This window comes from Mucilaginibacter sp., from assembly GCF_025362475.1.
Taxonomy (GTDB): domain Bacteria; phylum Bacteroidota; class Bacteroidia; order Sphingobacteriales; family Sphingobacteriaceae; genus Mucilaginibacter.
Window position 1 is genome coordinate 1 of record NZ_JANYGH010000029.1, and the last position, 57,671, is coordinate 57,671.

Below are 57,671 nucleotides of genomic sequence, written 5' to 3' on the forward strand. Positions count from 1 at the left end.
GAAAAGCTGTCTGCTCCCGATAGTCGATCCCCTCAGCTAAAACTGGGGGGCTTAGAAATCGGATTTAAAACCTAAACCGTTAAAACATACACTAATCAGCATCTTTTCTTGATTAGCCAATCTTTACCGGACAACAGTGAACGCAGTGAAGGATCTAATCGCAGAATTACAGAGCGAAGAAGCATAGCGAGTAACAGATCCTTCACTGCGTTCAGGATGACAAACTTTTTTTGTCCACGTCATGGTAATGACGTGAACAAAAAAACTTCTTATACCACTTTATCCTTACACTTCTCAATCACTTCCATGTAGTAGTTTTCGTAAAGCGGTAATATGGTGGCCAAATCAAATTGCTTGGCGCGGGCAAGGGCGTTTTCTTTAAAAGTTTCCAGGCGGGCTTCATCTTCCAGGATATAGATTGCACTTTCGCCCATACCTTCTACATCGCCGACATCTTTCAGGAAACCTGTTTCTCCGTCAATATTAAGTTCGGGTAAACCACCTGCATTACTGCTGATTACAGGTACTTTGCAAGCCATAGCTTCTAAAGCGGCCAAACCAAAACTTTCTGATTGTGATGGCATCAGGAAAAGGTCGGCTACGGATAATATCTCTTCAATAGCATCCTGTTTACCTAAAAAGCGTACGTTATCGGTAACACCAAGATCACGACAAAGTTGCTCGCAGCCAGAGCGTTCAGGTCCATCGCCCACCATCAATAACTTTGACGGGATTTTTTTAACCACTTTGGCAAATATTTTAACCACGTCTTCGGTACGTTTTACCTTACGGAAGTTAGAGGTATGTACCAATATTTTTTCGCCCGAAGGTGCTATTGCTTTTTTGAAGTGATCTTTTGCTTTAAGGCTGAAACGGTTCAGATCAATAAAATTAGGGATCACTTTAATATCGTTCTCTATCTCAAAAAACCTGTAGGTGTCCTCTCTGAGGTTTTCAGATACGGCGGTTACCCCGTCGGATTTATTAATGGAGAAGGTAACTACCGGTTTAAAGGTATGGTCTTTACCAACCAGTGTAATATCGGTGCCGTGCAGTGTGGTAACCACCGGGATATAAATACCGTAGGTCATCAATATTTGCTTGGCCATAAATGCAGCCGAAGCATGCGGAATAGCGTAATGAACGTGCAATACATCCAGCTTCTCAAAACGCACAACATCCACTAAACGACTTGCCAGTGCAAGTTCATAGGGTGGAAAATCAAACAGGGGATAATTACTTACCGATACCTCGTGGTAAAACAGGTTTTCGGAAAAAAGGTCAAGCCTCGCGGGTTGGTTATAGGTAACAAAATGTACCTGGTGACCGCGGTCAGCAAGGCCTTTACCAAGTTCTGTAGCAACAACCCCGCTTCCGCCAAAGGTTGGATAGCAAACGATTCCGATTTTCATTTATGCGTTATAATTCGATGCAAGTTTAACAGCAATTTATTGTAAATGTGTTAACACTGTGTAAAATGATTTAACTTCGTTAAGTTACTTTTAACAATCAATTACCTACAAATAACACCAGTTATGAGCAATGCTATCAATTTAAAAATCAATGCTATACAGCACATAGGCATACCGGTAACTAACCTTGCCGCATCGCAGCTATTTTACGGCCGGCTTGGGTTTAGTAACGTTATGGAAGCCCCGTTTAATGATAACGGCGGCACCGGCACCTGCGTTATGATGCAGCGCGATAATATGATTATGGAGCTATACCAACTGCCCGAAGCAGGGCTTGCACAGATCAGGTCGAGAAGTAATGGACATATAGATCATGTGGCTTTTGATGTGAGTGATATTGACGAAGCTTTTAAGGTAATATCGGATGCCGGTTTTAATGTACTTGAACCGCAACCCGTTTTTTTGCAGTTCTGGAAAAACGGCTGCAAATACTTTAACATCACCGGGCCCGATGGCGAAAGACTGGAGTTTAACCAGGTGTTATAAGCTTAAGGGCTGTTTGAAAAAAAATAAACCGGCCGTCGAGGTATAAAACCCGGCGCCCCCTGAAGGGGAAAATGGCATAAAAGATTTGTCATCCTGAGGAACGAAGGATCTTCTTCGCCCTGCTCATCGCCGACTTTTATAGCGAAGAAGATCCTTCACTGCGTTCAGGATGACAAACTTTTCAAACGTCATCTTCCTTTCATTGTCCCCCGGGTAGTACAACTCGCAATTGACGTGTGGATATGTGCTTCATTAGAAGTATAATAAAATTAATAAATCACTTTAGATGCTATTATGCCTTAACACCTGTTAACCACCTACAACACATTGGTAATCCACCACGTATTTCCAAAAGGGTCTTTAACTCCTGCACTCCGGCCATAGGGCTGGTCAGCTGGGGGCATTACACTTTCGGCGCCGTTATCAAGGGCTTTTTGGTAGGTTTCATCACAGCTATCTACATAAATAAATAGCCCCGCATTTTGTTGGGTATAGGTATCAGTACAATCGGCAAACATAATGGTGCTGCCTTTAATATTGATCTCGGCATGCATAATAGTTGTTTCGTCGCGCATGTGTTTGTACTGCTCGGTGGCGTCAAATACTTTTTGCGTAAACTCAATAAATTTAGCCGCATCCTTTATAATAAGATAAGGCATAATGCGCTGATAGTTTTCGGGGATGTTTTTTGAAGGTTCCATATTGGTTTGTTTTTAACAAATGTAGCCCGCGCTGATGAAGCAAAATTGTAAAAACCGGACATTCTTTCATTCCGCAAATTTCCTTGCCGCTTACTGCAAACCCAGGAACCCTTCTGCATTGCCAGAAAAATAGAAGCCAGGATGATAGCCGGTAAAAGCCTTTACATCATGTATAAAGTGCGATTGATCATAGTATCCGCAATCGAGCGCTATTTGTGTTAATGTTTTGCTGCTGTTATATTGCTGGATAGCGTTGTGCAGGCGCACCAGGCGCAGGTAAATTTTGGGACTAAAGCCCGCGTATTCCTTAAACCGCCTGTCAAATTGCCTTACCGATAAGTTAAACGTATCGGCCAGTTGTGCAACCGTTCTGTTTTGCCGGGAGTGGATAACTTGCCTTATAGAGGTAATGATGCGGTCGTCTTTAGGGATGTTGTGTTGTAGCCTGCCTATTAAAAAGTCGCTTAAAATTGCGGCGCGTTTAAAATTATCAGGAGCAAGCATGATCCGCTCTTCTAGTTCGCGGCCTGGCATACCTAAAAAGGTATCATAATCCAGGGCAAGGTTGCTGGTCTCGCTGCTGGGAACGCGAAAAAAGCGGGGCACGGAGAATGGATAAATATAGGCGCCAAAAATGCCAAAACTCTGGCTGGTTACAAACCGCCTGTACCCGCTTGATTGAAATTGTATCCCAGACGGACCTGCATTTTGGCCGCTATCCGTTAGTTCATCAAAAGTGGCCTGGTAATGAAACACCATTTCGGTACAGCTATCGGCAATGGAACGGTACACATACTCCGGCTGGCCCGGCGCAAGTTCATGCTCCAGTACCCAAAAAAACCTTACATAAGGCTTTAATACAGCCGGTGGTTCAATGGTGTAATACTTCATTGCTATTAAGCTACAGGAGCCTGGATTGATTATTTAAATTTAGGATTTTTTGTTGATGCTGAGTTACTTATTAAATTTAGGGGTATAGCGAAAAAACGCAAAATAGAGCGTTAGCGTTACCTGGTGAAGCAAAACATGGGTTTAAGCTTTTGCGTCGTTATAATATTGTTCCAGCTCTTTTAGTCGCTCAATTTGGGAGGGGCGGGGGTTAACAAAAGGCCGTACTTTTTTAACCAATGCAAAGGCATCTTGAAAAGTTAAACCGCTTTTTAAAAGATAGGCAATAGTCATGGTAGGTCCCCGGCCCAAGCCTTGCCTGCAATGAATATATACCTTACCTCCTTTTTTTATTTCTGCGTCGGCAAAGTCTGCGCCCTCTAGCAATACATCCATGGACGGTGGTGTATTATCCGGCGTGGGTAAATGCAGGTAATGAAATCCATTATATTTTGCACCACTATAAATGGAATGCATGCGCATGTTTATAATGGCGGTTACCCCCAATGCCTTAAGTTTACGCAAACCCAATAAGTTATACTGGCTGCCCAAAAACAGGTTAGCGGTTATCTGGCTGCGTTTAAGGGCTGGTACGCCGGCTGATAAGCGGTGCAAATTATCATATACTTTCTGGAAAAATATATGAACTAGTTTTAAATGGCTTTTAGCTTCTCTTAGCATAGACATGTTCAATTGATTTGGGATCCGGGAACTAATATCATGATGGAAGCCGGTACAACTTTAATGAAAAGTTGCTTTGCTGTAACTTCATGGTCATCACAAATAAAACATTGCTCTTTATCCATTCGCACCACTATCTCGCGGGCCTTCCAGTGTTTTACTGCTTCGGTTTCATTTTGCAGCAGGGTGCTGCCTGCAACTTTCAGCATCGTAATAAAGTCATTGTCCTTCAACAATATCACATCCAATAAACCATCTGTTATACTTATACCCGGCTGCAGTGTATAGTCGCTGATACCGATATTACCAGAATTTGTAATGGTTAAGGATACCCCGGTTTCTTCTGTTTTTTTTCCGTCTATTTCCATGTAGTATTTTACGGGTTCGGCATCTGCCAGGGTTTTAATAGCGCTGATACCATAAGCCAGCTGACCAATATTGTCTTTTAACGTCGGGTCGGCCCGTAAAATCATATCGGCCATTATACCAAGGTTAACCCTTAATAAAAAAGGATCTCCATTAACAACACCCATATCCACCGTTTTTATCTGGTAATTATTCCCTGTTAGTACTTCAAGTGCCGCTAAGGTATCTAAAGGTATGGCCAGTTCCTTTGCCATAACATTGGCGGTACCGGCAGGTATTATAGCCATTGGTGTATTGGTACCCTGCAATGCAGCGGCAGTTTCTGTTACGCAACCATCGCCACCATAAATTACTATAAGATCTGTTTGGCCTATAAGTGTCTGTACTACATCGCTAATGCTTTTATCTTTCCGGGTAATAGATACGTCCCATTTAATATCACTATGGGCAAAAGCTTTATTAATGTACGATAGAATAGGTTCTTCTTTACCTGATGCGGGGTTAATGATGAAGTGAATGTGTTTAAATTCCATCTGTACAGTTTAAAGTCAAATTTTCAACACAAATGTTATTCAATAGTTTGTTTGAATGAAGGGAAAAGAGGAATATCAATACAGCAGTTTTAAAAACATAGCTAAAATGATCACAAAAAAAACAACGTGCCTGCGAAGCGGCGATCCCCGCCACGTAAAATATGGCCTTTAACCCGTGCAGAACCAGGAACAGGTATGCCAAATAACACAGCAGAAGACCAATAACCTCCCAATCAATGGAAAAAGAATTTGTAGAAAAAAACGTGATACTACCGGTCAGCGGATGGAGTATATTAAACTTACGCTGTTTGGCTTAAGTTTAAAGAGTAGGGGCAATTGATTAATAGGGCCGCCCCGGATTTAAGGTAGTCACTGCTTGTTTAAAAACCAAGGTGGTTAAGGAGGGGAGTTAAGACCTACACCTAACTCCCGCACCTATTAACTAAAGCTGATCAAATATGTAATTTAACTTTATAACAGTCAAGATAAATTATGAAACTGTAAACCGTGTACATTTTGGTGTATAATAGTGTATAAAATTGCACAATAGATTTACACCAACCTGCATGCTGTCTCAGGGTTTTGCAATATCTGCCAAGTTTAATAACAGTTTATTCATGCTTGGTTTTATTTGCCAAACAGATCCATTATCGGATTTGGCGAAGGCACCCTGAACGGCTTTTAATTTATAATTTGTTTTTTCGAACCGGCAATCAATTTGTGTAGGCGAGATGTTTTTAAATGGCAATTGGGCGCCGGGCGCGGCGGTCAATTCAAAAAACCAATCACATGGGGTATGGCTTAACAGGCTTACCTTAACCAGCTTTTCGGTTAAGTCTATTTCCAATGTGCCATCTACGGAAGTTAAGGGCCACGATATATGCATCGTGCTTTTGCCTGTATTGGTAAATATGGGATCGTTCCCTTTTAGCAAAATCTCTTTTCCATCTACCATTGCCTTTAAACGCAAGCCGGCTATCTGGTTGGGTTTACTCCAGATATAACCATCAACAACCGGAAGCGTGAAAAATGTGCACTCGTTGGATGTAGCTACCTGCGATTCATATACCGATGGGAACTTTTCATCAAACAAATGAATGTCCCGGATCCGCAGGCTGCCGTTTTCCCATAACATGTTGATGCGGTAAAAGCGACTGTTATACCAGGCTGTTTTCAGGTCGCTGCCTTCAATATCTTTATTAACGGTGAAGGATGTAGCCGGCGTAACTTTATAATTCTTTTTAAACCACAGTCCCGATTGTTCCATGGTCTCAACCCTGATCTTGTGCTCGTCCCTCAGCTTTGCCATTAACGGCATCTGAATTTCCAGCCCCTTTGCCATGGCATCCCAGGTGAAGGAATTTTCCTGTCCTGCCTGTGTGTAGTTAAAACCAAGGGAGCTATCATCAGTAAAAGATTTAAAGAACCAGTTTACCCAGGTAGAATCGCCGCCGCCAAATTTATATACAGGTTCAAGCGTAACAACGCCCTGCCGGGTGGTCCCCAGGCCGTTATCGTACTGGCGGATAGGATCGCTCCCCAGCATCCGGAAGATAGGGACAGGAATTTGATCCTGCTCATGTTGGGCCGGCATGTAGGAGTTTATTTTACTTGGATAGTAAGCCTGGTTCCAGTATCCGCCCCATAGGGTATAACCATCTGTACCGTATTGGTCTTTGCAATTGCTGGAGGCCACAATATGGTACTTTTGGTACATATAGTTTAAACTGTAAGCATCAATAAACCAGGAACCAACAGACTTAGGGTAATAGCCAAAAGCCTTTTTAAAATCTCTGAAATAAACGTCTATCAGCTTTTCGCGCTCCTTAGGTGTGTAACCGGTAGAAAAGCCAATGTTTGCCCGCCAATCCCAGGGATAACGGCCGCGCCATTTAAGACCTGCATTTTCAACCATGGGCTGCGGAATCTCCCACCAGGCGCCAATCTCAAATGTTCCTTTGGGCAGGCCGGCTAATAATTTCTGATATCTTTTATCAATCAGCGCATCATACTGTAACAGAAAGGTGCCGCCGAGGTGATATTTCTGCATGATCTCTACCTGTTTTACAACTGTTTGGTACAATACATCCTGTGTAATCAGCGGATCACGTGGCTCTAACAGGCGAATAAAATTGACAATGTTGACGATTTTTGGGGTGGTATCGCCTGATGATGTTGTTTTACTTTGAGCGAAAGAATTTGCAGCGATAAGTGTAAACAATGCGCTGAACACGTACATACTGAATTTGCCCGATGCTTTAGTTTTTGTCAAAATCATAAAAATAGGTAATGTTTGGTAACATAGGATAATAACCGACTAACCTAATAAAATAATAATTTGACGGCATCCTTATCTGTCTGATGGGGGAAGTGCTGGAGGGGCGGAAGCGGAAGGATTGAGGCGGCGTGAGGCAGATCACATCACAACATGTCATGTGGGTGATGAAATTAGCGAAACACTGAATGGGAAATTGACGTAAACTAACCAAGGTTAAGACTCACCCTGTCATCGCTACGCTCGACATCCCTCTCTTCAACTTCGTTGGAAAGATGGAGTTGAAATTTAGAATTAACTTTTTGACCCTCTTTCCGGCGCAGCCGAAGAGAGGGTCGCCGCGCAAAGCGCTGGTGGGGTGAGTCGTTGCCAGCATACAGAGCCGATTGCCTGGTATGAGACAAACACATCATTGCTGTCACGGGTACTTTTGGCCAGAGCTGCATACTCGCACCAAATGAGAAAAATGAGAATAGGATAGGTTTCTTATCCTGCTTTGTAACTAAATGTTTTTGGGCGGGTCAAAGGTTTGATATAATTAATCGTGGTTCTGAATTTAATCGGCACCACACGAGATTTATTCGGCGGAACTCCTTTAATTATACCGAGACTTATAATCATATATGAAAAAAACAATTTTCCTCGCCCTGCTACTTCTTCCATACTTTTCCAAAGCGCAAATTAGTCCTAAGTATCTCATTAAAACCGGTAAACTGTTTGATAGCGAAACGGGAACATTTAAATTCGGGTTGGATGTGTTGGTTGATGGCAACAGGATAGAAGGCGTTAAGCCTGATAAGGATGTTACCGCCAATGAGAAGCAAGATCATCAGCTCATTGATCTTTCTAAATACACTATTCTGCCCGGCCTTATTGATTCACATACACACCTGCTTTTTAGGGAAGAGCTGCATGCCGACATGGACTTTTCAACACTTTCGTTAGAAAAGGTCTTAACTCAGCAGGGCGATGCTTACCGGGCCATTTATGGGGCCGTAAGAGCCAAAGCCTATTTAGAGGCGGGCATTACTTCCGTGCAGGATTTGGGCAACTCTGGTAAATTTGCCGATATAGCTTTGCGTAAAGCGATTGAGGACGGGTTAGTTGTTGGGCCACGTATGAGATGTGCCGGACAGGGACTTTCCAGCGAAGGCGGCCAACTGCCCGGGCTGATTTACCAGCATCGCGGAATTGCAAATGATGAATACCGCATAGTAACCGGCCCTGTTGACGCCATACAGGCAGTGCGTGAAAATGTTACTCAGGGCGTAAACGTGATTAAAATTTATTCCAACAATACACCTAATCGTACCGCGCTTTCGGTTGATGAAATGCGGGCGATAGTTAACGAGGCGCATCGCTATCACATTAGGGTAACGGCTCATGCTACCGATAATCAGGCAGTTTATAACGCCGTAATTGCCGGGGTTGATGGGATTGAACACGGTTATGAAGTGGCCGACAGTACGCTGATGATGATGGCCAAAAAGAAAGTTATACTGGTGCCGACCGATGGCGATAGCACCATTTTTGCAAACTATGTGAAGATTGCCTACCCCGATGACAAAAACGCAGGGACACAAATAAAGAAGATGATAAATGCCCAGGCCAGCCGCCTGCAACGCGCCCTCAAATATGGCGTTATAATAGCTGCCGGCTCTGATGATTACATTGACGTAAAGATGCCTTACGCGGCTTGGTCTAAACACACGCTCATTGGTTATCACGAAGAAGGCGTAAGTATCCCACAAATCCTACAATTTGCTACCATTAACGCAGCAAAGCAGTTAAATATGTCAAACAAAATAGGCGCTCTCAAAACTGGTTTCCTTGCTGATATTATCGCCGTGGATGACAATGTTGATACGGATATACACGCAATTCTGAATATCCATTTTGTAATGAAGGATGGGGTGGTGTACGTGAATAAGTAGTACAAACACCTTAACAAATATACATTTAGTTGTATATACAGCTATATCTGCAACTTTTAACGCACAAAAAAGCCCGGTGCTTTGGCCGGGCAATAATTTAGTTGTCCTATGAAATGTCTGGCTGCGACTTTTGGTTTGAATAAGCCCATATTTTAGCAATTATATCCGATTGACAATATAGTCAACAGACTTTGTACTATAAAGATTTCTTTCTTCATTTTTAGACCTAATTCGTGGACTTGCTCAAGTTCAATCGTCCTTTGTTGATTAGTTATACCTTTTTTTAGCTTAATTATAATTTCTCCTGTTTGAACTTCATCCCTATAATAAGATTGGATGTTTGCCCACTCGAATAACAAGAATATAATAAGTATCGGCACTAAGAATAAGCCTATTTTTAAAAATTTCTTTCTCATTGTCTTAATGTAGTTTTAATTTAACTAAAGCATTAATGTACACGCATTCCTGCCGGATAGAGATTACCATTTTCCCATCGAACAAAATCATTAGGTGAAACCATGTTCGGGATATTAACTCTATTTGGCACGAGTATGCAGCCATGTTCAAAGGCGTGGAGTACTCGTGACTTTATAACTTGCATCGTCCTAAAAGAGTTTACCCTCTCGGAACTAACTAAAATACCCTAACCGCGCGAGAAGAACCAACCGCTACATCCCCTTCCCAATAGCCTCATAAACCACATCCTGGATCCTCGGGCGTATGTTAAGGCTGCCCAGTTTACTGCTTACGCTTGGGTGTACCCGGTTGCTCAGGAATATATAAACCAGGTTATATTTAGGGTCGACCCAGATACAGGTACCTGTAAAACCGGTATGGCCATAGGCTTGCGGTGAGGCTAGTTTTGAGGGGTAATGCCTGTCGGCAATAGGATCCCATCGGTCGAAACCCAGTCCGCGCCTGCTAATTGGCGATTGTTTGGAGGTGAACAGGTCAACCACTTCGGGTTTAAAGTATTGCACACCGCCGTAGCTGCCGCGGTTCAGCAGCATCTGGTATAATATGGCTACATCATTGGCGCTGGCAAATAAACCGGCATGGCCGGCCACTCCGCCTTTTAGGGCCGCGGTTGGGTCATGCACATAGCCATCCAGCAAACTCTGGCGATATTCCTGGTCGTTTTCTGTAGGGATGATCTGCGCCGCACTAAACCTGTACAGCGGTAAAAAGCCTGCGGTTTGCATGCCCAGCGGATTATAAAACTGCTGCTGCACGTACACGTTTTCGGGGGTGGAAGTAATATTTTCTACCACCTCCTGCATAAACAGCATACTTACATCACTGTATACATATTGCCCCGGTGTTTTAATGGGGGAGTTAAGCATATCAGGCAGCATTACATCTTTATAGTAATCCTTGCGCAAAAAATAATGGTCAGATACTTTGGTAGGGTAGGCGGCAGATGAATCGGTACTATGATCTGCTGGCTTCACCTTTTCAAACGATTGGATATCGGGGATCAGCCCGGCCTGGTGCAGCAATATATCGCGCACTTTGATGTTGTTTTTATTGCTCCTGCGGGCAAGCGGGATATAATCGCCCATGGTGCCTTCCACGTTCAATTTACCTTCATCAACCAATTTCATCGTCTCCACGGTAGTAGCCGAAACTTTGGTCATAGATGCCAGGTCGAATATATCGGTCAACTTATCGGGGATAGCATTTTCATAGGTATGGTAACCGTAGGCTTTGTTAAATATCACCTTACCATCTTTAGCCACCAGCACCACACAGCCGGGGGTTGCACGCTGCATCATGGCTTCGCGGGCAATCTTATCTATCTCCAGTAAATTGTCGGCATTAATGCCCACATCCTCGGGGACTGTATATTGCAGCCTTGTTTTATCACTGATAAAACCCATACCCTTGCCGTACACAGGCGAATACGTTTTGGTCAGTTTTTGTGTAAGCGGTACGCCGCCAAATATGGCCTGTGCCGCGTATGATGCCGAAACGGACGATACCCTTTCTGTCCAGATCACCGGAGCAGTAACGTTATCCAGTTTACTTAACAACGGGCCATAGCCAAACGCGGCCACTATCACCGGTTTAATTTTTTGAGTGGTATTGATAAAATCTATCAACTGCGGGTTGCTCAGGTCAGCATCATTTACCTGCAGTATAATGGTATTGTACCATTTAAGGTCGGCAGCCAGGTCATTAAACGTTTTATTGCCGGTATAACCGTTGCCATCAAAAACCTGTACTTTGCTGTATTTATTGAGCAGGCTATCAAAGTTTGTAGCGTATTGGTTGGTAAAATGAACGCTGGCAATTTTAAGGTCTTCCAGCTTTTGCAGTGGAATGGTGTATTGGGCGTTGTTGAGTAAAACTGTCGAATTTTGAACCAATCTTTCCTCTGCAACATAAGCTTTACCAGTAAGGGGCGGGTTTTGCGCACAAGCCGTATTAAATAATGCAAATCCAAACAACACTAAAGCAACACTGCCCCATTTATTTTTTATCATATACTTTTACTCCGTTTATATAGGTTTTAATCACTTTAACTGTTGGCAGCTCGGCACCCTTTACTTTCATGATATCTTTATCCAATATCACAAAGTCGGCATATTTGCCGGGTTCAATGCTGCCTTTTTCCTTTTCTTCAAAATTGGCTTTAGCAGCCCAAATGGTTATGCCCTTTAAAGCTTCTGTCCTGCTTAAAGCATTTTCAGGCTGAAAGCCCCCTGCCGGGAAACCTTTCAAGTCCTTGCGCTCCACCGCAGCATAAAACGTATACATGGGGTTAATGTTCTCTACCGGGAAATCTGTGCCCAAGGGAATCCAGCCGTTTTGCTTTAATAATGCCTTGTAAGCGTAGGCCGATTTTAATCTTTCGGCCCCCAAGCGCTTGCCTGCCCAATACATATCAGAGGTGGCATGAGTTGGCTGTACCGATGGGATAATATTGTTATCGCCAAAAAGCTTTACATCCTCGGGGGCTATAACCTGCGCGTGTTCAATTCGCCAGCGGCGGTCATTCTTGCCTTTTAAAACCGAGGCATAAATTTTCAGCATCACCCGGTTTGCCGAGTCGCCAATGGCATGGGTACACATCTGGAAACCCTTGTCGGCTATTTTTCGAGCCACTTCTTCAAAATGAGCCTGGCTGCTCAGCAAAAAGCCGCTCCAGTTTTTTTGGTCGGCATAAGGCTTGAGCAGGCATGCGCCTCTTGAGCCCAAAGCGCCATCGGCATAAACCTTAAACGCCCTTACATTAAGGCCGGGTGTTTTAAAGGCGCCATGCTTAAACAGGTAATCGTAATTCTCGGCCCTATCGGCCAGCATGACGTACATGCGCATTTTTAATGAGCCCTTATGCTGCAGATCGGCAATGGTATTGATCATGGTATAAGGCAATCCGCAATCATCAACGGTTGTCAACCCCACGGCGAAACAATTTTTTTGTGCCGATAAGAGCGCGTTCTCTACAATAGGGGCAGTGGGCTCGGGGATTTTTCGGGTAACAATCCCCATGGCATTATCAACCAATATACCGGTGAGTTTACCATTGATGGTTTCAATTTCGCCGCCATTGATAGTTTGACCGGGTTTTACTCCAGCGATATTTAAAGCTGCCTGGTTGGCAATTATGGCATGCCCGTCAACCCGGCTCAATATCACCGGCCTTACCGGGAACATGCTGTCGAGCCTGGCTTTATCCGGAAATTGTTTTTTTGCCCAGTCGTTTTGGTCCCAGCCGCGGCCTATGATCCAGCCATCGGTATTGCGGGTAGCGTAAGCCCCTACCGAATCAATAACTTCGTTCCAGCTTTTGGTTCCGTCAAGGCTCACTTCCTGTAAGCCAAGGCCATATTCGTAAAAGTGGGCATGGGCGTCAATAAAACCGGGGTATACGGCGGCGCCTTTGGCATCTACCACCTCGTGGGCAAAGTATTGCTGTTCCAGTGAGTCGCTATTGCCAACAGCAATAATTTTACCATGATTTACCACAAAGGCAGTAGCAGTGGTAAAGGAACTATCAACTGTATAAACAACCGCGTTTTTTATTAAAAGATCGGCATTGTACTCTTTTTGCTTGCAGGCTACGGCCAAAAGCAGCAGTGCTGGCAATAATTTCTTCATATGGTGGTGTTTTTAGGATGATGGATTAAAGATCAAAGAACAAGGACAGAAAACCAGTATGGCTCATCATAAATGTTTTATGATCTTTTATCCTTACTCTTTGCTCCTTAATCTATCATCCCAATTATATACAATTATCAAATCATAAAGTTATGCCTTCAAATATTTAATTTAGCATCGAAAACGAAATTGAAGGGAATTTTTTTAAATGTCAGATATAATTCAGCTTTTACCGGATGCCGTTGCCAACCAGATTGCCGCCGGCGAAGTGGTGCAACGACCAGCATCAGCGGTAAAAGAATTAGTGGAAAACGCCATTGATGCCGGAGCCGGCAAAATACAGCTCATTATAAAAGATGCGGGAAAATCATTGATACAGGTTATTGATGATGGCAGCGGCATGAGCCCTACCGATGCCCGCATGTGCTTTGAGCGCCATGCCACTTCAAAAATACGCAAGGCCGAAGATCTGTTCGCCATCCGCACGATGGGTTTCAGGGGCGAGGCTATGGCTTCTATTGCCGCTATTGCCCAGGTGGAGTTAAAGACCCGCCGCCATGAGGATGAGCTGGGCACCTGTATTTTTATTGAAGGATCCGAAGTGATAAGCCAGGAGGCATGCTCTGCCAATACGGGCACATCCATATCCATCAAAAACCTATTTTATAATACCCCCGCCCGCCGTAACTTTTTAAAAAGTAACCCGGTTGAGATGCGTCATATTATTGACGAATTTCAACGGGTGGCCTTAGCCAATCCACAGATATTTTTTACGCTGCATCATGACGGGCAGGAGGTTTATCATTTACCGGGTGCCGCGCTTAAACAACGCATAGTGCACCTGTTTGGTAATAATTATAACCAACGGTTGGTACCGGTTGAAGAGGATACCAGCATCATAAATTTACGCGGCTTTGTTGGCAAGCCCGAGTTTGCCCGCAAAACCAGGGGCGAGCAGTTCTTTTTTGTGAACTACCGCTTTATCCGCGATGCATACCTTAACCATGCCGTGCTTACCGCCTTTGAGGAGTTGCTGCCCGATGATTGTTTTCCTTTTTATGTGCTGTTTATTGATATTGATCCATCAAAAATTGATATCAACGTACATCCCACTAAAACCGAGATCAAATACCAGGACGAAAAATCTATTTATGCCATCATCCGCTCGGCAGTAAAACGTTCTTTGGGCCGGTATAACATTACGCCAAGTTTGGATTTTGACCAGGAGAACAGCATTGAGCACCTCATTACACAAAAACCGTTTGAAGATATTGTAGCACCTACCATATCTTTCAACCCTGATTTTAATCCTTTTGCATCCGAGAAAAAAACCGCCCGCGAGGAGCACCCGTTTTTAAGGGATGGCGGTGATTACAAAAGTCGCGCTGTACCCGATAACTGGGATACCCTGTACGAGATCAGCAAAAAGGAAACCAACCTGCAGCAACAGATGCATGAGGAAAAAAGTATTGCTGTTGATGAGCAGGAGGTGAGCAAACCAAGCGAGCGGCAATTGTTCCAGATCCATAACCGGTTCATCCTGTCGCAGATTAAATCTGGCTTTATGCTGATAGGGCAGCAGGCCGCTCATGAACGTGTTTTATACGAGCGCTTTTTACAGCAGCTGCAGAACCATTCGGGCGTAAGTCAGCAGAGTTTATTTCCGCAATCGGTAACACTAAACGGCAGCGATTTTGAGTTATTAAGAGAACTTTTGCCGGATATAAAAGCGCTTGGTTTTGACATTCGTGAGTTTGGTAAAAACACCGTTGTTGTTGAAGGTGTACCGGCCGAATTAAACAATGTAGATGAGCATGAATTGCTTGAACATTTACTGGAAGGCTTTAAAAACAATATGGCCATTTTAAAGGTAGATAAGCGGGATAACCTGGCCAGGTCATTAGCCCGCAACGCTGCAATTAAAACAGGCACCAAATTATCATTAGAGGAAATGAACCAACTGATTGATCAACTTTTTGCCTGCCAAATGCCCAACCAGGCATTGAACGGTAAGCCAGTAATCAGTACCTTTACGTTAGCCGAATTAATGGAACGCTTTGAAAAATAGCCCTGGGCTTTAACTATACTATGAACCAATACAGTCAATCACCATTCGCAAATATTACATCGGTTGTAAAAAACCTGTTGATCATTAATGTTTTGTTTTTTATAGGAACGTTTGTATTTGCCCGACTGGGGATAGACCTGGTTACCTGGTTATCGGCGTTTTATTTTAATTCGCCCTTATTCCACCCATGGCAAATTGTTACTTATATGTTCATGCATGCCAGTATTGGGCATATTTTTTTCAATATGTTTGCCTTGTTCATTTTTGGGCCAACCCTGGAGTATACCATGGGTTCCAAGCGTTTTTTGCAATACTATTTTATAACGGGTATTGGCGCTTTGGCTTTGCAAATGTTGGTACAGGCTATTGAGGTACACGGAGTAATAGGTGCTTTTACCATTGCCAACGGCGATCTTTCACCCTATGTTAACCTGGAGGGCTTTAACAAGCTGAGAGAAATATACGGCGGGGCTACTTTAGGTGCATCTGGTGCAGTTTTTGGACTACTACTTGCGTTCGGCTTTTTATTCCCCAATGTAGAAATGATGATCATGTTTATACCTGTACCGGTTAAAGCAAAGTATTTGGTTACAGGATATATACTATTAGAATTATTTAGCGGTTTTGGGCAGTTTGCAGGGGATTCTGTTGCTCACTTCGCGCATCTTGGCGGGGCTTTATTTGGCTATATTATATTAAAAGTTTGGCGAATGGAAAGGCCTAACAATTTATATTAACAACAAGAGTTATCAATAAATAACGGTTAATTATCATGAGCACCCTTTGGCAAAATATCCACTACAAAATGCTGCGGTCGGGCAATAAGCTCAACCTGCTTATTGGCATCAACGTTATTGTTTTCCTGGCTGTGAACGTAACGGCTATTATTGAGCAGCTTTTTACCGGCTTTGGCAACAGCACGGTACTTCTTTATAGCAATGAATACCTGCTGCTGCCGGCGTATTTCCCAAAACTGCTAACGCATTTTTGGACGCCCTTAACCTATATGTTCATGCATGCCGGCATCTTGCACATCCTGTTTAATATGCTGTGGCTATATTGGATGGGCCAGATATTTGAAGAGTACCTGGGCAACAAGCGCACCATAGGTTTATATATTATGGGTGGCCTGGCCGGCGCACTGGTTTATTTATTATGTTTAAATTATTTGCCCGCTTTTTCCAACGCGCATGCGGCTATAGGCAGTACAATAGTTGGGGCATCGGCCAGTGTTATGGCTATTGTTGTGGCAACTGCTACCTTATTACCTAACTACACTATATCATTAATATTAATAGGCCCCGTAAAATTAAAATGGCTGGTATTTGTAATACTTGTAATTGATTTTCTGGGCATCATAGGCCCCAATGCAGGCGGCGAAATTGCCCACTTGGGTGGCGCTTTATTGGGATTTATCTATATTAAACAATTGCAAAAAGGGCGCGATTGGATTACCGGTATTGCCAACATCTTCAAATCAAAGTCAAAATTAAAAGTAGTACATCATAATACCGGTAAAAACAGCATCGAGTATCCTCGTCAGGATGAAATTGACCGTATATTAGATAAAATTTCACAATCAGGTGTTGATAGCCTGAGCAGACAGGAAAAGGAAACTTTAGCTCGCGCAAGCAAGAATGAAAAATAAAAAAAGGGGGTTATCTTTCATTAGTAGAATTTTTTTATGGATAAACCTGTTTCTCTGTTTTGCATTAGTTATCAGCTATTTTGCACCTTACGTTAACCCTCAAAAAATTTGGATAATTGCCTTTTTTGGATTGGCCTATCCACTTCTGCTGTTACTTAATGTTATCATCATGGTTTACTGGCTACTGCGCAGGCGGTGGCAGTTTGCACTTTCGCTGGTAACTATATTAGCAGGCTGGAGTACGCTAAACAATAATATCGGCTTTCGTTCCGCTTCGTCCAATGCCCGCGTAGCCGGCTCAAACTGCGTGCGCATGATGACCTATAACGTTCATAATTTTAAACGCTATGGGGCAAAAAACGATATTTCGACCAAACATGAAATATTGGAGCTTATCAGCAGTCAGCAGCCGGATATTATTGGTTTCCAGGAGTTTTTTACACGTTACAAGGGCCAGTATGATATGCGGGATTCTATTGTTAAGGTGCTAAAAATAAGTAACTTATATTTTGAGCCTTTTAATTTCAATAGCCAGGAAGGTATTGGCATGGCCATTTTTTCAAAATTCCCTATAATAGCTAAGGGAATGATCCAGCTGTCTGATGATAGAGCGTCATCAAACCAATGCTTATATGTTGATGTAAAAAAGGGCGAAAAAATTTTTAGAGTTTATAGCGTTCACCTGCAATCCATAAAATTTAATCCCGACGATTATAAATACATAGATAGCGTATCAAAAAAAGGGAAAACGGATATGCAATCAACCAGGAGACTGGGCGGTAAACTTAAGATCGCGTTTATAAAACGCAGCGAACAGGTTTTTAAAGTTAAGGCCCATGCCGCAGCCTGCCCTTACCCGTATATTATATCGGGCGATTTTAATGATACCCCAACATCATTCGCGGTAAACCAAATGGCCAGTGGACTCAAAAATGCATTCCGCGAAAAAGGCTCTGGTTTTGGTCGCACGTATAACGGCGATTTTCCTAATTACCAGATAGATTATATTATGGCCAGTCCGCAGTTTAATGTGGCATCTTACCAGATCATCGAAAAAAAATTATCGGACCATTTTCCGTTGCGCAGTGATTTGATACTGAATTAGGTAGAATCAGGAATTAAGAGCCGATAGAGAATCAAGAATTAAGAGTCAAGAATCAAGAAAGGAAAAACAAGATGGCGAAGCTATCGTCTGCAAGCGACTTGAACCAAGAATCAAGAGTGAAAAGGAAAATGGAGAGTGTATGAACGACTTGCCTGCAGGTAATTTTTTGTCTTGATTCTTGGCCCTTGATTCTTGACTCTGTTCCACGACGGATTCTTGCATCTATATGATTAGCTTAAAATCGAAAAAATCGTAAGTTTGCCCTCATGAAACAAAATTTGTTTGTTTACAACACTTTATCCCGTAAAAAAGAAGAATTTAAAGCACTTAATGCCCCACATGTGGGTATGTACGTGTGTGGACCTACCGTGTACAGCGATGTGCATTTGGGAAACTGTCGTACCTATATCTCATTCGATCTGATGTTTCGTTACCTTAACCACCTTGGTTACAAGGTGCGTTATGTACGTAATGTGACCGATGCAGGCCATTTGGAAGGCGATGCCGGAGACGAGGGGGAAGATAAAATATCAAAAAAGGCAAAGCTTGCCCAGCTGGAGCCTATGGAAATTGTACAGAAGTACACCGTAGGTTTTCACGAGGTGATGCAGATACTGAACACGCTGCCGCCAAGTATTGAGCCTACAGCTACCGGTCATATTATAGAGCAGATTGAGATGGTAAAGGTGATACTTGAAAAAGGGTATGCCTACGAGGTGGATGGCTCTGTTTATTTCGACGTTGAAAAGTATAACAAAACCAAAGATTACGGTGTATTAAGCGGTCGTAACTTGGAAGACTTGCTGAATAATACCCGCACATTAGGCGGTCAGCAGGAAAAACATGGCAAGCTTGATTTTGCCCTTTGGATAAAAGCAAAGCCAGAGCACCTGATGAAATGGCCATCCCCATGGGGAGTGGGTTTCCCGGGCTGGCATTTGGAATGCTCTGCCATGAGCCAAAAATATCTGGGTAATCAGTTTGATATCCACGGCGGCGGGCTTGATCTTGTGCCTACCCACCATACCAATGAGATAGCGCAACATGTAGCCTGCTGCGGTAAAAACCCGGCTGTTTACTGGGTGCATACCAATATGCTTACGGTTAACGGCCAAAAAATGTCGAAATCATTAGGCAACAGTTTTTTGCCGCATGAACTTTTTAGCGGCGAAAACTCTATCCTTAATAAAGGCTACAGCCCAATGACGGTTAGGTTTTTTATGTTGCAGGCCCATTACCGCAGTACACTTGATTTTGGTAATGACGCTATGGAGGCCTCCGAGAAAGGTTTTAGGCGTTTGATGAATGCCTACGCCCTGCTTAATGGCTTAAAAGTATCAGCCAGCACCGAAATTGAAATTGAACCCCTACTAAACCGCTGCTACGCGGCCATGAATGATGATTTTAACAGCCCGGTATTAATTGCCGAGCTATTTGAAGCATCACGGATCATCAATTCGGTAAATGATGGTAAAATGAAGATAGATGAGGCAAACCTGCAACTGCTTAAAAACCTCATGAATTCCTTTGTACTGGATGTATTGGGATTAAAAGATGAACAGGCCGATAATGACGACCTGCCAAAGGTATTAAACCTGGTAGTGGAGTTAAGGAACGAAGCTAAAGCTAACAAAGATTACGCTACAAGTGACAAGATCCGCGAGGGCTTATCAAAAGTTGGTTTCCAGCTAAAGGATAGTAAAGACGGTACCCTTTGGAGCAAGAGCTGATATTGAAAATCAGGATATTTACTTTACAATTAAAATAAAACAATTCAGGAGGCCCTAATGGAACCTCCTGAATTGTTTTAACAGAATATGCAGTATTTATAAATACTGTTGTTTGAATTTTTATCCCAGAGCTTCTTTAAAATCCGCCATCAAATCATCCAGGTCTTCAATACCAACCGATAGGCGGATCATGGTTTCAGGGATCCCCATTTCGGCACGTCTTTCCGCCCCAAGCTCAAAAAATATGGTTTGAGCTACCGGGATAGCCAGCGTACGGGTATCGCCAAGGTTGCTTGATTTTACTACCAGCTGCAGCTTGTTTAAAAATGCAAGGCAGTCAATACTTTCATCCAGTTCGATGCTCATTAAACCACCAAATTTGGCGAAAAGCTTACTGGCCCTATCGTGCTGGGGATGGCTTTCTAAACCCGGGTAAAATACTTTTTTAATTTTAGGATGGCTTTCAAAATAGGTAGCCAATGCTAATGCGTTGTTGCAGGCACGCTCCAGTCGTAAGGCCAATGTTTCTGATCCTACTGATATAGAGTGAGCGGCTTCGGGTGATAATGTGCCACCGGCATCGCGCAAGCCCTTTTTTCGTACCTGGGTCATGCCCAGCGCCGCGGGTTTTACCTGTGCTTTAAAAGCAGGAAAGATATTAGGATATACGCTCCAGTCAAACAAACCGGTATCGGTAACACTGCCGCCCAAAGCATTGCCATGGCCGCCAATGTATTTAGTAAGCGAGTTAATAACCAGGCTGGCTTTTACATCAATAGGGTTAAACAGGTAGGGCGAGGTCATGGTATTATCAACCACGTATAAAATGCCTTTTTGCTGGCATAGTTCGCCAATGCCTTCCAGATCAACTATTTGTGTGGCGGGGTTAGCTATGGTTTCAACAAAAACAAGTTTGGTGCTTTCTTTTATTTCGTTGCGTACATTTTCCGCATCCGTGGCATCAACAAAAGTGATATCCAAACCCATATCAATATAGGTTTGAAATATGCTGCGGCTGTTTCCAAACAGGAATGAGCTGGCAACAATGTGATCTCCATGTTTAATAAGCGCCATGATGGTAGCCGAAATAGCGGCCATGCCGGTAGAGAATGCTATAGAAGACATTCCCTTTTCCATTTGGGTTACTTTTTGTTCAAGCGCGGTTATCGTAGGGTTGCCCTGGCGGGAGTATGCGTAACCCTTCTTTTTATTCTGGAAAATATCTACCAGGTCCTGCACATCTTCGTGTCCGTAAGTAACCGAAGTGTGGATTGGTTTATGTAAAGAACCATGTTCTGGTTGGCCTAAGCGGTCGGAATGTAGCAGGGTAGTTGTAAAGCCTCTTTTTGTCGTCATTGTGAACCTATTAGTAAAATAGAATAATAGCGGTTGCGAACTTAGCAATTATGCACCAATTTCACGAATTGGATCGAATTGACACAAATCTAATAGACACGAATTCCACAAATTGGATTGAATTGACACAAATCTGATTGGTAAAGGGTTTTGCTGAGGCGAATTTTGATGATCGGGCGAATTGGCACAGATCTGAGTCGCAGGGCATCCGGTAAAATGAGCTGCTGATTTTTATTCGCTACTAATCCGCTTGAATTCGTGAAATTCGATCCAATTTGTGAAATTCGTGTCCATAAAATTCGTGTCTATATGAGAGCTGTACTACAACGTGTTACTGAGGCAAGCTGCAAAGTTGATGGAGAAATTACCGGGCAAATAGGTGCCGGTTTCCTGGTGATGCTGGGCATTGAAGACGCCGATACTATTGATGACATTAACTGGCTGGCCAATAAAATTGCAGGAATGCGTGTTTTTGGCGATGAAAATGGTTTGATGAATAAGGCATTGGCCGATATTGATGGCGATATTTTGCTGATATCACAGTTCACGCTGTTTGCGCAGACCAAAAAGGGGAACCGCCCATCATTTATCCGTGCTGCTAAACCAGATAAAGCTATCCCGATGTATGAGCAGATGATAAAAACGCTGGAAACTATCACCGGTAGAAAAGTAGCCGCGGGAATTTTTGGGGCCGATATGAAGATCAGTTTATTGAATGATGGGCCTGTTACAATTGTGATGGATACCAGGGACAAAGAGAACCATTAATACACACCAATTGCACTGATTTTGTCGAATTACGCTAATCTAATATAAACTATGGCCGATTTGCTTTTCAAGGAAGAGTCTTATAAAATAATCGGTGCGTGCTTTGAGGTGCATAAAATTCTTGGTCATGGCTTTAAAGAAGCCGTTTATAAAGACGCTTTGGAATTTGAGTTTGAAAAAACCAACATTTCCTTTTCAAGGGAAACTCCTTATACAATTGTATACAAAGGGCAGAAGCTCAAACATTTCTTTGTAGCCGACTTTATTGTTTTTGACAGCATTATACTTGAAATAAAAGCAGCAAGCAATATTGGAGAGCCTCACATTAAGCAAACATTAAACTACCTTAAAGCCTCTGGCTTAAAGCTGGGAATCGTCATAAACTTTGGCACACCGTCGCTTACCTATCAACGTGTAATAATTTGATCCATTAAGTTAAATCAACATGATTAGTGGAATTCGATAAAATTTGTGTAATTCGTGTTATGGAAATTAAAGAAGCGCAGCATCTTGTAGATAAGTGGATAAATACCATGGGGATCAGGTATTTTAATGAACTTACCAATACTGCTATTTTGATGGAGGAAGTGGGCGAGGTAGCCCGCATCATGGCGAGACAGTATGGTGAGCAATCATTTAAAAAATCGGATATGGAGGTTAACCTGGCTGATGAAATGGCGGATGTGCTTTTTGTGCTGATATGCCTTGCAAACCAAACAGGGATCGATCTTACCGACGCGCTTGAGAAAAATATGGAAAAGAAAAGTATCCGCGATGTTGACAGACACAAGAATAATGAGAAACTGAAGTAATAGTTATTAAAATTATATATTGATTAATTTAAATAAACAAAATTAAATTCTGTTTATTTTTAATTTTATATAATTTAATAAGGTAGGTTTCGTTTATTATCAATAACTAAATCGCCTTATTATGAAAGTATATCTCATTTTATTTACTTTATTATTAACGTTTTCTGCCTGTGGGCATAAAAATGTAGAAGAGAAAGCGGTGGTGGCCGATATGGCGATGGCTCCCGTTCCGCCAGTAAAGCAAAGTAAAGCAGGTTACGAAAGAGCGTATGATAAAAAAGCGTTTAATGACAAGGAAGCCTCTCCAAAAGAAACGGTTGATACATCTAAAAAAATAATTAAGGAGGGCGAGATCCGTTTCCCGGTGGAGAACCTGAAAGCAACCCGCCAAAAAATAGTTAACTCGCTAAAAAAACTGGGAGGCTATGTTGCCGAAGAAAATGAAACAACCAATAGCGACAATAATCAAAAGGAATATAATCTGAAAATTCGGATCCCTTCAAAAAATTTCGACTCATTCCTGGAGGCATTATCTGCCGATGCAGATCATATAGACAAAAAAAATATCCGCCGGAGAGATGTTACTACTGAGTTTATTGACATCGCCACTCAACTTAAAAACAAGCAACTGCTTGAGGATCGTTATCTTGAACTGTTAAAAAGGGCTACCAAAACCAGCGATCTTTTGCAGATAGAGGAAAAGCTTGCCCAGATCCGTACCGATATAGAATCAACCCAGGGGCAACTAAATTATTTAAGCAGGCAGGTTGCCTACAGCTCACTTGATATTACTTTTTACAATAAGCAAACGGCCCAAATTGTTGACGAGGCATTTAGCTATAAATTTAAAACGGCTGTTTATGATGGCTGGAACTTGTTGCAAAACCTGTTTTTTAGCACTATTATGTTTTGGCCCTTTATAATTATAGCCGTTATTTTTTATTGGATGGTTAAAATATGGAGAAAGAAAAAGGGAAAGAAAGCGGAGTAAGTTTTGCTTTCTTTTATGTTGTATGGGTCGGGATGTGATACGCAATTCAAAACTGTTAGGCCCTGTGTTCGCAATGGTTATATAGTATAAATAAAATGCAATTTACTTATATTAGTAAGTTAACGGTTTGGAACAGGGATTGAAGTAAATAAAAAAATTGAACGCATATATCTTCCATATTACCCTCTATGACCTGGCCTTCCTGGGGGCGATATTTATCGGGTTCTCTTTCGTTCTGCAGTTGGGATTCGCCAAAAGGGCCAACCGGGCTGCAAATCGCTTATTGAGTTTGGCCCTGGTTGTGATGGTGCTGTGGCTGCTTTGGGTACTGGGGAGGGATATCGGTCTTGAAGCCTATTTTTCTCATTGGAGCTGGCTGCCGCTGCAATTTTCGCTGGCGTTGGGCCCGCTGATCTTTTTTTATGTTCTCAAAATAACCCGGCCTAAGTATCTATTTCGCTTTAAGGATCTTCTGCATTTCGGCCCGCTGCTGCTCGAACTGGGCGCCCTGGTATTGGAGATAAAGGAGAGTATCAGCACAGGGGCGGCTACTTATCATACGCAGACCTTTTATACGCTGAACCCAATATTACAATTGCTGGCGTTTATTTCGGTCGGCGCCTACCTGTATGCGTCTCACAGGCTGATAGAGCGTTTTTACCGGGGCCTCAAATTTAACGGGGGCGATCGGTACCGGTCCGAATTGCGGTGGCTGCGTAATTTACTTATAAGTTTCGGCCTGTTATGGCTATTGTGGATCCCTTTTATAGCCGGAGACTATTTTTATTACCATTACCAACTAAGTATACATGCTTATTATCCTTTATATCTCCTTTTAGCGGTAATGGCTATTTGGATGGCGGCCGTAGCCTTTTTAACTCAGGAGGCTGGCGTACTGGTCGATCCCCCTTCGTTTTTAAAGCCACCGCTTCCTGCAGAAATGAAGCAAAGGGGTAGTTGGCTAAAGAAAACCGTGCAAGCCAACCGGTATTACCAGGACCCGGAACTGAACTTAAGCTCGCTGGCTGAAAAGCTTGACCTTGGTCCTCATGAATTATCGAGGATCATCAATACGGTGCTCAAAAAAAGCTTTAATGATTTCATCAATGAATATCGCGTTGCAGACTTTGTTCAGAAAATGCAGGACCCTGCTTATGAACACATAACCCTGTTGGGGATTGCATTTGAATCCGGATTCAATTCCAAAACTACGTTTAACCGCACTTTCAGGCAAATGACCGGGAAAAGCCCCGCAGAATATAAGAACGATCTGAAAAAAGAGCGACCATCTTATAACTTGGAACACCCGATCCGCTTTACAGCGGTAAATTCGAATCACGAAACCACCCCTAAGTGGTATGATGAGAAATTAAACCGCAACTATATGTTTAAAAGTTACCTGAAAATAGGATGGCGCAACCTTACGCGCAATAAAAGCTATACTGCCATTAATGTTACTGGTTTGGCTGTTGGTATTACCGTTTGTATGATGATCTTTATCATTATACAATTTCAAACAAGCTTTGATACTTTTCACGCGAAGAAGGATCGTACCTATCGCGTGCTGACCGAATTCCATTACGCAGAAGGAGGAAATATTTCTTACAAAGCAGCTGTGCCTTTTCCAATGCCTTTAGGACTGCAAACGTCTTTTCCCCAAATAGAACAGGTAGCTCCGATCTTTGCCAGCCACGATGATCAGTTGTTGATTCTTGATAATAATGGAAATACGGAGAAAGATTTTAAGGAGCAGCACGGTGTATTTTACATGAACCCTTCATTCTTTAAAATATTCGATTTTCCGCTGCTGGCAGGTTCTTATGAATCATTAAAAGATCCGAACAACGTATTACTTACTAAAGAGATCGCTGAAAAATATTTCGGTGACTGTAAAACAGCAATAGGCAGAACCATTAAACTGCAAATGGGCGGCTATATGTTCGAACACGGCGTCGACGTATTAAAAGTTTCAGGCATTTTGGCCACCGTACCTGCAAATTCAGATTTTCAGCTAAAGGTTGTTGTGGCCTACGGAACGGGTTTTACCGGGGATTATTTGTCAAAATCCACCGATTGGGACGGGAATGTTGCCGGTTTTGGTTGCTATATTTTGCTGCCGCCGAACACTTCTGCCGACAATTTCAACCAGCAACTAAGAGCTTACTCCCACAAGGTAGAATCGCCGGGCAATACCGACAGGCATTTTATCCAGCCGTTGGGTGCGGTGCATTATGATACGCAGGTGAGTAATTACAGCAACAAAACAATCAGCCATCAACTGCTCAATGTATTGTGGCTTATTGCAGCATTCATCCTGTTAATTGCCTGCGTAAACTTTATCAACCTCTCCACTGCGCAAGCCGTTAACCGGGCGAAGGAGGTTGGAGTTAGAAAAGTGTTGGGGAGTAGTAAATCTCAATTGCAGATCCAGTTTATCATCGAAACATTTTTAATAGTTGTAAGCGCTGTAACGCTCGCAGGCTTTATTACCATACTTGCATTGCCTTATGTGGGGAACCTTTTGGAACTTTCGCTTTCATTCAACATTTTTAGCAATCCTGCAATTATCTTATTTCTTTTGGCGGTAACCATCGTAGTTACAGCACTCGCAGGCTTTTATCCCTCTATTGTTTTATCGCGTTTCAATCCGGTTAATGCGCTAAAGAGTAAACTCACGTCAAATGCAAACGGAATTTCGTTAAGAAGAGGGTTGGTGGTGTTTCAATTCATCATTGCGCAGGCGCTTATTATCGGAACGCTCATCATTGTAAAGCAAATGGATTATTTTATGAACCAGCCGCTGGGCTTTGATAAAGACGCCATTATCAATGTTCCTTTCCGTGTGGATAGTCTTCGCCTCAGCAAGCTGGGTTATTTAAAGAAAGAATTATTGTCTGTAAACGGTGTGCAGGCGGTTACTTATAGTTCCAACACCCCGGTTGAAAATGGCACCGATCTGTGGAGCATTATCAAATATAATCATGCGGTAAAGCAAACAGACTTCCAGGTTATTACCAAATTTGCCGACAACGAATACGTATCCACTTACAAATTGCCGCTTATAGCCGGCAGAAATGTGAACCCGTCTGATACCACTGGAGAATTTCTGGTAAACGAGTCTTTAGTGAAAACTTTGGGGCTGAAAAAACCAGAGGACATATTGAACAAGCATATGACCACCTGGCATGATCAGATCAAAGGAACTGTTGTTGGCGTATTAAAAGATTTCCATGACCGGTCTTTCCGCAATGACCTTGCACCATTATTGATCACCACCGACATTGCCATGTACAACCAGGTAGGGATAAAGCTGGCGACTACAAATATTTCTTCTACCATGCAATCGGTTAAAAAGGTATTTGATAAAACGTTCCCCGATTTTGTTTATGAGTACAAATTTCTCGATGAAAAAATTGGAAGTTTTTACAAACAGGAAAACCAGTTATCGCAGCTGTATAAAATTTTTGCAGCTATCGCCATATTCCTTAGTTGTCTTGGTTTGTATGGTTTAGCCTCATTTATGGCAGTGCAAAGAATAAAAGAAGTGGGTATTCGTAAAGTGCTTGGTGCTACCGCGGGCAATATCGTTTATTTATTTTCAAAAGAATTTATCATACTCATTGCAATTGCCTTTGCCATTGCTGCACCCATAGCATGGTATTACATGCACCAATGGTTGCAAGCTTATGTTTATCGCATCAAAATCAGTTGGTGGTTATTTGCAGCAGGCGGATTTGCGGCAATAATTATTGCACTTGCAACGATAAGTTTTCAGGCAATAAAAGCAGCAATAGCAAACCCGGTGAAAAGCCTGAGAAGTGAGTAGGCATTTGTCGCAGTATTAACAGGAGATTTGGGTTAAATGCAATAAGATGCTTTCGGCGTTGAAATGCAGGAGGGCTTCATGTCCAAATCGGGTATAAGTCCGGATGTGTTATCCGGACCTATGCCCAATTTTAGCTCAATTTTACCAGCCGTTCGCCCTCCAAAACCGGAATGGCGGTGGTGATATCAATTTGCAGGCAAAACTCAATATCTTTTTGGATGCCCAGTTTTTTCAACCTTTCGCCGTGCGATGTTTTTTTAAGGTAGTCGTTAATATCATGCTTGCCTAACTGGTAAAGATCATTTGCGGCAATAGCGGCATCATCCAGCTCAAAACCATCTGTTTTTAGCTGTTCTATAACGGCTCCGGCAAACAGTGTATCTTCCAGGTTGAAATTGTTTTTCCAGCCGGCACATACTAATAAAATATTTTCATCCTGATTTTTTAGCCAGGTGCTAAGCGCGGTAAGATTCAGGAATGAGCCTATTACAATTTTTTTGGCCGCACGTGATAAATGTAGTGCATGGGTACCATTAGTGGTAGTAAGTACAATGGTTTTGGCTGCTACTTTTTCTACCGTGTATGAAAATGGCGAATTGCCAAAATCAAAGCCATCAACTACTTTTCCATCGCGTTCTGCTGCCAAAAGGTAATCCAGCCCTTTCTCTCTATACGCGGAACACTCCTCAACCTGTGATACCGGAATAATAGCCTCAGCACCGTTTTCAATACCATAACATATAGATGATGTTGCCCTGAAAATATCAATAACCACTACAATATAATCCTCCACATTATAGAGTGGTATTAAAGCCGGAGTAAGACAAACGTGTGCCGCCCGCCCCCCTGAAGGGAGCGTTTGGTTATCGGTATTATTTGACATGATTTTTAAATTAATAACTAAAGGGAAAACTATTGTTTATAGTTCCCCCTTCAGGGGGTTAGGGGGCTTATGCCTTGTAAAATGGTGGCTTTACAATTTTAGCCTTTACCTTGTTATCTCTAATGCTGATGTAAATTTCGGTGCCTTCTTTGGCAAATTCGGTTTTTACATAGCCCAGGCCTATGGCTTTTTGCAGGGAGTGCGATTGTGTGCCCGATGTTACCTTACCTATGTTATTGCCCTCAGCATCAACAATGGGGTAATCATGACGCGGAATACCACGATCTATCATTTCAAAGCCTACCAGCTTTTTGCTTACGCCAGCTTGTTTTTGCTGTTGCAGTGCTTCGGCGTTGGTGAAGTCTTTATTAAATTTAGTAACCCAGCCCAGGCCGGCTTCTAAAGGCGAAGTAGTATCGTCAATATCATTGCCATAAAGGCAAAAACCCATTTCTAAACGTAAAGTATCACGGGCGCCCAGGCCAATTGGTTTAATGCCAAATGGTTCGCCTGCGTTAAATATGGCCTCCCAGATCTGGCTGGCATACTGGTTTTCGAAATAGATCTCGAAACCGCCCGCGCCGGTGTAACCTGTAGCCGAGATTACTACATTATCAACACCTGCAAAGGTTCCTTTTTTAAAGGTGTAGTATTCCATAGATACCAGGTCAACATCGGTAAGGCTTTGCAGCGCCTCGGCGGCTTTGGGGCCTTGAATTGCCAGCAGTGAGGTACGGTCTGATATGTTTTTCATATCAACGCCGGCAGTGTTAAACTTAGATATCCAGTTCCAGTCTTTATCAATGTTTGATGCATTAACCACCAGCATATAAGTTTTCTCGTCTATGCGGTAAACCAACAGGTCATCAACAATGCCGCCATCTTCATTGGGCAGGCATGAGTATTGCACTTTGCCATCGTACAGTTTTGAAGCATCGTTACTGGTAACTCGTTGTATTAGGTCAAGCGCATTATCGCCCTTTAAAATAAATTCGCCCATGTGGCTTACGTCAAACACACCAACGGCTTTGCGTACGGTTTCGTGTTCGGCGTTAATACCAGCGTATTGTACGGGCATATTATAGCCGGCAAAGGGTACCATTTTGGCACCTGTTTTTATATGGATATCGGTTAAAGCAGTATTCTTCATGCAAACTGTATAATAAGCCGCAAAAGTAATTATTTCTGAGTGGAATTGGGAAGGAGGATGGAAATTAAGAGGTGAGTTATCAGCCGGCCGGATTACTCATCGCGACATCGCTAATAAAAGAAAATTGTCATTTCGAACGAGCGGGGGCGGATTGAGCGTAAGGGCGAGGAGAAATCCTATACAATATGCATTGTTCGTTAGTATGTTGTATAGGATTTCTCCTCGTACCTCGTTTGAAATGACAACGTTTTTACCGAGAAATAGAAGGAGGTTTCCACACCAGCCGTTATACTTTAGCTGCCTTTTCTAAATTTTTATAAAACTTAACCAGGCCTTTGGTAACCTCATTTACATCATGCTGCTGCTCTATCAGTTTACGGGCGTTTAAGCCCACGCGGCGGCAAAATTCTTCGTCGGTAATACAACGCTCAATTGCGTCATAAAATTCCTGCTGGTTATTGGCAATCAAAATATCGTCACCATGGGTAAAGTTAATCCCTTCGGCACCCAGGGAGGTTGATATAATACATTTTTGCATGGCCATGCCTTCCACAATCTTTACCCGCATCCCCCCGCTTGATAAAAGCGGAACTATCATGATGGCCTTACTGTTCACAAACTCAAAAGCATCGTCAACTTCGCCCTGTATAAATATTTTGCCCATCACCTCATAGTCGTCATAACGCTCGGGGATATTATGGCCTGCCACATAAAACTTCACCCGGAGATCGCCTTCGGTGAGGTCTTTATAAAAATTATCAATAAACCACTCTATTCCTTCGCGGTTGGGCAACCAATCCAACGATCCCAGGAAAAACAGGCTCGGGAATTCAGTTTTGCTTAGATCAGGGTTGTACCTGGTTAAATCAATGCCAACCGGAAATATTTCCACCGGGATTGTAGTCCCATAGGATAGCATCGTGATCTTATCTTCGGATGTGAATACCGCTATAGCATCAAATTTGTTAAGCTGCTCCAATTCATAATCCTTAATGCGTTTGGCCAGCATGCGCAGGTACCATTTTTTAAACAGATCGCTTTTTTGCTGGGCCAGCCTTTGCCAAACCTGGTGTTCAATATTATGTGAGCGATAAATAAGCCGGGCCTTAGAAAACTTGCGGATAGATGACAGGTAGGGAGTAACAAATAAACCCTCAAATTGCACAACATCATAAACCGTTTTCTTTAATTCGCGGATAAGCAGTTTTTCAAATTCGGCATTATAAAAGCGATCAACATTGTTTGATTTTTTATTGAACAGGTTTACCACTGCATCAACCATAGATATGTTGATGTTGATCTTATACGAGGTATAATTTATTTTATCCTGCAGCTCATCTTTCCCATGCGAGTTTCCATTGTATTTTTCGGCGTTTAATGATACCAGCGATACATCATGGCCTAAGGCGATCAAGCCTTTTATGGTATTGCACACCACTATGGCATACCCGCCATTTTGCGGAAATGGGACACGATGTGTTAAAATAAGAATCTTCAAATGATTGATGGTTTGTCACAAAAGTACCATCCTGAACGTGGTAATCAAAGTATCTTTAAAAAATACTTAGCTGTGGATCGCTTACCCTGAAAGTTTTACGATGGTATGGCGTAAAACCTATTTTCATTACCGTTTCGCGGTGTTTTATGGTTGGATAGCCCTTGTTGGTATGCCAATCGTACTCGGGATGTTCGGCGGCAATTTGAAGCATATAATCGTCGCGGTAGGTTTTGGCCAATATGGATGCTGCCGCTATGCTGAAATATTTTCCATCGCCCTTAATAATGCACTCATGCGGGATGTTTGGATATTTTTTGAAGCGGTTACCATCAATGATCAAAAATTGGGGTGCTATATGCAGTTTTTCAATGGCTCGGTGCATGGCCAGGAATGATGCATTGAGGATGTTGATCTCGTCTATCTCAAAATTATCTACCGATGCTACTGCAAAGGCAATAGCCTTTTCTTCTATCACGGTACGTAACTGGTATCGTATGTCTTCAGATACCTGTTTCGAATCGTTGAGTAGGTGGTGATCAAAATCATGGGGGAGTATCACGGCGGCCGCAAATACCGGCCCTGCAAGGCATCCGCGACCAGCTTCGTCACATCCTGCTTCAATTAATTCATATTGGTACCTGGCTGCTAACATCAGTGCAAATATAAGAAGAAGTATCAGGTAGTTAGTATCAAGTTGTTAGTATCAAGTATCAAGACAGGAGCTAAATTCTTGCAATTCGAAAAAATTAGCGGGAATTGGGGTGTATTAAAAGATTCTTAAAGTAAGCAGGGTAATATCATCTATGGGCTTGCTTTTGTGTACAAGGTTTAAATGATCTAAAAGGGCGTCATTAAAATTATCTGGTGTGAGGCTGCCATGGGATTTTACAAAATCAAGCAGTTTATCCTCGTTCCAAACCTTGTTGGTGGTTGATTCAAAGTCCATCAACCCATCGGTGTAGTTTACAATAAGGCTGCCAGGCTCTATATCAATTTCGCCCTCATTTAAAAAGGGGAGTTCTTCAAAAACGCCTATCATGGTGGTGCCCAGTTTTAGTGGTATGGCGCCTCCATCGGAGTAGAGTATGGTAGGGTTGTGGCCCGCGTTGATATAATTAAGTTTGCGTTTCTTTTGGTTATAACGGGCCAAAAAAAGTGTTATAAAACGCTCGCCTTTGGTGTTGTTGAGTACTATTTTATTCAGGCGATCGATGATGTTGGTCAGGTCGTCTTCCACCGCTGCCCAGGCATGCAGGCTGGCCTGGAAATTGGCCATCAGCAGCGCTGCCGAAATCCCTTTACCAGATACATCGGCAATACACCACAGAAACTCGTTTTCATTAAGGCGGATAAAATCAAAATAATCGCCGCCAATGTTTTGATGCGGCAGGTATTTTGCCCCAACTTCCACATCAGCATCCTTATGGATTTTTAGTGGGATAAGCATGTTTTGTACCTCAACGGCAAGCTCCATTTCGCGCTGAAAACGTTCTGATTGCAGGCGTTCGCGAAACAGTTTTTTATTCTCCAGGGCCACAATGATCACATTCATCAGGGTTTGAATGAAGTTAAGATCGTTGCCCAGCATCTCGCCCGATGTGTTAAAATCGCCGATAAGCGCGTAAGCTAAGGCCTTGCTTTTATGGTATATCGGGATAAAGTAATTGTACTTGCGCAGGGTATGGTCTTCATGATCAGCTATTGCTATAGGCGATTTTACCTTGCTTAATTTATTGCAGGCCTTGCTCAAAATCATCGACGATTCTATATCGCCGCCGTATTTGGAGATGCATACAAACTTATTTTCCTTTTCAATAAGAAAACGCAGCTTGCCCACCTGCAGGTAATTTTGCAGGATAACCTCAAGCATTTGAATGAGTATCGGGGTGGCAGTATTCTTATTAATGGCCCTGGTAATCTCCAATAAGGAATTTAATTCTGATTGTCGCTTCAGCAACAGCCTGATTAATTCGTCTTCGCCAGAACTATCGTCTATATATTGCATCTGTTTTTAGTACGCTGACTAAAATAGAAAAAATATTTTCAAATGCGTGTACTTTGTGATTTTATATCGAAGGCATCGCGTAAACCAACCGTAACCAGGTTAAACGCGTACACCAGCAGCATGATAGCAATGCCGGGAATGATGGCCAGGTAAGCCGAGTCCATTACAATATAACCGTAATGTTCTTTAATCATGCCGCCCCAGGTAGGCATAGGCGGTTGCGCGCCAAAACCAAGGAAACTTAAACCGGCCTCAAGTAATATGGCCGATGCAAAATTGGATGACGCCAGTACCAGTATAGGGCCGGTAATATTGGGTAAAATATGTTTGCTGATAATACGGGCATTGTTAAAACCCAGGGCACGGGCGGCCTCAATGTACTCCACCTGTTTAAGGCTCATCACCTGCCCGCGTACCAGCCGAGCTACCTCAACCCACATGGATAGGCCAACCGCTATAAATATTTGCCACAGCCCTTTGCCAAGGGCAAAAGATATGGCTATAACCAGCAGCAAAGCCGGTAACGACCATAATATGTTCATTACCCAGCTAAGCGCGGCATCTATCCAGCCGCCAAAGTAGCCGGCTATTGCGCCTATGGTTACCCCTAATAACATACTAATGATAACCGACATAAGCCCAACAGCCAGCGAAATGCGGGTACCCAGTAGCAGCCGGCTCAACATATCGCGGCCATAAATATCAGTACCCAGCCAAAAGGTTTTGGTGATTAATTGTTCGCTTTTAATTTTATCGGCAAAGTGCTGGTAGATCTCGGCTGTTTTTTTTGAGGAGATAGCAGGGTTTAGCAGTACCATGCCGTAATGATAGCGGGGTTTAATCCCATTCACTACTTCAAAAATGTTATACGCCTTTTTATCAGGCTTGTCCTCATCGCCAATATATTCATTTACGTGGATGGAATCCTGCTTAAAATAATACCCGGTAATAGGGATCTCCCTGTAAAATGACGATTGCCCAAAAAACATCCTGCTAAAGAAACCCACAGTATCAACCTGTTCGCTTTTGCGTATACGCAGCATGGTAAACCGGGCTCCCGGCTTTTTGATGCTCAGCTGTATAGTCATGTTATTGGCATGCGGAGTTTGATCTGGCAATACAAGATAACCTAATATGGCTATCAGCAACGTAGTTGCGATAAAAGCAAGCCCGCCCATGGCAATTTTATTACGCTTAAAGGCGATCCACGTTTGTTTTGAGGGGGTAAGCTGGGCCAATAGTTAATAGTTCCTTTTGGCTAAATATCGTTTAATTAGGTACAATAAGCAATTAGCTTTGTACAAATTACATTGATATTAAAAATGATCCCTATTTTACCTCGCGGCCTTTCCATTGGTACTTTTTATTGCTGCCTACCAGGCCCATCATAATAAGGTAAATTACATGTGCAGGTATGGTTATAATAAGCAGGCTTACCAGGTATCCGCGTTTAAAAAAGTTAGTAACCGGCAGCAGGTAAATAGCTTCAAACAGGTATTTTAATAAAAACTGGGTCAGGAAAAGTTTAAAGAAATATACATCATAAAAACCCAGGCAGGCGTTTAGTAATATGGATACATTAAAAAGCCAGAAACACATGCCAATAGCCACTATTTTTTTATCCTTATACTTTGTAAATTTTGAGGCCCAGCGCTTCCTCTGCTGCAAAAACTCCTTTAGGTTGGGCTTTGCGTGGGTATAAACAATAGCATCGGTTTGTTTTAAAAAGCCAATTTTACCGGGGTAACGCACCGCTACTTTTTGCAGCAGTAATTCGTCATCGCCAGATGCTACATCATCAATCCCGGTAAAGCCACCAACATCATTAAAAACATCTTTACGGTAGGCCAAATTGGCACCATTGCAGGTAGATGCCCGGCCATTGCCAATAAATGCCGCACCTATACCTATAAGAAAAGAAAACTCCAGGGTTTGCATCAGCTCAAATACTGATTTCTCTTCAAAAAAAGTTACCGGGGCTGAAACCATTACCAGGTTCTGGCTTTGATAGTAATTTACTATAGTTGATAACCATTTGCTACCCATGCGGCAATCAGCATCGGTAGCCACCATTAAATCGCCAGATGATCGTCTAATGGCTTCTGTTATCGCCTTTTTTTTATAGGAGTTAAGCGGCTTATCCTCGTTCAGTTTCATCAAGGTTATCCCCTGGTCTGCATAGCTGGCGATAATTGCAGCAGTATCATCAGTGGAATGATCATCCACAATAATAACCTCTAGCAGGTGTTTTGGATATTCCTGTGCTAAAATATCTTCAATAGTTAAATGTATCCGCTCTGCCTCATTACGTGCGGCAATAAGTATGGTAACCTTTGTGTTAAAATCGGCAATTGTAAAGGGAATTACCTTAATATCAAACCATCCTTTAATTAAATAAATAACAAGTAACAGATATAAGCCTGTTAATAATAACGAAATTATACTAAGCGTTGCGATCAAAGAATTTGAGTTTAAATACAAATAAAGAGCCTAAAATAGCAGGAATAAATAAATTTATGAGCCATATAGAAGATACACCGGCTATTATGGCAAATTTTTGATCGGTGATATAAACAAAGAGGTGCGATGCAGTAAAGCCACGTACACCAATATCAAAAAGATCAAGAGATGGTACAATGGAGGATATTAAAAAAAATAGCATCAACATCATAATCATAGAAAAAACCGGTATCTGCGGTATCAGCATCTGGAATACCAAATAATACTGCAATGAGAATGTAGCATACCGGGCCACGCTAAACCCCATTGTTTTAATAAGCTCATGGGTTTTATATTGCCCCATGATTGCAAAAAAGCGGTGATATTTTTTTACCAGGGGGATACTATCAAACAGGCTAACCACCCAATTGATATGGAAATAGATGATGAGTTGCAATGTTGCTAAAACAGCACCCAAAGCCATTACACCTATAAGCAACCAGGAATAATCATGTATATAACGGCATATAAACCAGATGATGGAAACCGCGCCTAAAACATTGGTTACGGTGCCCTGGCTAAATGAGCCAACGCTCATGGCAAAAATACCGGGAATGCGCTTTCGATTGGGTAAAAACATTACCCGGCCACCATATTCGCCTAACCTGTTTGGTGTTGTTACCGCCCAGGTAAGACCGCAAAAAACGGCTTCCACCGCTTCCCAAAGAGTTATATCAATAAGTGTTTTGGTAACATAGCGCCATTTTAAAGCCTCCAGAAACCAGTTAACAAACATGAGCATTACCACAAAAAACATGGTGATAATTACCCGGGTGATACTTAAATGTGATGCTAAAAGCTCAAAGGCTTTTAAGTCGTTGTTTTTTTTGGAAAACTGCCTGTAGATAAACAATGCAGCTACAATTAATATACCGGCCTTAAGTAAATAGGAAACTATTTTTTTGGTAGAACTAGTCAAACAGATAAAAATTTATGCAATGTTACGAAAAATGGGGCGAGGTTTAACCCGCCCCATATAACACAGCATAAATACTTTTGTTTATTTCAATCTCGCTTTTAAAAATGAAATGGTATTGGCATAAGCATCCCGGGTGGCCTCGCTGTTATAAGCGGGGCTGCTTGGGTTTGCAAAAGCATGATCGGCATCATATTGGTGCAGGTACAGCTTTTTGCCTGCTGCTTTCATATCATCATTAAATTTGGCAACAACTTTAGGGTTTATCCATTGATCTTTATTGGCAAAGTTGCCCAGTACATCGGCATTTAAAGTTTTTAATCGCGCTATGTTTTGCTCGGGCATGCCATAGTACATTACGCTGCCTGCCAGTTTTTTACCCGCTAATAAGCCGGTTTGCAAGCTCCAGCCACCGCCAAAACACCAGCCTATTGTGGCAATGTGCGCGCCTGCGCCGGTATATGCTATGGCACCGTTAATAATGGCTTTGGCCCTGTCTTCATTTACGGCCTGCATAAATTTACCTGCATCCTGCGGGGTAGTGGCAATTTTGCCATCGTAAAGGTCAAGGTCAATAACGTTCACGTTGCCCAGGTCGTTGTATATCTTTTCAGATTCGCGTTTAACAAAATCATTTAATCCCCACCACTCGTGAATTACCAGGATGTAATTTTTACTTGGTGTTTTAGCTTTTAGCAGGTAGGCCGTTGATTCTTTGCCATCGGGTGTTTTATAGGTAATATTTGTGCCGATGCTGCTTTGAAAGCGGATGGGCAATGGCTTTAAATGCGCCATTTTAAATTTGGAATCGGATGCCAGCATGGCAAATCGTTGTGTTGCCGATGGGTTACTGCAGCAAACCACTTTGCGCTGTGCAAATGCACCGCTGCAAAAAATGAAGAGTAGGGTAAAAAGAGTAAGTTTTTTCATGGTGGATATTTTGTTAATAACAAATACGTTGATGAATTAATTTGCGTTGCCTTAAACTTGGCCGGTATTAGCAGGAGGGTGTCCATGTTTTTTGATGGAGATCCTCCTCCTCAAAATTACTGTTTAATATACCTTTTCCAATACAATTTTATGCTGCAATTAGCGGAGGGCAGGTCAGGGGAATCGCGTTTTAAATTTATAGCGGCTTATCCATCAGTCTGAGGGAGTTCAAAGTTAAAATTCGGCATGACGTTGTGTTTTTTTTAAGCGATTTCCCTGGGGGCAGGTTCTTTATTCAACCGTCCAGGCACTAATTCCGTATGCAGCTAAATTTACAGCAAGTTTGCCATCGATAATATGAGTAGCCTCTTTCCCGATAAAACTACTTGTCTTTTTTCCTTGTAATCCAGCCGCTTCCACAGTTGCCGCCTGTTGCTTATCTGATAAATTAACAATCACTATAACTGCCTTATCCCCATCCTGTCGGATAAATGAAAACACCTGGTCGTTATTATTAATGAGGGTTTTGTACGTTCCGTTAACTATAGTCGAATTGGATTTGCGCAGGCGGATGATCTCCTTATAATAATTAAAAAGCGAATTGGGATCTTTTCTTTCCTCTTCAAGGGATATGCCATCGTTGGGTTTATCATCATTAAACTGATCTTTATACGGGCCGGTTTGCTTATACCAGTAAGCCATGCCTTTGCCTTTACCTGTTGCATACCATTCAAATGCCTGCCTGTCGGGGATTTCATTGGCATCGGTGGCTCCGAAATTGGCGCTGGTGCCTGTCATGCCTAATTCCTGTCCGTAGTAAATAGATGGTATGCCGCCCATGAGCAGGTTAAGTGCGCAGCCTACTTTTAGTTTGGCTATATCACCTTTAACAGCGGTACTAAAACGGGGGATATCATGGTTTTCAATAAATACCACCTGTTGTTTGCCTGCAGGGTTCATGGCGAGGGTTGAATCGGCGTTGGCTAATAAAAGATCCTTCCTGAACGAGCGGATGGCGAAAGCGAGTCTTAAACCAAACACGCGGTCAACGCCGCCTTTGTCCAGGTAGTCCAGCCCCAAACTAAACCAGTCGGCCTGCTCGGCAACTACTTTTATTTTAGGGTTAATGGCTCTTAGTTTACTTAATAAAGGGTTCCAGAAAGTATCAAATAAATGCGGCATTGTGCCTTTGTTATCCAGGTTATCCATCATATGGTCCAGCCTGAAACCATCTACACCATCATCAAACTTACCATCCTTATTTGGGTCGACCCAGTAGCTGAACAATTTTAAATTATACTCCTTTGATTTTTCGCTGTTTAAATTGGCGGTGGTGATTTTGCGGGTTACGCCGTCATAACCTTTTAGTTCGGTTAAGTTATATACAATGGTTGATGGTTTTTTATTCTCTTTGTCGTCCCATATAATATAATCGGTGTACTCGGATTTTGGGTTGCCGAACGCATCCTTCCACCATTTGGAATCCTCGGTAACATATTGGGTTTCCATATCCATATAAAATTTCATACCCCTTTTGTGCAGTTCTTTAATTAGCGCCAGGTAATCGTTCAGGGTGCCATATTTAGGGTCGATCTTTTGAAAATCGATAGCAAAGTAATTATGGTAATAAATTGATTCATAAAGCGGTGTGCACAAAATGGAGGTTACCCCAAGCTCCTGCAGGTAATCAAGTTTCTGCCTGATTCCGTTCAAATCGCCGTGACTATCGCCATTGCTATCAAAAAAACTCCGCTGAAAAATATGGTATATGATCTCGTTGTTATTGCTCTGGGGTTTATTGCGCTTCAACCCGGCACTTGAGGATAGTGCAATGCAAAGCAGGCAGGCAATTGCAACAAGTTTTTTTATTTTCATGGAGTTATAATTGGCTGCCAAAACAACAGAAATAAGTACTAATATACAATGAATAAATAGTTTATTTAATAGCCTATCTTATCATTAAAAATAGCCTTTATTGCTATGTTTTTGCTTTTGGTAATAATATATGGATTATATACTCCACATATTCGCCAATTTTACTGTGTTTTGACGGCCATAGTAGTATTAATTTTGCATGTTAATACTTCCTTAATTATTTAGGCAATAAATTACGCGTAATAATAAAACCCTGAAACCTGCTATAACGATAATTCAACATGCCAATTACCTGCAAAGCTGCCATTACGAATGGCGACGGAAGTTTTACTATTGAAGATATTGAAGTTCATGACCCGCAGGCCGATGAAGTATTGGTAAAAATAATGGCCGCCGGCCTTTGCCATACTGATCACGACTCGCTGAGCTGGGGTAAGCAGCTCATTATAGGACATGAAGGTGCCGGTGTTGTTATTAAAACCGGCAGTAAAGTTACAGGCTTAGCGCCCGGCGATAAAGTGATATTAAACTGGGCCATGCATTGCGGCCATTGTTTTCAATGTTTAGCAGGTAATCAACACCTTTGCGAAGTGGCTTCGCCGGTAGCGGCGGGTGGCAATGGTTATACGCCTGGTCATGCACATCCATCGGGCACCACACTAAACGGCTTACCGGTTTTGCGTTCCTTCAATATTGGTACCCTTGCGGGCTACACGCTGGTAAAAGCATCGGCGGTAGTAAAAAACGCGTCAACAAATATGTCATTCCAGGCGGCAAGTATCATTAGCTGCGGGGTGATGACTGGCTATGGCTCGGTGCTGAATGCGGCCAAAGTAAAAGTAGGGTCTTCGGTAGTGGTATTGGGCACCGGTGGGGTAGGGCTTAATGTGATCCAGGGCGCAAAAATAGCGGGAGCGGCGATGATCATCGCCATTGATATCAACCAAAATCGTTTAAATATGGCGGTTAAATTTGGAGCCACCCATACACTTTTGGCCTATAAAACGGATACCGGCCTGTTACAGGCAGCCCAAAAGGTAAAAACCATGACCCATAACCGGGGGGCCGATTATGCTTTTGAATGTACCGCCATCCCGGAGTTGGGCGCAGCCCCGCTGGCGATGGTGCGCAACGCCGGTACCGCTGTACAGGTAAGCGGTATAGAGCAGGATATCACCATTGATATGCGCTTTTTTGAATGGGATAAAATTTACATCAATCCACTATATGGCAAATGCCGCCCGCAGATAGATTTTCCTGACATTGTACAACATTACGAAGACGGGAACCTGATGCTGGAAGAAATGATTACACGTACCTATAAGATAAATGAACTCGATAAAGCTTTTGATGACATGCTGAAAGGCAGAAACGCCAAAGGAGTTATTGTTTTTGACTAAAAATATGCCATTTAGAACAACTGAGATATCTAACCCGCAGTTTGAAAATAATAATCTACGTTTTATAACGGTAAAAACTCCGAACCTTAAAGGGCGGGGCGATATATGTGTATACGTACCGCCGGGAACAAAATCAACCCATGCCTTGCCTATTGTAATACTGCTGCACGGTGTTTATGGCAGCGCCTGGAGTTGGGCCTACAGTGCCGGGGTGCACTTAACAGTGAATGAATTGATAAAAAAAGGTGAGCTGCCGCCTATGATATTGGCCATGCCATCAGACGGGCTTTGGGGTGATGGATCTGGTTTTTTGCCGCACAGTACCTGTAATTTCGAAAAATGGATAGCAGAGGATGTGCCAGCCGCTGTAAGGGAAAACATTGCGGGCGCTCAAAAGGATTCACCTTTATTTATTTCGGGCCTATCAATGGGTGGTTTTGGCGCATTGCGTATCGGTGCCAAATATGGGCGGCAGTTTAGGGCTATATCCGGAATGTCGTCAATTACCAGTCTGCCGCAGATTAAACTTTTTGTAGAGGAGCCTTTAAAATGCTATGTCCAGGATAATAAAATTGATGAAGATGTTTTTGCAACCTTTAAACATTACAGGGAACAATTGCCACCCCTGAGGTTTGATTGTGGTGAAAGCGATCTGTTATTAACGTACAATCGTGATCTGCATAAAAAAATGGAGGAGGAGGGGATGCCGCATATTTACGAGGAATTTGGCGGAGGGCATGAGTGGTCATATTGGTCAAAACATGTAGTTAAAAGCTTAAAATTTTTTGCCGGGCACCTTTAAAAAGAGAGATAAAATAATTGCAGCCACTTTGCAGGCGAATATCTATTGTTAATATAATTTCTTTATAATCAATTAATTAGATGTTTTTTCGTTTGGGAATATCATTTTTTTGTCAATTAGTCATGGCTGTTTATACAATTTTTACTATTTTGAACGTTTAACTACTTTGTAGGTTCTAACCTGCAAATAGTGATAAGGTTTAGGTTTAAAGTCCCCAAGCAGCGAGTGCAAGGGGACTTTTATTTTTTAAGGAAGATGCCTGGTGAAACAGCTCATGTATCAGGTAAACCCATCAATTATTGCTTTATTTGCAGCTTACAAAAATATCCGGCACCTGTTAATACACAAATGAGCGATTTGAAAAAGGAATTATATGATTTGTGTGTCGCCCATGTACGCAGAAGCATGGATGCTGCCGAGCTGGCTATCCAGGAAGCCCAAAAAGCATCAAACGATGATACCAAAAGCAGTGCCGGTGATAAATACGAAACCGGACGCGCTATGATGCAGCAGGAAACCAACCGTAACCTGGCCCAGTTAAATGAAGCCAATAAACTTATGGTTGCCCTAAATCGCATCAGCACCAACGGCACATCTGCCATTGCCGAGTTAGGGAGTGTGATTATTACCAATAACGGAAATTTTTACCTGGCTATTAGTGCCGGTAGCCTGCCGCTTGCGGGTAAAACCTATTTCGCGGTTTCTCCGGGATCGCCGGTTGGCCTTAAACTTAATGGTAAAAAGAAGGGCGATAGCTTTACGCTGAATAGTAAATTATATGTTATTGAACTGGTAAGTTAAGCGTTATGCTTTTAGCAGGTATACAATAAATTCGGTGCCGTTGCCAACCTCACTTTTTATTTCTATCCTGCCTTTATTTACATCAACAAACTGCTTAACAAGGGCAAGACCAATCCCTGCACCGGCTTCTTTTTGAGTGCCATAGCCCGATATTTCTTTACCTACTACTTTAAAAAGCTTATCCATTTTTTCAGCCGGGATGCCAATACCAGAATCTTTTACGTGGATAGCGCGGTATGCTTCATCCTGGGTGTAATGTATAACTATAATGCCACCTTCGGGCGTAAATTTTATGGCATTGCCAACCAGGTTTTGGATGATGATCTTTAAATGATTTTGGTCTGCAATAACCATTTGATCGCCATTATGGATATGCTGAATATTAATGTGCTTTTTTTTTGCCAGGAAGCCGGATACCGAAAGTATCTCATCAACGACACCGGTAATATTTAAGCTGTTTTTTTCAATATTAATTCCTTTTTGCTGACTGTTTGCCCACACCAGCATATTATTTACCATATTATTTACCAGATTTACCTGTTTATAAAAATCATCAATCAATATTATTTGCTCGGCCTCGTCTATATCGCCCGAGCGGATGAGCTCAATAGTTTGCATGATGGAGGCGAAAGGGCTCCGCAGGTCATGGCTAATGACAGAAAATAAAAGATCTTTGGTATGATTAAGGTCGTCAAGTGCTTCCTTTTGCCTTGAAATCTCCAGGCTTTGTTGCTTTAACTCCTTGTTTAGCGCGGTTTTATGCAAATTACTTCTGCTGATGATTAAAAGAATCACAATCACGAAAATTGCGGCCAGGCCCACAATTATAATAATAAGTCTGTTGGTATTCAGTTTTTGTTTGTTTAGTTCATTTTCGCTTTCAAGGCGTACATTATCAGCCTGTTGTTGCTTTAAATGCAGGTAATTGAGTTCTTTTTCTTTGGTATCATTCAGCAGGCTGTCATTATATTTTTTATAAAGCGATTGATGGGTAAATGCATTGGTGTAATCATTTATAGCTGCATAACTATCTGAAAGTATTTTTAGCGCCCGTACCGCGTCATACCGGCTGTTTATTTCATTGGCCAGGATTAATCCCTTTTTTGCATTGCTGATGGATAGCGGGTATTGTTTTAATCCGTAATAAGCCTGCCCTAAACCCGAGTATGCAAAATCATTCTCCCATTTATCCTGGTAATGAGCGTTTAGTACTTTTTGGTAGTAAACAATGGCCTGGCTATAGTTTTTTAAATGGAAAAAGGTTTCGCCCATGCGGTTAAATGCCATAGATACAATGTGTTCATCATTTATCTGTTGGCCTATCTCTATGGTTTTATCCAAAAAATAGAAGGCTTTTTTGGGCGATTTTGCTTCATCATTACACAAGCCGATGTCGAAATACATCCGCGCCATTTTTGCTTTGTCATTTAAGTTGGTGAAACCGTTAAGCGCTTTTGTAAATTGGATAATAGCATCTTCTGTTTTATCCTGGGCCAAAAATATAAGCCCCATGATCTGGTAGGCGTTAGCTATGCCCAACTGATAATTCAAAGTATTACTAATTTTCATTAACCTGGAGGCTGCATCCAGCGATTGAAAATATGATCCCATCACATAATAAGCCATACCAATATTATTCCAGGAGGTAGCCTGGCCCGGTTTGTTTTTTTGCGTGAGAGCTAAAGTAAGGGCCTGCCGGGCAAAGTTTAAAGAGCTATCGGCACTATTGTACCGGTACGTTACCGATAGGTTGTTAAGTAATGTTATGTTGGCTGTATCGGTTTGGTAACTGCTTTTAAATCTGGCCTTTTGCCAGCTTTGCAGGAGTGATGGACTTGTTTGGGCAAAGCTTATAAAGCTAAAAAAAGTAAATAGCGATAGCAGGAAGGCTCGCCGAAAAATTTTATATGATGTTGTTTTCAAAGAAATGATAAGGCTAATTGCGTGAAAATATAAAAATTAATTAATTCACCTCCTTTAAAACAATAAATGGTATTGGTTTTATAAATTTATGATATTAATAAGCCCCTAATTAAAAAGTAACCTATATCATATTTTAATTTTATGTTAAAAAACAGGCCGTTTTAACCTAAAATCAATAAAAATTAACTTTTTTTGAAAATAAAACCTCTCATTCATGAAATGATGCAGTAATCATCAAATATCTATTACTATATTTGATGTTAACAAAACTGGGCAACTAAATAACCTTGCCTTTTATAAATTAAAGATTGATGAACATATTTGTAGGAAGCCTTCCTTTTCAATTAGAGGAAGCCGATTTAAAAGAGCTTTTTGAAGCGTACGGTGAAGTAAGCACTGTAAAAATTATTATTGACAGGGAATCTGGCAGAAGCAAAGGTTTCGGATTTGTTGAAATGTCTGATGATGAGGCTGCACAAACAGCAATCACTGCCTTAAATGGTTCAGAAGTAAAAGGCAGATCAATTGCAGTTAGCCAGGCTGAAGATAAAAAACCAAGTGATCGCAGAAGCGGTGGCGGCGGTGGTTATGGTGGCAACCGCGGCGGCGGTGGTGGCTATGGCGGCGGCGGCGGCGGTAACCGTGGCGGCGGTGGCGGCGGCTACTCAAAAGATAACAGAGGCGGCGGCGGCGGTAGCCGTTGGTAAATTATAATTAAAGTAAAACGCCGGGTAGTTTTACCTGGCGCTTTACTTTAAATGTGCTATCTACTTACGTTATTTTCGGAATTGATTTTGCGGGTTAGTTTTACCCGCCGTGATTTTATTATACCCAAAATCCGGTCTGTATTATTTTTTCTGCTTGGGCGGCTGCGGTAGTTTTACCTCAAAAGTGGCACCGTCGCCCTGCGTTGATATAATATTAAACGTTCCCTTAAGGCTTTCTACCAGGTGCTTTACCAGCGCCAGGCCAAAACCGTATCCGTTTTCGCCGCTTGTACCGTTGCTTGATCTGGCATTGCCATTAAGTATCGTTTCTATCATATCGGTATTTACTCCCACTCCCGAGTCTTTTACCTTTATCTGTAATACGTTTGCATCTTTATCTTCTACCAAATCCAGGGCAACAGTTACATTGCCGTGATCGGGCGTAAATTTTATCGCGTTCGAGATCAGGTTGCCGGTTATCTGCAGCAATTTATTTTTAGAGAAAGGAATTGTTTCTGACGCCGAAGAGGTATTCACCGTAAACCTGATGCGTTTGTTCATGGCCTGTGGCACATAAAGTTTTTCCAGCTTATCTTTAAATACAAGCAGGTTAAATTCATTTGCTTTTAGTTCTGGTAAATTTTTGTCTTTATCACCAGCAGTTAATATCTCATCTGCAAGCTCCAGTATTGATCTCCCGCTTTTGTTAATCAGGTTCATAAACTCCAGTATTTCCTCCATCTGGTTCTCGTCGCCTTGTTCCTGTATTAATTTTGCCAGTCCAATAATTCCGCTTAACGGTCCGCGAATGTCATGAGCAACTTTTCTTTGCGTTTCTTTGGCTTCTGATAAATTACTTTTCAGGTCATCTATCACTTTCATGTAGTTAAGCCTTTTTACTATTTCGGCGGCTATTATCGTTAGCAACTCTACTTTTTCGGGATTAAGATTCTTTGCTGCATGCTGGTCAACCACGCATAGCGCCCCAATATTGTGGTTGTTTACATTTAGGGGGATGCCAAAGTAGTAACGCAGATGTGGTCCGCCGGTAACGTAGGCACGGTCTTTAAAGCGCTCATCGGCACTCAAATCTGTCACCTCCAGGGTTTCATCACCCATGAGCACATACTGACAAACAGATTCTTCGCGGGGCATTTGCTCAAGCTCCAGGTTGTGGCTTGATATTGTCCATTGGGTATAGGAATCTATGAGGTTAATTAATGACATTTCTGTGCCGGCAACCTTGGCCGCCAGTTTAGTAAGATCCTTAAAATTGTCTTTTTGTCCGGCGTAATCTAAATCAAAGTCCGACAAGCTCATCAGCCTGCCCATTTCATTTTCTGGAATCGGGGGAGTTAGCATATAGTCAATTAGTTATACGTTTATACGAAATTTTAACACTCAAGGTTTTGTAAGCTGATACTAACGCCCGGTAAAATTGCATGGCCGATCAAAGCTTTTTGTTAAAAATGTTTAACTTAACAATTCCAAAAGCCAATTATTATGGAAAGCAAAAAAACTTGTACCGGGCCCGATGAGGGGCTGGATATAAAGGACAGTTCGCGCAGGAATTTTCTGAAACAATCTACCCTGCTCACCGCAATTGCCCTTACTCCCGGAACTGCTATTAAAGCAGCTGCCGATCATGTTGACGAGCAGTTTGCCGCGGTTTTTGAAAAAATGCCATTGAAAATGGAGGTAAACGGAAAGCAGCAAAGTTTATCTGTTGAGCCCAGATCAACCCTGCTTGATATTTTGCGCGAACAGCTTGATCTTACTGGCACCAAAAAAGGTTGCGACCATGGCCAATGCGGCGCATGCACCGTACATGTGGATGGGCATAGGGTAAACTCCTGCTTAACATTAGGCATAATGGTAAACGGTAAAAAGATCACCACTATTGAGGGGCTTGCCAAGGGCGATCAGTTACACCCCATGCAGGAAGCGTTTATAAAACATGATGGTTTTCAGTGTGGGTACTGTACTCCGGGGCAGATCATGTCGGCAGTAGCCTGCATCCGCGAGGGGCATGCCAATTCCGAACATGAGATACGGGAATACATGAGCGGTAATATTTGCCGCTGTGGTGCATACCCCAATATAGTAAATGCTATACAGGAAGTTAAAGATGGAGGGATGAAAGTATGAAGCAGTTTCAATACGTTCGCCCGGCCACGCAACAAGGTGTGTTGGACGTTATTAATAAACCCGGTACTAAGATCATAGCTGGCGGCACCAATCTTGTCGACCTGATGAAACGTGGTGTTACTGCACCAGATAAGCTTGTGGATATTAATCAGCTGCCTTTAAAAACCATAGCAGCAACAAAAACAGGATTACATATAGGTGCCCTGGCTCTCAATAGTGTTGTATCGGAAAATGCCGTGGTTGCTGATAAGCACCCGCTTTTGGCCATGGCGCTTAAAGCCGGCGCATCACCGCAACTGCGTAATATGGCTACCGTGGGTGGTAATATGATGCAGCGTACCCGTTGTGGCTATTTTTATGATGTAACTATGCCCTGTAATAAGCGTGCGCCCGGAACGGGATGCGGCGCTATAGAAGGCATTAACCGGATGCACGCCATTTTTGGCGCAAGCCCGCAATGTATAGCTGTGCACCCAAGCGATATGTGTGTGGCCCTGGCCGCGCTTGATGCTACTGTGATAGTTGCCGGTAAAAAGGGCGAACGCCGTTTACCATTTACTGAATTTCATCGCCTGCCGGGAGATCATCCAGAACTGGATAATCATTTGGCTAAAGATGAACTGATAACGGGTGTAGAGATTCCCGATAACAACTTCGCCAAAAATAGCTACTATTTAAAAATACGCGACAGGCAATCATACGCCTTTGCGCTGGTATCGGTAGCCGCCGCTCTTGATATAGAAAATGGCACGATTAAAGATGCCCGTTTAGCTATGGGGGGTGTTGCCCACAAGCCATGGCGCTTATTTGATGCCGAAAAATCGCTCATAGGCAAGAAGGCAACCGAAGAAAATTTTGAGCACGCGGCACAGCTGGCTATGCGGGGTGCCAAAGGCTATGGCAACAATTCGTTTAAATTAAAACTTGCCCCGGCCACCATTGCCGAGGCTTTAAAACATGCAGCAGGCTTAGTTTAACACCCTATGAAAAAAGCGATAGACTCCATTATGCCATCCTCATCAGCAGGTATGAGCCGGATAGACGGGCGGTTAAAAGTAACCGGCGCGGCTAAATACTCGGCAGAATATACACCGGCAGGTTTAACTTACGGGGTTTTGGTGGGTAGTACAATCACCAAAGGCTCCATTACATCCATTGATACCAAAGCCGCCGGGCAAGCGCCGGGGGTACTCGCCGTAATTACCCATTTAAATGCGCCAAAGGTACCGGGCGATCAGCCTGAAGGTGGTAAGCCAGTCCCGCCCAAAGGCGCATTCAAAGTGTTTTATGATGATAAGATATATTACAACGGGCAACCCATCGCCCTAGTAATTGCTGATACTTTTGAGCGTGCTTTGTTTGGCGCATCGCTGGTAAAGGCGCAATACCATACCGATAAGCATATTACCAACCTGCCAGATAATAGGAGTAATGGTTTCCCACCACGTGGCGAAGGAACTTATAAACGCGGCACAGAAGATGCCTGGAAAGCGGCCCCGTTTAAGGTGGAGCAGGAATATATTGTACCCACAGTAACCCACAATCCCATGGAGTTGCATGCCATTATAGCTAATTGGGATGCTGACAATAAATTATCTGTTTGGGACAAAACCCAGGGGGTAAAGGGTACACAGGAAGATTTGGCACACCTGTTTAAACTCCCTGTTGAAAATGTGCAGGTACACTCGCAGTTTGTAGGCGGCGCTTTTGGCAGCGCATTGCGTACATGGCCGCATGAAGTTGCCGCTATTATTGGGGCTAAGGTTGTTAAAAAGCCGGTTAAGCTGGTTTTAAGCCGTGCAGATATGTTCACTTCGGTGGGCTACCGGCCGTTTACCTGGCAAAAAATAGCTATTGGCGCTACTGCCGATGGCAAACTCACGGGTATTACCCATGAAGCCGCCGGGCAAACGTCATCCTACGAAAACTTTACTGAAGGGCCAACGGGTGTGAGCCAAAATTTATATGCCTGCCCTAATGTGAATACTAAATATCATTTGGTTGCATTGGATATTGCCACCCCAACCTGGATGCGCGGACCGGGCGAAGCTACAGGTTCTTTCGCGCTGGAATCTGCGCTGGATGAGCTGTCATATAGCTTAAAGCTTGATCCGGTTGAGTTAAGACTCCGGAATTATGCAGAAAAAGATCCCGAGAGCGGCAAGCCGTTTTCCAGCAAGTTCCTGAATGAAGCATACCAGTTGGGTGCCGACCATATAGGATGGAGCGAGCGTAAACAAGAGCCGGCATCAGTAAAAAAAGATGGCTGGCTTGTTGGCTATGGCATGGCAGGTGGCATGTTTGGCGCCTATCGCAGCGGGGCGACAATAAGGGCAAAGATGAATACAGACGGTTCATTGTTATTGCAAAGCGCCGTTAGTGATATTGGCCCCGGAACAGGAACCGCAATGGTTTTGATAGCATCTGAGCAAATGGGCATTCCGGCCGAAAAGATCAGGTTTGAAATGGGCGATTCATCGCTGCCCAATGCGCCAACCCAGGGCGGCTCGGCAACTACGGCCAGTGTAGGGTCTGCAGTATACCAGGCCTGCGCCGACTTGAAAGAGAAATTCCAAAAGCTTATTGGAAACGGAGGTACCGATAAGCCCGATTACGCCAAAGTATTAAAAGAGCACAACCTGCCATCGCTTGAAGTGGTTACAGAAACAGGCGGCGGTAATGGCATGGAAAAATATGCCATGAATTCATGGTCGGTTCATTTTGTAAAGGTGTTGGTAAACCCGGCAACCGGTGTTGTTAAAATAGATAAAGTAGCCTGTGTGGCCGACTCGGGCCATATTATTAGTCCAAAAACAGCGCGTAGCCAGGTAGTGGGTGGCGCTATAGGTGGTATTGGCATGGCTTTAATGGAAGAATCCATCATTGATCACCGCTATGGCCGTTACATCAATAATAATTTTGCCGATTATCATGTACCCGTAAATGCCGATATCCCGCAGATTGACGCCCTGTTTGTTAACAAACCCGACCCGATCATCAACCCAATGGGTGCAAAAGGTATGGCCGAGATCGCCCTTATCGGTATGGCCGCTGCAGTAGCCAACGCGGTTTATAACGCCAGCGGTAAACGGGTAAGGGATTTGCCCATCACGCCTGATAAAGTGATGGCGTAGGGTTAAAATTCGGAAAGCGCTGAGGCAAGAAATCATGTAAGAGACCTTTCAAATATGCCTTATGTCATTGCGAGCGCAGCGTGGCAATCGCGAACTATGCGGGATGGACTTGCATGATTCGCGATTGCTTCGTCGTTCCTTCTCGCAATGGCATGGTCGCAAAAAAAACTTTTTGTCATCCTGAACGCAGTGAAGGATCTGCTATTCGTCATGCTTCTTCGCCCTGTAAAGTCGGCGAATAGATCCTTCGTTCCTCAGGATGACAAACTTTTTTAAGGTCATTTCCCCTTCAGCGTTTCCCGAAATTTTATCACTCGTAATGGCATTTTTTAATTATTTCAATCAGCAAAGGTTTTTAAAAAATCTGCACATCTGAAATCTATAATCTGCACATCTACAATTTCCTCGCTGCTACACCTTCATTGGTGATCTTAACCGGCTGTATCAATCCATCCTTATCAAAGTATATTTTATCAATACACATTACACGGTGGTTTGCATCGGTTTCTGTTAATGGGCGACGGTGGTAAACAATGTACCATTCATCGGTGCCGGGTACGTTGATCATTGAGTGGTGGCCTGCGCCGGTGGCGATGCTGGCATCTTGTTTCAATACGGTAGCTATGCGTTTAAACGGACCGAAAGGGGTATCGCCAACGGCATAGGCAACGCGATAGTCAGGGCCTGTCCAGCCGCCTTCACTCCACATAAAGTAGTATTTGCCCTTGCGTTTAAACATTACCGGACCTTCTACGTAGCCCTCTGGAGTTATCTTTTTATAAGTTACACCATCCTCAAACGGAACAACACCTGTAAAATCATTTTTAAGTTTAACAATATTGCACTGGCCCCAGCCGCCATATATCATATAATATTGTCCGTCATCATCTCTAAAAACAAACTGGTCAATTGGTTGCGCTTTATTGATGATCTGATCTATGAGTGGTTTACCCAGATAATCTTTGAAGGGGCCGGCCGGGTTATCGGCTACAGCAACACCAATGCCGCCTTTTTCGTTATTGTTCTGGATATCATTGGCGCCAAAGAAGATATAATATTTGCCATCTTTTTGAGTAACTGCCGGTGCCCAAAGTGCACGGCGAACCCATTTTACACCAGTGATATCCACAATGTGGGAGTGCTTGGTCCAATGTACAAGATCGGGTGATGAAAAGGCATCCATGTATACCTGCTCATTGTATTTGGCCGAGTAGGTGGGGTATAGCCAGTATTGATTGTTGAAAATTTTAGCTTCGGGATCTGCGTACCAACCCTCGACAACCGGGTTGCCGGATGTTTTCTTGTCTTGTGCAAAAGTACGGTGAACCGGCGCGACAATGGCGGCAACCATTATTAGCACTAAAACCATTTTTTTATAGAGGCCCTTTTTCATAGTAGATAATTATGTTTTAAGACCGCTAATATAATAGCTAAAATGGTTTAGTTAAACATGCACCCGCTTTTTTCCGTAGAGAAGCATCTCATTGCATCTCCAGCGTGCAAATCATCCTTGCAAAGCGGCTCTGTATAGCAGGAGACGCAATTATGCATCTCTACGAAGCGCTGCCGCCGCTGTTACTACTGCTGTTTTTCGGTTTCTTTTGACCCCAGCGTTTGTTGGGCCTGCTTGGCTTTCTTTTATCGTCGGTATGGGATTGCGGAGCTGCTTGTATAGAAGCCAGTTCATCTGGCAGGCCAACTACACGGATAGGCCGCTCTATCAGTTGCTCTATGTTTTTAAGCTTGCGCTCATCGCGGTGGTTAACAAAGGTGATAGCTGTACCGGTGGTTAAGGCCCGTGCTGTACGACCGATGCGGTGGATATAATCCTCCGGATCGCCGGGTACATCATAGTTGATCACCAGGTCAATGCCTTCCACATCAATACCGCGCGAAAGGGCATCGGTACCAATAATAACCGGCAGCTGTTTGTTTTTGAATTTTAATAAGATCTCTTCACGCTCCTTTTGCTCCAGATCGGAGTGGAATGCCATGGCGTTGATCTTGATAGCTTTCAGTTCTTTGTATAATGATTTTACAATTTCCTTGCGGGATGCGAAAATGATGGTGCTTGCATAAGCTGAATCGCGCAGGATGAGTTGCAGTAAAGGTGTTTTCTGCTGATCATGCAAACGGTAGATCTGCTGATCGATACCTACGGCTGGTTGCGAAATAGCGATATTGATCTGTTGCGGATCTTTCAGGATAGCCTTAGCCAATGAGCGGATACGCCCGGGCATGGTTGCAGAAAATAACAGCGTTTGCCTGGTTTTAGGCAGGTAGCTGATGATTTTCATGATATCGTCAGAGAAACCCATGTCAAGCATGCGGTCGGCCTCATCCAATATCAGGTGCGTTAAATGGTTAAGTTTTAATACGCCAGATGTAAGGTGTGCAATTAAACGACCCGGAGTAGCTATAATGATGTTTACATTATTTTGGATGCCACGGCGCTGTTGCTCGTAAGCCATGCCATCGCCACCACCAAAAACCGCTAATGAGCTAACGCCGGTAAAATAGGCCAAGCCCTCAACCTGTTGGTCAATTTGTTGGGCCAGTTCGCGGGTTGGCGCTAAAATAAGCACGCTTGTTTGGTGTTTGGCTGTACCGGTAATGTGGTTTAGCACAGGCAGTAAATATGCGCCTGTTTTACCTGTACCGGTTTGGGCGCAGGCAATAAGGTCTTGTCCGGCCAAAACAACCGGTATGGCCATTTCCTGTATGGGGGTAGGGGTAGTAAAACCCATACTCTCTATGCCTTCAAATAATTGTCCGTTGAAATTAAAATCCTGAAAAGTCACTATATCTTATAAGTAAATTATGCAAGGTATGAAAATTTAATTGGATATGGTTGCCGTTTAAACATGGATGGTGTTTATAGCCAGCATTTAAGATAAAGCCAGCGGCAATAAGGCACAACCATGATGAATGCTATGCATTAACTGCCTTGCGTCAACACTTACCATGTACCAATAAAAATACACTCCTTATGAACTTATATAATCCCTTAGCTGCTCAATAGTTTCCTGTTGATGCAGGATAGTTTCCTTTACCAGGTCATTGATAGAAATGATGCCGCATAATTTATCGGCCATAAAAACAGGCAGGTAACGGATATTACTGTCGCTCATGAGGTGCATGCAGGTGTCAATAGAGGTTTCGGGCACAATGCGGGGCAGGCCGGTACTCATGATCTCGCGTACCAGGGTTTCGTACGATGCTTTTCCTTTCAGGATCACTTTACGGGCATAATCACGTTCGGTGAGCAGGCCGAGGTATTCATCATCCTGGGTTACAACTACAGAACCGATATTTTTTTCGGCCATAAGTCTTAGCGCTTCTAAAACTGATACATCTGCATCAATGCTAATGGCTCCGCCACCTTTACGGGCAAGTACGGTTGAAACTTTTATCATGGTAAAAATTTTATAATGAGAGGATTGGCCTTTACCAAATATAAATAAAACAGAATTAAAAGTATACACTTTTTCATCATTTAATATCATTAAGCATGGAGCCGGTTTTGGGCTGGTATGTTTTTAAAAGGTTAAGCTGCCGCGGGGGGGCATCTGCGTTCCTCGGCCGCCCGTATAAACACACCCCTCCGCCCCTCTCGAGAGGGGATTCGCATAAGGCCCCGCTTTTTCTATTTAATAAATTAAAGCTCACCCTCCATTTGAGAGTAAAAAAAATGGACAATTAAGGTATAGTTGTTAACAACCGGCAATCAACTGTAATTATACTGTAAAAACCTCCGGATGCAATATGCCGTATCTTATCTAATAGGGCTATTGCTTGTAAGCTTTACGTTGAACTGACAGTGGTTTGCCTGCATAAAAACGATTAATATTTAATATTGCAGCATCAAATTTAACAATGAAGCGCTACGGCATTTGCCATGCTTTCATGATTTAATTAAACAACGATTTATAAAAAATAATACTTACTAAATTGATTTCATCTTTACTTTTTAAGGCATCATTTAAAAATACTGCTTCACCATTTCAACATAAAATTAAGTTAATTTTAAAATTGATTTGCTGCATAGTGTTGCTGGTTTTGTACGGCAGCTTTATAGCAAAGGCCACTACTTTAGGTAGTGATACAAGCAAATCAGATTCGGCGCGTTTAACACGGCATATTATCAATCATGCTTTCGATAATATATTTGAGGAGAACATGCGGTTATCCATAGCAGGTAATGAATATTTCAATAAAGATAAAACACAGCTGACTGCCGATCTTTCACCAAATTTCATCTTGTTCAGCTCTCCAAAATCGCGGTTCTTTTTTGTGTTCAGTTCAAGGGTGAAAATCCGTTTACTGGATACAAGGGATGCCCCGGTAAAATCGCCAAGCTATATGCCCAACGCAACAGTATTTTTCAGGGTTAATGAGGACACCTTTAAGCCAAAATTTTTGTCGTTAGCCTATTCGCACCATTCAAACGGTGTACGGGGGCCATCGTTAAATAAGGATGGTAGCTTTAATACCGATAGCGGTAAATTCACAACTAACTTTTATACCCTTACCTATTTTACAGGTAAACGGGTTGATAAGCCCGGGCTTACCATTAATCGTTATGATAATATAGGCTTAGAGGTACATGCCGGTTTGTTTAACTTAGGGCTATCGCAGGGCTTAAAAGATCACTATGGTTTCATCAGGGTAAACGGCAGCCGGATGTATAATTTTGTAAAAGCCTATAAAGATCCATTGGAGGAAGGGCGAATGACTTACCAAAACTGGCAGCGCATCCAGTTTGATTTTACTTACATTGCCGATAAGTATGACAACTACTCTACTGTTGATATCAAAAAACGGTTAAACGTGAGCCTTAAATATTATTACTCCTTTCCTTTTATGCAGGGTACGGCGTTTATGGTTGGCGGCGGTTATCGCGGGCAGGATGATTATAACCAAAGTTTCCAGGATAGCTACGGTTATGTTACCATTGGTATAGCAGCAGGCTTATCTTTTGGTTTCCATAAACATGCCAGGGATTAACAAGGAAATCGCTTTTAAAATTTACATTAAAACTTTCACCATAGCGATGGGTTTCAACCCGTCGCTATTTGCCAATATTCTGTGCCAAACAGTATCATTTAATAGATTTTTCTGGCATTTGACCCTTAAATATTTTAAAAGCGATTTCCCAAGAGGGATTAAGTTTTAAATATTTTTTCATTCACTTATTTGCGTATTGCCGATTGGTTTTTAGCTTAATGCCGTGGGCATGAAGCCTTCAGTTTTGTATATCCATATTTTTACAAAGCTAATCGTGCTTGTATGTAATTTATTTTTCCGATAATCGTTTTAGCATTAACAAAAAGCAGATATATTTAACCAATTTAAAAGGTATATCTTCCTATAAATTATAAAACGAAACCAATGAAAAAGATTTTACTAAGCCTTATGGCTATCCCTGCCCTGCATTTTGCTGTATCGGCCCAAACCAAACCATTGTTTGATGGTAAAACAACCACCGGCTGGCACACTTATTTAAAAACAGGTGCCGGTGCATGGAAAGTTGTTGACGGCGCTTTGCAGCTTGACCCAAAAGCCGATCAACAGGGCGACCTGGTTACTGATGGTGAATACGAAAACTATGAGCTAACCCTGGAGTGGAACATCACCAAAGAAGGTAACAGCGGAGTTATTTTTGGTGTTCATGAAGATCCTAAATTTAACGAAACCTACGTTACCGGTATTGAAATGCAGGTGCTTGATAATAAAGATGCCAGCGATAACAAAAAAGCCAACCACCTTGCAGGTTCACTGTATGATATGAAAGCCCCTTCAAAGGATGTTGCAAAACCTGCCGGCGAATGGAACAAAGTGAAATTGCGTAAAAAAGACGGTCATCTTACTTTTTGGCTAAATGGTACCAAAATAGTTGATACCCAAATGGGCAGCGAAGAGTGGAAAACAATGATTGCCAACAGCAAATTTAAAACCTGGACAGATTTTGCCGCCTATCCTAAAGGCCATATCGCGCTGCAGGATCACGGTCATGTGGTAGCGTTCCGTGATATTTCAATTAAAGAATTATAAAATTTTTAACAACATATATTTTACGCACAGCGTTCAATATATTTGTACACACATAATCCCATTCAATTAATGCATGCCTGCAGGGCATGCATTTTCCTGTTTAACAAAAAAGGGTATTTTTGAGATAATATGAGCGATCTACAAATTAAAAAATCATCGGAAACCTACGATGTAGTAATTGTTGGTTCTGGTGCCGGAGGGGGTATGGCCGGTTATGTTTTGGCGCATGCCGGTGTAAAAGTACTGATGCTTGAGGCAGGTGCTTATTTTGATCCGCAGAAGGATTCACAGCAATTAAAATGGCCATGGGAGTCGCCTCGCCGCGGTGCAGGTACAACTCGTCCGTTTGGTGATTTTGATGCAGCTTTTGGAGGCTGGGAGATTGATGGCGAACCTTATACCACAAAAGATAAAACCGAGTTTTACTGGTTCCGTTCGCGCATGCTTGGCGGGCGTACCAATCACTGGGGGCGTATCTCGTTACGTATGGGTCCGCTTGATTTTCAGGCCAAAGATGGCCTTACCGATGACTGGCCAATAACGTATGATGAAGTTAAACCTTACTATGATAAGGTTGACCGGATGATAGGTGTTTACGGTACTAAAGAAGGTTTGCCAAATGAACCGGATGGTATCTTTTTACCACCGCCAAAGCCGCGTTTAAATGAGTTGTATATTGTTAATGGCGCTAAAAAAGCAGGTGTAACTATTATCCCGGGTCGTGGCGCTGTACTTACAGAGGCTTTACCAGGTAATAAAGATCGTGGTGCTTGTTTCTTTTGCGGCCAATGCGGGCGCAGCTGTAAAATTTATGGCGATTTCTCGGCATCATCATGCCTGGTTATTCCAGCCATAAAAACAGGTAATCTAAAAGTGATCACCAATGCTATGGTGCGTGAAGTGATCACCAATAAAGAAGGTTTAGCAACCGGCGTATCCTACGTTAATAAGGAGGATATGCAGGAATACCAGGTAAATGCAAAAACAGTAATACTTGGCGCCAGTGCGGGCGAATCGGCCAGGATCCTGCTTAACTCCAGGTCAGAAGCCCATCCAGGTGGTTTGGCTAACAGCAGCGGTGTGGTTGGCCGTTATCTGCATGATTCAACCGGATCAAGCGCGGGTGGCTTTTTGCCTCAGCTAATGGATAGGAAACGCTATAACGAAGATGGCGCAGGCAGTGTGCACATTTACTCGCCATG

General features: G+C 42.7%; 47 protein-coding genes (1 of these 47 running past the window's edge). 22 read left to right on the forward strand and 25 right to left on the reverse strand.

Annotated features, from left to right (window positions below; genetic code table 11):
• Positions 1-269: 269 nt before the first annotated feature.
• On the reverse strand, positions 270-1,412 hold the full coding sequence (bshA, locus tag Q0R88_RS10560) for an N-acetyl-alpha-D-glucosaminyl L-malate synthase BshA (RefSeq protein ID WP_295715854.1): 1,143 nt from the start codon (positions 1,410-1,412) through the stop codon (positions 270-272).
• Between the two features lie 123 nt (positions 1,413-1,535).
• Here bshA and Q0R88_RS10565 point away from each other — a divergent pair, with 123 nt between their 5' ends.
• The gene (locus tag Q0R88_RS10565; RefSeq protein ID WP_295715856.1) at positions 1,536-1,958 is read left to right on the forward strand and encodes a VOC family protein; all 423 of its coding nucleotides are present in this window, start codon (positions 1,536-1,538) and stop codon (positions 1,956-1,958) included.
• 317 nt (positions 1,959-2,275) lie between these two features.
• Here the strand turns inward: Q0R88_RS10565 and Q0R88_RS10570 are convergent, their stop codons facing one another.
• The 5 genes from Q0R88_RS10570 to Q0R88_RS10590 form a co-directional block, all read right to left on the reverse strand.
• Entirely contained in the window at positions 2,276-2,659 is a 384-nt protein-coding gene (locus Q0R88_RS10570; protein ID WP_295715858.1) for a VOC family protein, read from the reverse strand.
• A gap of 90 nt (positions 2,660-2,749) precedes the next feature.
• Complete coding sequence (locus Q0R88_RS10575) at positions 2,750-3,550, reverse strand: helix-turn-helix domain-containing protein (protein ID WP_295715860.1); 801 nt, start codon at positions 3,548-3,550, stop codon at positions 2,750-2,752.
• Positions 3,551-3,691: 141 nt separating this feature from the next.
• Positions 3,692-4,234 (reverse strand): dual specificity protein phosphatase, encoded by a 543-nt coding sequence (locus Q0R88_RS10580; RefSeq protein WP_295715862.1) that lies wholly within the window; start codon positions 4,232-4,234, stop codon positions 3,692-3,694.
• A gap of 2 nt (positions 4,235-4,236) precedes the next feature.
• Positions 4,237-5,127: a diacylglycerol kinase family protein gene (locus Q0R88_RS10585; RefSeq protein WP_295715865.1), complete on the reverse strand. Its 891-nt coding sequence runs from the start codon at positions 5,125-5,127 to the stop codon at positions 4,237-4,239.
• A gap of 574 nt (positions 5,128-5,701) precedes the next feature.
• Positions 5,702-7,405 (reverse strand): hypothetical protein, encoded by a 1,704-nt coding sequence (locus Q0R88_RS10590; RefSeq protein ID WP_295715866.1) that lies wholly within the window; start codon positions 7,403-7,405, stop codon positions 5,702-5,704.
• A gap of 620 nt (positions 7,406-8,025) precedes the next feature.
• Between Q0R88_RS10590 and Q0R88_RS10595 the strand changes: the two genes are divergently transcribed.
• On the forward strand, positions 8,026-9,336 hold the full coding sequence (locus Q0R88_RS10595) for an amidohydrolase family protein (protein WP_295715868.1): 1,311 nt from the start codon (positions 8,026-8,028) through the stop codon (positions 9,334-9,336).
• Between the two features lie 152 nt (positions 9,337-9,488).
• On the opposite strand, the gene Q0R88_RS10600 is transcribed toward Q0R88_RS10595, so the two are convergent.
• The 3 genes from Q0R88_RS10600 to Q0R88_RS10610 all read right to left on the reverse strand — a co-directional run bounded on the left by Q0R88_RS10600 (position 9,489) and on the right by Q0R88_RS10610 (position 13,440).
• Positions 9,489-9,752 carry a hypothetical protein gene (locus tag Q0R88_RS10600; RefSeq protein WP_295715870.1) on the reverse strand — a complete coding sequence of 88 codons (264 nt, stop codon included), beginning with the start codon at positions 9,750-9,752 and terminating at the stop codon, positions 9,489-9,491.
• Between the two features lie 252 nt (positions 9,753-10,004).
• Positions 10,005-11,822 carry a serine hydrolase gene (locus Q0R88_RS10605; protein ID WP_295715872.1) on the reverse strand — a complete coding sequence of 606 codons (1,818 nt, stop codon included), beginning with the start codon at positions 11,820-11,822 and terminating at the stop codon, positions 10,005-10,007.
• A complete protein-coding gene (locus tag Q0R88_RS10610; protein ID WP_295715874.1) occupies positions 11,809-13,440 on the reverse strand; it encodes an amidohydrolase in 1,632 nt (543 codons plus the stop codon). The genes Q0R88_RS10605 and Q0R88_RS10610 overlap by 14 nt, the downstream gene beginning before the upstream one ends.
• Positions 13,441-13,648: 208 nt before the next feature.
• Here Q0R88_RS10610 and mutL point away from each other — a divergent pair, with 208 nt between their 5' ends.
• The 5 genes from mutL to cysS all read left to right on the forward strand — a co-directional run bounded on the left by mutL (position 13,649) and on the right by cysS (position 19,991).
• Positions 13,649-15,508 carry a DNA mismatch repair endonuclease MutL gene (mutL, locus tag Q0R88_RS10615; RefSeq protein ID WP_295715876.1) on the forward strand — a complete coding sequence of 620 codons (1,860 nt, stop codon included), beginning with the start codon at positions 13,649-13,651 and terminating at the stop codon, positions 15,506-15,508.
• A 20-nt stretch (positions 15,509-15,528) separates the two neighbouring features.
• Complete coding sequence (locus tag Q0R88_RS10620; RefSeq protein WP_295715878.1) at positions 15,529-16,245, forward strand: rhomboid family intramembrane serine protease; 717 nt, start codon at positions 15,529-15,531, stop codon at positions 16,243-16,245.
• A gap of 35 nt (positions 16,246-16,280) precedes the next feature.
• Entirely contained in the window at positions 16,281-17,156 is an 876-nt protein-coding gene (locus Q0R88_RS10625; RefSeq protein ID WP_295715880.1) for a rhomboid family intramembrane serine protease, read from the forward strand.
• A gap of 130 nt (positions 17,157-17,286) precedes the next feature.
• Positions 17,287-18,261 carry an endonuclease/exonuclease/phosphatase family protein gene (locus tag Q0R88_RS10630; protein WP_295715883.1) on the forward strand — a complete coding sequence of 325 codons (975 nt, stop codon included), beginning with the start codon at positions 17,287-17,289 and terminating at the stop codon, positions 18,259-18,261.
• A gap of 266 nt (positions 18,262-18,527) precedes the next feature.
• Complete coding sequence (gene cysS, locus Q0R88_RS10635; RefSeq protein ID WP_295715885.1) at positions 18,528-19,991, forward strand: cysteine--tRNA ligase; 1,464 nt, start codon at positions 18,528-18,530, stop codon at positions 19,989-19,991.
• 120 nt (positions 19,992-20,111) lie between these two features.
• On the opposite strand, the gene Q0R88_RS10640 is transcribed toward cysS, so the two are convergent.
• Positions 20,112-21,347 carry a cystathionine gamma-synthase family protein gene (locus Q0R88_RS10640; RefSeq protein ID WP_295715887.1) on the reverse strand — a complete coding sequence of 412 codons (1,236 nt, stop codon included), beginning with the start codon at positions 21,345-21,347 and terminating at the stop codon, positions 20,112-20,114.
• A 309-nt stretch (positions 21,348-21,656) separates the two neighbouring features.
• Between Q0R88_RS10640 and dtd the strand changes: the two genes are divergently transcribed.
• The 5 genes from dtd (at position 21,657) to Q0R88_RS10665 (ending at position 27,744) form a co-directional block, all read left to right on the forward strand.
• Positions 21,657-22,115, forward strand: a complete 459-nt coding sequence (gene dtd / locus Q0R88_RS10645; RefSeq protein ID WP_295715888.1) for a D-aminoacyl-tRNA deacylase — start codon at positions 21,657-21,659, stop codon at positions 22,113-22,115.
• 51 nt (positions 22,116-22,166) lie between these two features.
• Positions 22,167-22,541, forward strand: coding sequence for a GxxExxY protein (locus tag Q0R88_RS10650; protein ID WP_295715890.1), 375 nt, complete (start codon positions 22,167-22,169; stop codon positions 22,539-22,541).
• A gap of 59 nt (positions 22,542-22,600) precedes the next feature.
• Entirely contained in the window at positions 22,601-22,927 is a 327-nt protein-coding gene (locus tag Q0R88_RS10655; protein WP_295715892.1) for a nucleotide pyrophosphohydrolase, read from the forward strand.
• Between the two features lie 121 nt (positions 22,928-23,048).
• Positions 23,049-23,918 (forward strand): DUF4349 domain-containing protein, encoded by an 870-nt coding sequence (locus Q0R88_RS10660; RefSeq protein ID WP_295715894.1) that lies wholly within the window; start codon positions 23,049-23,051, stop codon positions 23,916-23,918.
• Positions 23,919-24,075: 157 nt separating this feature from the next.
• Positions 24,076-27,744 (forward strand): ABC transporter permease, encoded by a 3,669-nt coding sequence (locus Q0R88_RS10665; RefSeq protein WP_295715896.1) that lies wholly within the window; start codon positions 24,076-24,078, stop codon positions 27,742-27,744.
• 130 nt (positions 27,745-27,874) lie between these two features.
• On the opposite strand, the gene Q0R88_RS10670 is transcribed toward Q0R88_RS10665, so the two are convergent.
• The 10 genes from Q0R88_RS10670 to Q0R88_RS10715 form a co-directional block, all read right to left on the reverse strand.
• Positions 27,875-28,627, reverse strand: coding sequence for a 2-phosphosulfolactate phosphatase (locus tag Q0R88_RS10670; RefSeq protein ID WP_295715898.1), 753 nt, complete (start codon positions 28,625-28,627; stop codon positions 27,875-27,877).
• 67 nt (positions 28,628-28,694) lie between these two features.
• Complete coding sequence (gene gcvT, locus Q0R88_RS10675; protein ID WP_295715900.1) at positions 28,695-29,777, reverse strand: glycine cleavage system aminomethyltransferase GcvT; 1,083 nt, start codon at positions 29,775-29,777, stop codon at positions 28,695-28,697.
• Positions 29,778-30,063: 286 nt separating this feature from the next.
• Entirely contained in the window at positions 30,064-31,275 is a 1,212-nt protein-coding gene (locus Q0R88_RS10680; protein WP_295715902.1) for a glycosyltransferase family 4 protein, read from the reverse strand.
• Positions 31,276-31,330: 55 nt separating this feature from the next.
• A complete protein-coding gene (locus Q0R88_RS10685; RefSeq protein WP_295715904.1) occupies positions 31,331-31,927 on the reverse strand; it encodes a ribonuclease HII in 597 nt (198 codons plus the stop codon).
• Positions 31,928-32,041: 114 nt separating this feature from the next.
• Complete coding sequence (locus Q0R88_RS10690) at positions 32,042-33,280, reverse strand: PP2C family protein-serine/threonine phosphatase (protein ID WP_295715906.1); 1,239 nt, start codon at positions 33,278-33,280, stop codon at positions 32,042-32,044.
• A gap of 38 nt (positions 33,281-33,318) precedes the next feature.
• Positions 33,319-34,518 carry an ABC transporter permease gene (locus Q0R88_RS10695; RefSeq protein ID WP_295715907.1) on the reverse strand — a complete coding sequence of 400 codons (1,200 nt, stop codon included), beginning with the start codon at positions 34,516-34,518 and terminating at the stop codon, positions 33,319-33,321.
• 91 nt (positions 34,519-34,609) lie between these two features.
• Positions 34,610-35,740 (reverse strand): glycosyltransferase, encoded by a 1,131-nt coding sequence (locus Q0R88_RS10700; protein ID WP_295715908.1) that lies wholly within the window; start codon positions 35,738-35,740, stop codon positions 34,610-34,612.
• Positions 35,724-36,698 (reverse strand): lysylphosphatidylglycerol synthase domain-containing protein, encoded by a 975-nt coding sequence (locus Q0R88_RS10705; RefSeq protein WP_295715909.1) that lies wholly within the window; start codon positions 36,696-36,698, stop codon positions 35,724-35,726. The genes Q0R88_RS10700 and Q0R88_RS10705 overlap by 17 nt, the downstream gene beginning before the upstream one ends.
• A gap of 81 nt (positions 36,699-36,779) precedes the next feature.
• On the reverse strand, positions 36,780-37,625 hold the full coding sequence (locus tag Q0R88_RS10710; protein WP_295715910.1) for a dienelactone hydrolase family protein: 846 nt from the start codon (positions 37,623-37,625) through the stop codon (positions 36,780-36,782).
• A 291-nt stretch (positions 37,626-37,916) separates the two neighbouring features.
• Positions 37,917-39,500, reverse strand: coding sequence for an alpha-amylase family glycosyl hydrolase (locus Q0R88_RS10715; protein ID WP_295715911.1), 1,584 nt, complete (start codon positions 39,498-39,500; stop codon positions 37,917-37,919).
• 281 nt (positions 39,501-39,781) lie between these two features.
• Here Q0R88_RS10715 and Q0R88_RS10720 point away from each other — a divergent pair, with 281 nt between their 5' ends.
• The 3 genes from Q0R88_RS10720 to Q0R88_RS10730 all read left to right on the forward strand — a co-directional run bounded on the left by Q0R88_RS10720 (position 39,782) and on the right by Q0R88_RS10730 (position 42,503).
• Positions 39,782-40,900, forward strand: a complete 1,119-nt coding sequence (locus tag Q0R88_RS10720) for an alcohol dehydrogenase catalytic domain-containing protein (RefSeq protein WP_295715912.1) — start codon at positions 39,782-39,784, stop codon at positions 40,898-40,900.
• A gap of 4 nt (positions 40,901-40,904) precedes the next feature.
• Positions 40,905-41,702: an alpha/beta hydrolase-fold protein gene (locus Q0R88_RS10725; protein ID WP_295715913.1), complete on the forward strand. Its 798-nt coding sequence runs from the start codon at positions 40,905-40,907 to the stop codon at positions 41,700-41,702.
• A 255-nt stretch (positions 41,703-41,957) separates the two neighbouring features.
• Positions 41,958-42,503 carry a 3-oxoacyl-ACP synthase gene (locus Q0R88_RS10730; RefSeq protein WP_295715914.1) on the forward strand — a complete coding sequence of 182 codons (546 nt, stop codon included), beginning with the start codon at positions 41,958-41,960 and terminating at the stop codon, positions 42,501-42,503.
• Positions 42,504-42,506: 3 nt separating this feature from the next.
• On the opposite strand, the gene Q0R88_RS10735 is transcribed toward Q0R88_RS10730, so the two are convergent.
• Positions 42,507-44,426: an ATP-binding protein gene (locus Q0R88_RS10735; protein WP_295715915.1), complete on the reverse strand. Its 1,920-nt coding sequence runs from the start codon at positions 44,424-44,426 to the stop codon at positions 42,507-42,509.
• 311 nt (positions 44,427-44,737) lie between these two features.
• On the opposite strand from Q0R88_RS10735, the gene Q0R88_RS10740 reads away from it, so the two are divergent.
• A complete protein-coding gene (locus Q0R88_RS10740) occupies positions 44,738-45,133 on the forward strand; it encodes an RNA-binding protein (RefSeq protein WP_295715916.1) in 396 nt (131 codons plus the stop codon).
• Between the two features lie 141 nt (positions 45,134-45,274).
• Here Q0R88_RS10740 and Q0R88_RS10745 read toward each other — a convergent pair whose 3' ends face one another.
• Positions 45,275-46,495 (reverse strand): GAF domain-containing sensor histidine kinase, encoded by a 1,221-nt coding sequence (locus Q0R88_RS10745; RefSeq protein WP_295715917.1) that lies wholly within the window; start codon positions 46,493-46,495, stop codon positions 45,275-45,277.
• 141 nt (positions 46,496-46,636) lie between these two features.
• Here Q0R88_RS10745 and Q0R88_RS10750 point away from each other — a divergent pair, with 141 nt between their 5' ends.
• Genes Q0R88_RS10750 through Q0R88_RS10760 form a run of 3 tightly spaced genes read left to right on the forward strand, consistent with a single transcriptional unit; the run spans position 46,637 to position 50,415 of the window.
• Complete coding sequence (locus tag Q0R88_RS10750; RefSeq protein ID WP_295715918.1) at positions 46,637-47,281, forward strand: (2Fe-2S)-binding protein; 645 nt, start codon at positions 46,637-46,639, stop codon at positions 47,279-47,281.
• Positions 47,278-48,258: a xanthine dehydrogenase family protein subunit M gene (locus tag Q0R88_RS10755; protein ID WP_295715919.1), complete on the forward strand. Its 981-nt coding sequence runs from the start codon at positions 47,278-47,280 to the stop codon at positions 48,256-48,258. Before Q0R88_RS10750 ends, Q0R88_RS10755 begins: the two co-directional genes overlap by 4 nt.
• 6 nt (positions 48,259-48,264) lie before the next feature.
• Entirely contained in the window at positions 48,265-50,415 is a 2,151-nt protein-coding gene (locus tag Q0R88_RS10760; protein WP_295715920.1) for a xanthine dehydrogenase family protein molybdopterin-binding subunit, read from the forward strand.
• 394 nt (positions 50,416-50,809) lie between these two features.
• Here the strand turns inward: Q0R88_RS10760 and Q0R88_RS10765 are convergent, their stop codons facing one another.
• The 3 genes from Q0R88_RS10765 to Q0R88_RS10775 all read right to left on the reverse strand — a co-directional run bounded on the left by Q0R88_RS10765 (position 50,810) and on the right by Q0R88_RS10775 (position 53,831).
• Positions 50,810-51,808 carry a glycoside hydrolase family 43 protein gene (locus Q0R88_RS10765; RefSeq protein WP_295715921.1) on the reverse strand — a complete coding sequence of 333 codons (999 nt, stop codon included), beginning with the start codon at positions 51,806-51,808 and terminating at the stop codon, positions 50,810-50,812.
• A gap of 160 nt (positions 51,809-51,968) precedes the next feature.
• A complete protein-coding gene (locus tag Q0R88_RS10770; RefSeq protein WP_295715922.1) occupies positions 51,969-53,216 on the reverse strand; it encodes a DEAD/DEAH box helicase in 1,248 nt (415 codons plus the stop codon).
• Positions 53,217-53,402: 186 nt separating this feature from the next.
• Entirely contained in the window at positions 53,403-53,831 is a 429-nt protein-coding gene (locus Q0R88_RS10775; RefSeq protein ID WP_295715923.1) for a CBS domain-containing protein, read from the reverse strand.
• Between the two features lie 616 nt (positions 53,832-54,447).
• Between Q0R88_RS10775 and Q0R88_RS10780 the strand changes: the two genes are divergently transcribed.
• From Q0R88_RS10780 to Q0R88_RS10790, 3 genes are all read left to right on the forward strand, one after another.
• Complete coding sequence (locus tag Q0R88_RS10780) at positions 54,448-55,422, forward strand: hypothetical protein (protein ID WP_295715924.1); 975 nt, start codon at positions 54,448-54,450, stop codon at positions 55,420-55,422.
• 384 nt (positions 55,423-55,806) lie between these two features.
• Positions 55,807-56,469, forward strand: coding sequence for a DUF1080 domain-containing protein (locus Q0R88_RS10785; protein ID WP_295715925.1), 663 nt, complete (start codon positions 55,807-55,809; stop codon positions 56,467-56,469).
• A gap of 129 nt (positions 56,470-56,598) precedes the next feature.
• A protein-coding gene (locus tag Q0R88_RS10790; RefSeq protein WP_295715926.1) for a GMC family oxidoreductase crosses the window boundary here: on the forward strand, positions 56,599-57,671 show its 5' portion. It continues 664 nt past the right edge of the window; 1,073 of the gene's 1,737 nt are visible here — the first part of the coding sequence; its start codon is at positions 56,599-56,601; its stop codon lies off the right edge, out of view.

Bases quoted from the DNA above. Each gene is read 5' to 3' on its own strand.
- Q0R88_RS10595 (WP_295715868.1), top strand. From the start codon at position 8,026: ATGAAAAAAACAATTTTCCTCGCCCTGCTACTTCTTCCATACTTTTCC.
- Q0R88_RS10730 (WP_295715914.1), top strand. From the start codon at position 41,958: ATGCCTGGTGAAACAGCTCATGTATCAGGTAAACCCATCAATTATTGC.
- Q0R88_RS10590 (WP_295715866.1), bottom strand. From the start codon at position 7,405: ATGATTTTGACAAAAACTAAAGCATCGGGCAAATTCAGTATGTACGTG.
- Q0R88_RS10575 (WP_295715860.1), bottom strand. From the start codon at position 3,550: ATGAAGTATTACACCATTGAACCACCGGCTGTATTAAAGCCTTATGTA.
- gcvT (WP_295715900.1), bottom strand. From the start codon at position 29,777: ATGAAGAATACTGCTTTAACCGATATCCATATAAAAACAGGTGCCAAA.
- Q0R88_RS10655 (WP_295715892.1), top strand. From the start codon at position 22,601: ATGGAAATTAAAGAAGCGCAGCATCTTGTAGATAAGTGGATAAATACC.
- mutL (WP_295715876.1), top strand. From the start codon at position 13,649: ATGTCAGATATAATTCAGCTTTTACCGGATGCCGTTGCCAACCAGATT.
- Q0R88_RS10740 (WP_295715916.1), top strand. From the start codon at position 44,738: ATGAACATATTTGTAGGAAGCCTTCCTTTTCAATTAGAGGAAGCCGAT.
- Q0R88_RS10685 (WP_295715904.1), bottom strand. From the start codon at position 31,927: ATGTTAGCAGCCAGGTACCAATATGAATTAATTGAAGCAGGATGTGAC.
- Q0R88_RS10605 (WP_295715872.1), bottom strand. From the start codon at position 11,822: ATGATAAAAAATAAATGGGGCAGTGTTGCTTTAGTGTTGTTTGGATTT.
- Q0R88_RS10620 (WP_295715878.1), top strand. From the start codon at position 15,529: ATGAACCAATACAGTCAATCACCATTCGCAAATATTACATCGGTTGTA.
- Q0R88_RS10610 (WP_295715874.1), bottom strand. From the start codon at position 13,440: ATGAAGAAATTATTGCCAGCACTGCTGCTTTTGGCCGTAGCCTGCAAG.
- Q0R88_RS10775 (WP_295715923.1), bottom strand. From the start codon at position 53,831: ATGATAAAAGTTTCAACCGTACTTGCCCGTAAAGGTGGCGGAGCCATT.
- Q0R88_RS10600 (WP_295715870.1), bottom strand. From the start codon at position 9,752: ATGAGAAAGAAATTTTTAAAAATAGGCTTATTCTTAGTGCCGATACTT.
- cysS (WP_295715885.1), top strand. From the start codon at position 18,528: ATGAAACAAAATTTGTTTGTTTACAACACTTTATCCCGTAAAAAAGAA.
- Q0R88_RS10710 (WP_295715910.1), bottom strand. From the start codon at position 37,625: ATGAAAAAACTTACTCTTTTTACCCTACTCTTCATTTTTTGCAGCGGT.
- Q0R88_RS10750 (WP_295715918.1), top strand. From the start codon at position 46,637: ATGGAAAGCAAAAAAACTTGTACCGGGCCCGATGAGGGGCTGGATATA.
- Q0R88_RS10745 (WP_295715917.1), bottom strand. From the start codon at position 46,495: ATGCTAACTCCCCCGATTCCAGAAAATGAAATGGGCAGGCTGATGAGC.
- Q0R88_RS10690 (WP_295715906.1), bottom strand. From the start codon at position 33,280: ATGCAATATATAGACGATAGTTCTGGCGAAGACGAATTAATCAGGCTG.
- dtd (WP_295715888.1), top strand. From the start codon at position 21,657: ATGAGAGCTGTACTACAACGTGTTACTGAGGCAAGCTGCAAAGTTGAT.
- Q0R88_RS10715 (WP_295715911.1), bottom strand. From the start codon at position 39,500: ATGAAAATAAAAAAACTTGTTGCAATTGCCTGCCTGCTTTGCATTGCA.
- Q0R88_RS10570 (WP_295715858.1), bottom strand. From the start codon at position 2,659: ATGGAACCTTCAAAAAACATCCCCGAAAACTATCAGCGCATTATGCCT.
- Q0R88_RS10720 (WP_295715912.1), top strand. From the start codon at position 39,782: ATGCCAATTACCTGCAAAGCTGCCATTACGAATGGCGACGGAAGTTTT.
- Q0R88_RS10755 (WP_295715919.1), top strand. From the start codon at position 47,278: ATGAAGCAGTTTCAATACGTTCGCCCGGCCACGCAACAAGGTGTGTTG.
- Q0R88_RS10565 (WP_295715856.1), top strand. From the start codon at position 1,536: ATGAGCAATGCTATCAATTTAAAAATCAATGCTATACAGCACATAGGC.
- Q0R88_RS10785 (WP_295715925.1), top strand. From the start codon at position 55,807: ATGAAAAAGATTTTACTAAGCCTTATGGCTATCCCTGCCCTGCATTTT.
- Q0R88_RS10725 (WP_295715913.1), top strand. From the start codon at position 40,905: ATGCCATTTAGAACAACTGAGATATCTAACCCGCAGTTTGAAAATAAT.
- Q0R88_RS10580 (WP_295715862.1), bottom strand. From the start codon at position 4,234: ATGTCTATGCTAAGAGAAGCTAAAAGCCATTTAAAACTAGTTCATATA.
- bshA (WP_295715854.1), bottom strand. From the start codon at position 1,412: ATGAAAATCGGAATCGTTTGCTATCCAACCTTTGGCGGAAGCGGGGTT.
- Q0R88_RS10650 (WP_295715890.1), top strand. From the start codon at position 22,167: ATGGCCGATTTGCTTTTCAAGGAAGAGTCTTATAAAATAATCGGTGCG.
- Q0R88_RS10625 (WP_295715880.1), top strand. From the start codon at position 16,281: ATGAGCACCCTTTGGCAAAATATCCACTACAAAATGCTGCGGTCGGGC.
- Q0R88_RS10660 (WP_295715894.1), top strand. From the start codon at position 23,049: ATGAAAGTATATCTCATTTTATTTACTTTATTATTAACGTTTTCTGCC.
- Q0R88_RS10640 (WP_295715887.1), bottom strand. From the start codon at position 21,347: ATGACGACAAAAAGAGGCTTTACAACTACCCTGCTACATTCCGACCGC.
- Q0R88_RS10760 (WP_295715920.1), top strand. From the start codon at position 48,265: ATGAAAAAAGCGATAGACTCCATTATGCCATCCTCATCAGCAGGTATG.
- Q0R88_RS10585 (WP_295715865.1), bottom strand. From the start codon at position 5,127: ATGGAATTTAAACACATTCACTTCATCATTAACCCCGCATCAGGTAAA.
- Q0R88_RS10765 (WP_295715921.1), bottom strand. From the start codon at position 51,808: ATGAAAAAGGGCCTCTATAAAAAAATGGTTTTAGTGCTAATAATGGTT.
- Q0R88_RS10670 (WP_295715898.1), bottom strand. From the start codon at position 28,627: ATGTCAAATAATACCGATAACCAAACGCTCCCTTCAGGGGGGCGGGCG.